47 protein-coding genes and 2 pseudogenes (1 of these 49 running past the window's edge) are annotated in these 56,492 nt (G+C 71.1%); 24 read left to right on the top strand and 25 right to left on the bottom strand.

Annotated elements, in window-relative coordinates; translation table 11 throughout:
* Together ABZZ74_RS38935 and ABZZ74_RS38930 are read right to left on the bottom strand one after the other, a co-directional pair.
* Positions 1-8: the start of a non-heme iron oxygenase ferredoxin subunit gene (locus ABZZ74_RS38935; RefSeq protein ID WP_356773292.1), read on the bottom strand. The gene continues 325 nt to the left of window position 1, outside the view; only the first 8 of its 333 coding nucleotides appear in the window; it begins with the start codon at positions 6-8; the stop codon falls past the left edge of the window.
* A 201-nt stretch (positions 9-209) separates the two neighbouring features.
* Positions 210-689 carry a flavin reductase family protein gene (locus ABZZ74_RS38930; protein WP_356773290.1) on the bottom strand — a complete coding sequence of 160 codons (480 nt, stop codon included), beginning with the start codon at positions 687-689 and terminating at the stop codon, positions 210-212.
* Between the two features lie 194 nt (positions 690-883).
* On the opposite strand from ABZZ74_RS38930, the gene ABZZ74_RS38925 reads away from it, so the two are divergent.
* Positions 884-3,175: an FUSC family protein gene (locus ABZZ74_RS38925; RefSeq protein ID WP_356773288.1), complete on the top strand. Its 2,292-nt coding sequence runs from the start codon at positions 884-886 to the stop codon at positions 3,173-3,175.
* A gap of 22 nt (positions 3,176-3,197) precedes the next feature.
* On the opposite strand, the gene ABZZ74_RS38920 is transcribed toward ABZZ74_RS38925, so the two are convergent.
* Together ABZZ74_RS38920 and ABZZ74_RS38915 are read right to left on the bottom strand one after the other, a co-directional pair.
* Positions 3,198-4,250: an alcohol dehydrogenase catalytic domain-containing protein gene (locus ABZZ74_RS38920; protein WP_356773286.1), complete on the bottom strand. Its 1,053-nt coding sequence runs from the start codon at positions 4,248-4,250 to the stop codon at positions 3,198-3,200.
* Entirely contained in the window at positions 4,247-5,074 is an 828-nt protein-coding gene (locus ABZZ74_RS38915; RefSeq protein ID WP_356773284.1) for an IclR family transcriptional regulator, read from the bottom strand. Before ABZZ74_RS38915 ends, ABZZ74_RS38920 begins: the two co-directional genes overlap by 4 nt.
* 50 nt (positions 5,075-5,124) lie before the next feature.
* On the opposite strand from ABZZ74_RS38915, the gene ABZZ74_RS38910 reads away from it, so the two are divergent.
* A complete protein-coding gene (locus ABZZ74_RS38910) occupies positions 5,125-6,837 on the top strand; it encodes an IlvD/Edd family dehydratase (protein ID WP_356773282.1) in 1,713 nt (570 codons plus the stop codon).
* 16 nt (positions 6,838-6,853) lie between these two features.
* Here the strand turns inward: ABZZ74_RS38910 and ABZZ74_RS38905 are convergent, their stop codons facing one another.
* The 3 genes from ABZZ74_RS38905 to ABZZ74_RS38895 all read right to left on the bottom strand — a co-directional run bounded on the left by ABZZ74_RS38905 (position 6,854) and on the right by ABZZ74_RS38895 (position 12,365).
* Positions 6,854-7,468, bottom strand: coding sequence for a LysE family translocator (locus ABZZ74_RS38905; RefSeq protein ID WP_356773280.1), 615 nt, complete (start codon positions 7,466-7,468; stop codon positions 6,854-6,856).
* 98 nt (positions 7,469-7,566) lie between these two features.
* Positions 7,567-10,797: a fused isobutyryl-CoA mutase/GTPase IcmF gene (gene icmF, locus ABZZ74_RS38900; protein WP_356773278.1), complete on the bottom strand. Its 3,231-nt coding sequence runs from the start codon at positions 10,795-10,797 to the stop codon at positions 7,567-7,569.
* A 101-nt stretch (positions 10,798-10,898) separates the two neighbouring features.
* On the bottom strand, positions 10,899-12,365 hold the full coding sequence (locus tag ABZZ74_RS38895) for an NAD(P)/FAD-dependent oxidoreductase (RefSeq protein ID WP_356773276.1): 1,467 nt from the start codon (positions 12,363-12,365) through the stop codon (positions 10,899-10,901).
* A 168-nt stretch (positions 12,366-12,533) separates the two neighbouring features.
* Here ABZZ74_RS38895 and ABZZ74_RS38890 point away from each other — a divergent pair, with 168 nt between their 5' ends.
* Both ABZZ74_RS38890 and ABZZ74_RS38885 read left to right on the top strand, forming a co-directional pair.
* Positions 12,534-13,004, top strand: a complete 471-nt coding sequence (locus tag ABZZ74_RS38890; RefSeq protein WP_356773275.1) for a hypothetical protein — start codon at positions 12,534-12,536, stop codon at positions 13,002-13,004.
* Positions 13,001-13,336, top strand: coding sequence for a hypothetical protein (locus ABZZ74_RS38885; protein WP_356773273.1), 336 nt, complete (start codon positions 13,001-13,003; stop codon positions 13,334-13,336). Before ABZZ74_RS38890 ends, ABZZ74_RS38885 begins: the two co-directional genes overlap by 4 nt.
* Positions 13,337-13,338: 2 nt before the next feature.
* Here ABZZ74_RS38885 and ABZZ74_RS38880 read toward each other — a convergent pair whose 3' ends face one another.
* From ABZZ74_RS38880 to ABZZ74_RS38870, 3 genes are all read right to left on the bottom strand, one after another.
* On the bottom strand, positions 13,339-13,839 hold the full coding sequence (locus ABZZ74_RS38880; RefSeq protein WP_356773302.1) for a universal stress protein: 501 nt from the start codon (positions 13,837-13,839) through the stop codon (positions 13,339-13,341).
* Positions 13,840-13,935: 96 nt separating this feature from the next.
* Positions 13,936-14,577, bottom strand: a complete 642-nt coding sequence (locus ABZZ74_RS38875; RefSeq protein WP_356773271.1) for an acyltransferase — start codon at positions 14,575-14,577, stop codon at positions 13,936-13,938.
* Between the two features lie 70 nt (positions 14,578-14,647).
* On the bottom strand, positions 14,648-17,278 hold the full coding sequence (locus ABZZ74_RS38870) for an alpha-L-rhamnosidase C-terminal domain-containing protein (protein ID WP_356773269.1): 2,631 nt from the start codon (positions 17,276-17,278) through the stop codon (positions 14,648-14,650).
* Between the two features lie 142 nt (positions 17,279-17,420).
* Here ABZZ74_RS38870 and ABZZ74_RS38865 point away from each other — a divergent pair, with 142 nt between their 5' ends.
* On the top strand, positions 17,421-17,882 hold the full coding sequence (locus ABZZ74_RS38865; protein WP_356773267.1) for an ankyrin repeat domain-containing protein: 462 nt from the start codon (positions 17,421-17,423) through the stop codon (positions 17,880-17,882).
* Here ABZZ74_RS38865 and ABZZ74_RS38860 read toward each other — a convergent pair.
* Positions 17,854-20,316, bottom strand: coding sequence for a SpoIIE family protein phosphatase (locus ABZZ74_RS38860; protein ID WP_356773265.1), 2,463 nt, complete (start codon positions 20,314-20,316; stop codon positions 17,854-17,856). The two genes, ABZZ74_RS38865 and ABZZ74_RS38860, sit on opposite strands and share 29 nt — an antisense overlap.
* A 211-nt stretch (positions 20,317-20,527) precedes the next feature.
* Between ABZZ74_RS38860 and ABZZ74_RS38855 the strand changes: the two genes are divergently transcribed.
* From ABZZ74_RS38855 to ABZZ74_RS38840, 4 genes are all read left to right on the top strand, one after another.
* Positions 20,528-22,594, top strand: a complete 2,067-nt coding sequence (locus ABZZ74_RS38855; protein ID WP_356773263.1) for a SpoIIE family protein phosphatase — start codon at positions 20,528-20,530, stop codon at positions 22,592-22,594.
* Between the two features lie 349 nt (positions 22,595-22,943).
* Positions 22,944-28,139 carry a family 43 glycosylhydrolase gene (locus tag ABZZ74_RS38850; RefSeq protein WP_356773261.1) on the top strand — a complete coding sequence of 1,732 codons (5,196 nt, stop codon included), beginning with the start codon at positions 22,944-22,946 and terminating at the stop codon, positions 28,137-28,139.
* Between the two features lie 91 nt (positions 28,140-28,230).
* Positions 28,231-28,716, top strand: coding sequence for a TrkA C-terminal domain-containing protein (locus ABZZ74_RS38845; protein ID WP_356773259.1), 486 nt, complete (start codon positions 28,231-28,233; stop codon positions 28,714-28,716).
* Between the two features lie 5 nt (positions 28,717-28,721).
* A complete protein-coding gene (locus ABZZ74_RS38840; protein ID WP_356773257.1) occupies positions 28,722-29,960 on the top strand; it encodes a cation:proton antiporter in 1,239 nt (412 codons plus the stop codon).
* Positions 29,961-30,051: 91 nt separating this feature from the next.
* Here the strand turns inward: ABZZ74_RS38840 and ABZZ74_RS38835 are convergent, their stop codons facing one another.
* The gene (locus ABZZ74_RS38835; protein ID WP_356773255.1) at positions 30,052-30,408 is read right to left on the bottom strand and encodes a hypothetical protein; all 357 of its coding nucleotides are present in this window, start codon (positions 30,406-30,408) and stop codon (positions 30,052-30,054) included.
* Positions 30,409-30,440: 32 nt separating this feature from the next.
* Between ABZZ74_RS38835 and ABZZ74_RS38830 the strand changes: the two genes are divergently transcribed.
* From ABZZ74_RS38830 to ABZZ74_RS38805, 6 genes are all read left to right on the top strand, one after another.
* Positions 30,441-30,740 carry a hypothetical protein gene (locus ABZZ74_RS38830; RefSeq protein WP_356773253.1) on the top strand — a complete coding sequence of 100 codons (300 nt, stop codon included), beginning with the start codon at positions 30,441-30,443 and terminating at the stop codon, positions 30,738-30,740.
* A gap of 481 nt (positions 30,741-31,221) precedes the next feature.
* Complete coding sequence (locus ABZZ74_RS38825) at positions 31,222-32,163, top strand: ABC transporter ATP-binding protein (protein ID WP_356773251.1); 942 nt, start codon at positions 31,222-31,224, stop codon at positions 32,161-32,163.
* Complete coding sequence (locus tag ABZZ74_RS38820) at positions 32,160-33,518, top strand: ABC transporter permease (RefSeq protein ID WP_356773249.1); 1,359 nt, start codon at positions 32,160-32,162, stop codon at positions 33,516-33,518. Before ABZZ74_RS38825 ends, ABZZ74_RS38820 begins: the two co-directional genes overlap by 4 nt.
* Positions 33,519-33,522: 4 nt before the next feature.
* On the top strand, positions 33,523-36,279 hold the full coding sequence (locus tag ABZZ74_RS38815; protein ID WP_356773247.1) for a bifunctional YncE family protein/alkaline phosphatase family protein: 2,757 nt from the start codon (positions 33,523-33,525) through the stop codon (positions 36,277-36,279).
* 131 nt (positions 36,280-36,410) lie between these two features.
* Positions 36,411-37,325 (top strand): LLM class flavin-dependent oxidoreductase, encoded by a 915-nt coding sequence (locus ABZZ74_RS38810; protein WP_356773245.1) that lies wholly within the window; start codon positions 36,411-36,413, stop codon positions 37,323-37,325.
* Between the two features lie 49 nt (positions 37,326-37,374).
* Complete coding sequence (locus ABZZ74_RS38805) at positions 37,375-38,397, top strand: LLM class flavin-dependent oxidoreductase (RefSeq protein WP_356773243.1); 1,023 nt, start codon at positions 37,375-37,377, stop codon at positions 38,395-38,397.
* Between the two features lie 49 nt (positions 38,398-38,446).
* On the opposite strand, the gene ABZZ74_RS38800 is transcribed toward ABZZ74_RS38805, so the two are convergent.
* Positions 38,447-38,704 (bottom strand): substrate-binding domain-containing protein, encoded by a 258-nt coding sequence (locus ABZZ74_RS38800; RefSeq protein WP_356773300.1) that lies wholly within the window; start codon positions 38,702-38,704, stop codon positions 38,447-38,449.
* A gap of 60 nt (positions 38,705-38,764) precedes the next feature.
* Here ABZZ74_RS38800 and ABZZ74_RS38795 point away from each other — a divergent pair.
* A pseudogene (locus ABZZ74_RS38795) lies at positions 38,765-38,971 on the top strand (nuclear transport factor 2 family protein); the annotation flags it as partial.
* A gap of 76 nt (positions 38,972-39,047) precedes the next feature.
* Here ABZZ74_RS38795 and ABZZ74_RS38790 read toward each other — a convergent pair.
* Both ABZZ74_RS38790 and ABZZ74_RS38785 read right to left on the bottom strand, forming a co-directional pair.
* On the bottom strand, positions 39,048-39,482 hold the full coding sequence (locus tag ABZZ74_RS38790; protein ID WP_356773241.1) for a tetratricopeptide repeat protein: 435 nt from the start codon (positions 39,480-39,482) through the stop codon (positions 39,048-39,050).
* A 41-nt stretch (positions 39,483-39,523) separates the two neighbouring features.
* Complete coding sequence (locus ABZZ74_RS38785; protein WP_356773239.1) at positions 39,524-40,630, bottom strand: LLM class flavin-dependent oxidoreductase; 1,107 nt, start codon at positions 40,628-40,630, stop codon at positions 39,524-39,526.
* A 146-nt stretch (positions 40,631-40,776) separates the two neighbouring features.
* On the opposite strand from ABZZ74_RS38785, the gene ABZZ74_RS38780 reads away from it, so the two are divergent.
* Positions 40,777-41,265 (top strand): carboxymuconolactone decarboxylase family protein, encoded by a 489-nt coding sequence (locus tag ABZZ74_RS38780; protein ID WP_356773237.1) that lies wholly within the window; start codon positions 40,777-40,779, stop codon positions 41,263-41,265.
* A 17-nt stretch (positions 41,266-41,282) separates the two neighbouring features.
* Here the strand turns inward: ABZZ74_RS38780 and ABZZ74_RS38775 are convergent, their stop codons facing one another.
* Together ABZZ74_RS38775 and ABZZ74_RS38770 are read right to left on the bottom strand one after the other, a co-directional pair.
* A complete protein-coding gene (locus ABZZ74_RS38775; protein WP_356773235.1) occupies positions 41,283-41,753 on the bottom strand; it encodes a MarR family transcriptional regulator in 471 nt (156 codons plus the stop codon).
* A 74-nt stretch (positions 41,754-41,827) separates the two neighbouring features.
* Positions 41,828-42,028: pseudogene (locus ABZZ74_RS38770) on the bottom strand (asparagine synthetase B); the annotation flags it as partial.
* 149 nt (positions 42,029-42,177) lie between these two features.
* Between ABZZ74_RS38770 and ABZZ74_RS38765 the strand changes: the two are divergent.
* Positions 42,178-43,758, top strand: a complete 1,581-nt coding sequence (locus tag ABZZ74_RS38765) for a serine/threonine-protein kinase (RefSeq protein WP_356773233.1) — start codon at positions 42,178-42,180, stop codon at positions 43,756-43,758.
* Positions 43,759-43,785: 27 nt separating this feature from the next.
* Here the strand turns inward: ABZZ74_RS38765 and ABZZ74_RS38760 are convergent, their stop codons facing one another.
* On the bottom strand, positions 43,786-44,775 hold the full coding sequence (locus ABZZ74_RS38760) for a DUF5937 family protein (protein WP_356773231.1): 990 nt from the start codon (positions 44,773-44,775) through the stop codon (positions 43,786-43,788).
* A gap of 123 nt (positions 44,776-44,898) precedes the next feature.
* On the opposite strand from ABZZ74_RS38760, the gene ABZZ74_RS38755 reads away from it, so the two are divergent.
* On the top strand, positions 44,899-46,083 hold the full coding sequence (locus tag ABZZ74_RS38755) for an MFS transporter (RefSeq protein WP_356773229.1): 1,185 nt from the start codon (positions 44,899-44,901) through the stop codon (positions 46,081-46,083).
* Positions 46,084-46,282: 199 nt separating this feature from the next.
* On the top strand, positions 46,283-47,218 hold the full coding sequence (gene hemC / locus ABZZ74_RS38750; RefSeq protein ID WP_356773227.1) for a hydroxymethylbilane synthase: 936 nt from the start codon (positions 46,283-46,285) through the stop codon (positions 47,216-47,218).
* A gap of 84 nt (positions 47,219-47,302) precedes the next feature.
* Here hemC and ABZZ74_RS38745 read toward each other — a convergent pair whose 3' ends face one another.
* The 4 genes from ABZZ74_RS38745 to ABZZ74_RS38730 all read right to left on the bottom strand — a co-directional run bounded on the left by ABZZ74_RS38745 (position 47,303) and on the right by ABZZ74_RS38730 (position 50,157).
* The gene (locus tag ABZZ74_RS38745) at positions 47,303-47,824 is read right to left on the bottom strand and encodes a hypothetical protein (RefSeq protein ID WP_133047651.1); all 522 of its coding nucleotides are present in this window, start codon (positions 47,822-47,824) and stop codon (positions 47,303-47,305) included.
* A 192-nt stretch (positions 47,825-48,016) separates the two neighbouring features.
* Positions 48,017-48,877: an ABC transporter permease gene (locus ABZZ74_RS38740; RefSeq protein WP_356773224.1), complete on the bottom strand. Its 861-nt coding sequence runs from the start codon at positions 48,875-48,877 to the stop codon at positions 48,017-48,019.
* Complete coding sequence (locus ABZZ74_RS38735) at positions 48,837-49,679, bottom strand: ATP-binding cassette domain-containing protein (RefSeq protein WP_356773222.1); 843 nt, start codon at positions 49,677-49,679, stop codon at positions 48,837-48,839. The genes ABZZ74_RS38740 and ABZZ74_RS38735 overlap by 41 nt, the downstream gene beginning before the upstream one ends.
* A 25-nt stretch (positions 49,680-49,704) precedes the next feature.
* Positions 49,705-50,157, bottom strand: a complete 453-nt coding sequence (locus tag ABZZ74_RS38730; protein ID WP_356773220.1) for a MarR family winged helix-turn-helix transcriptional regulator — start codon at positions 50,155-50,157, stop codon at positions 49,705-49,707.
* 258 nt (positions 50,158-50,415) lie between these two features.
* On the opposite strand from ABZZ74_RS38730, the gene ABZZ74_RS38725 reads away from it, so the two are divergent.
* Positions 50,416-51,210: an RNA polymerase sigma factor SigF gene (locus tag ABZZ74_RS38725; protein ID WP_356773218.1), complete on the top strand. Its 795-nt coding sequence runs from the start codon at positions 50,416-50,418 to the stop codon at positions 51,208-51,210.
* 21 nt (positions 51,211-51,231) lie between these two features.
* Here the strand turns inward: ABZZ74_RS38725 and ABZZ74_RS38720 are convergent, their stop codons facing one another.
* Positions 51,232-51,567: an ANTAR domain-containing protein gene (locus ABZZ74_RS38720; protein ID WP_356773216.1), complete on the bottom strand. Its 336-nt coding sequence runs from the start codon at positions 51,565-51,567 to the stop codon at positions 51,232-51,234.
* Positions 51,568-51,739: 172 nt separating this feature from the next.
* On the opposite strand from ABZZ74_RS38720, the gene ABZZ74_RS38715 reads away from it, so the two are divergent.
* Entirely contained in the window at positions 51,740-52,546 is an 807-nt protein-coding gene (locus ABZZ74_RS38715) for a VOC family protein (RefSeq protein WP_356773214.1), read from the top strand.
* 29 nt (positions 52,547-52,575) lie between these two features.
* Here ABZZ74_RS38715 and glgX read toward each other — a convergent pair whose 3' ends face one another.
* On the bottom strand, positions 52,576-54,723 hold the full coding sequence (gene glgX, locus ABZZ74_RS38710; RefSeq protein WP_356773212.1) for a glycogen debranching protein GlgX: 2,148 nt from the start codon (positions 54,721-54,723) through the stop codon (positions 52,576-52,578).
* A complete protein-coding gene (locus ABZZ74_RS38705) occupies positions 54,720-55,229 on the bottom strand; it encodes a pep a2 (protein WP_133047644.1) in 510 nt (169 codons plus the stop codon). Before ABZZ74_RS38705 ends, glgX begins: the two co-directional genes overlap by 4 nt.
* 318 nt (positions 55,230-55,547) lie before the next feature.
* Here ABZZ74_RS38705 and ABZZ74_RS38700 point away from each other — a divergent pair, with 318 nt between their 5' ends.
* Both ABZZ74_RS38700 and ABZZ74_RS38695 read left to right on the top strand, forming a co-directional pair.
* The gene (locus tag ABZZ74_RS38700) at positions 55,548-55,847 is read left to right on the top strand and encodes a DUF5133 domain-containing protein (RefSeq protein ID WP_356773209.1); all 300 of its coding nucleotides are present in this window, start codon (positions 55,548-55,550) and stop codon (positions 55,845-55,847) included.
* Between the two features lie 70 nt (positions 55,848-55,917).
* The coding region (locus ABZZ74_RS38695) for a maltotransferase domain-containing protein (protein WP_356773207.1) at positions 55,918-56,492 on the top strand (575 nt) is incomplete at its 3' end.

The raw sequence follows: 56,492 nt of genomic DNA, 5'->3' as shown, positions 1-56,492 counted from the left end.
CTCGGCATCGCTCTCCTCGGGTGCGTCCCTGACTCGGGCGGCCGTCCGCTCCAACGGAAGTGCGTGGGGCCGGTCGCGCCGGTCAGGAGGTCACGCGCGTGATGGTGACTGATCGCCCACCATAGCGACGCGACCTCGGCCCAGGACCCTCCCCCAGTCCGAACTCTCCTCGGCACATGGACCTAGGTCACCGCCACTCCCGTAGACGTTCAGGCCGGATGGCCCGGGTCGATGTCCAGCGCGTCGCGGAGCCTGAGCAGTGGACCGTCCGTGCCGCCTCCCCACTGCACGGGTGCCAGGACGAAGCCGACGTGATCGCCTCCGTCGATGTGGCTCTCGACGGTGCCGACGAACCACGCCGCGACCTCGTCCAGGATCGCCGAGCCGCCGTACCCCTGTGTCCACCGCACCCGGGCGAACTTGTCGGTCCGGTCGCCGGTCCGTCCGCCGAACAGCTCCGCCTGCTCGTGCTGCTCACGGGTCAGCAGATGGACGGCGAGGCAGTCGGCCCGGCGGGCGATGTCGTAGGTGTGGTTGGCCTTGGAGATCCACACCGCGAACCGCGCGGGCTGGATGGAGCACTGGCAGAAGAACCCCACCAGACACCCGGCCCGCCGCCCATCCGCCGAGGCCGTGACCACGCACATGTCGGGGTTCAGCCGGTCGGTGAACGTGTCGATGTCTGTCATGGCTGCCCGCTCCGGATCCCTCGCCCATCGCTCCGCGTACGAGTGCCCGCCTTCCACCCCGGCTCACGGGCGTAAACCTTGCCCCTGCGGTCCGGGTGTTTTCGGCGGGAAGGCGGGCGGCGGGCTCCCGAGACGCACATACTCGACACCTGTGGGGCGCGCGGGCGTCGTGCCGACGGGAGGTGTGCGGGCGTATGCGGATACCTGGTCCTCTCCCGGTCGGCGGGCGGCTCGTGGCGTGGTTGCGGGACCACGATCCGGGACTGGCGGCGACGCGCCGGGCGGGTCGGACCGCGCTGGTCATGCCGGCCCTGTTCGCGCTGTGCAGCCAGGTGCTGCACGCGCCGACGATCGCCACGTTCGCGGCGTTCGGCTCGTTCTCGATGCTGCTGCTCGTGGAGTTCACCGGTCCGATGGTGCAGCGGCTGCGCGCCCATGTGGGACTCGCGGTGGCCTGGGCGCTGCTGATCTGTCTGGGCACGCTCGTGGCCCGGCAGACGTGGCTGGCGGTCACGGTCACCGTGGTGGTCGGCTTTCTGGTGCTGTTCGCGGGTGTCGTCAGCTCCGTCCTCGCGGGCGCGTCGACGGCACTGCTGCTGGGCTTCGTCCTTCCGGTGACCTCACCCGGCCCGCTCTCGCAGCTGCCCGACCGGCTCGCCGGCGCGGGCCTCGCGGCGGCCGCCGCCCTGCCCGCGATCTCCCTGCTCTGGCCCCGGCCCACCGCGGACCCGCTCAGCGCGCCCGCCGCCCGGGTCTGCCGCGCGGCCGCCGCACAGCTGCACGCCGACGCGTCCCGGCTCGCCGCCGATCCGGACGCGCCGAGCCCGGCCCACTGCCGGGCGGCCGCCGCCGACGCCGCCACCGCGGCCACCGAGCTGCGCGCCGCCTTCGACGCCACGCCCTACCGGCCGACGGGCCTGTCGACCGGGTCGCGGGCCATCGTCCGGCTGGTCGACGAACTGACCTGGCTCAGTGCCATCGTGGCCGAGAGCGCGCCTCCGGATGATGGGAACGCCGGCTTCGACCTGGACGCGCATCGAGTACGGCGATCCGCCGCCGAGGTCCTGGAGCGGGCCGCCGATCTCCTGGACGCCCCACGGTCGAACCCGAAGGCTCTGCGGGCCGCCTCGGCGGAGCTGCGCGAGGTCATCGACGGCATGGAGCACGGGGCCGTCACCCGGCTGCCGGTGCACCGGCCCCGTCCGGGCACGGAGGAGGAGATCCGGGACTTCCTCGGCTCCCTGGACCTGTCCTTCCGCGCGCAGGAACTGGGGTTCGCCACCCTGCAGATCGCCGGCAACGTGGACCTGGCCGCGGCCGCCGAGCGCCGCAGCTGGCCGGAGCGGCTGCTGGGCCTCGAACCCGGTACCGTCGTCCAGCCGCTGGCCTCGGCGCGCGAGCGGGCCGCCGCCCACCTCCAGCGCGGCTCCGTCTGGCTGCACAACAGCCTGCGTGGCGCGCTCGGCCTCGGCGTCGCGGTCGCCCTCGCCGACGCCACCGGCGTCCAGCACTCCTTCTGGGTGCTGCTGGGCACGCTGTCGGTCCTGCGCTCCAACGCCCTCAACACCGGCCAGAACGCCGTACGCGCTCTGGGCGGCACCCTCGTCGGCTCGGTCCTCGGCGCCGGGCTGCTCCAGCTGATCGGCGACCACAGCACGGTGCTGTGGTTCCTGCTGCCCCTCGCCGTGCTGGTCGCGGGCATCGCACCCGCCGCCATCTCCTTCGCCGCAGGTCAGGCGGCCTTCACCGTCACGCTGGTCATCCTGTTCAACATCGGCCGGCACCCGGACTGGCACATCGTGCTGCTGCGGATCGAGGACATCGCGCTGGGCTGCGGGGTGAGCGTGCTGGTCGGCCTGTTCTTCTGGCCGCGCGGCGCCACGGCCGCCGTAGACCGTGCCCTCGCCGCCGCCTACACCGACAGCGCGCGCTATCTGGCCGGCGCGGTGCGGTACGCGGTGGGCCGCTGCGCAGGCGGTCCCCCGCCCGTCGCGGCCCCGGAAGAAGAGAACCGCCAGGCGGCGGCCGCGGCTCGGCGCCTGGACGACGCCTTCCGCAGTTATCTCGCGGAACGCGGCGCCAAACCGGTGCCCCTGGCGGACATGACCACCCTCGTCACCGGCGTCGTCGGACTGCGGCTGGCCGCGGACGCCGTCCTGGGCCTGTGGCAGCGCGCCGGTGAGCAGCCCGACGGAACGGACCGGGTGGACGCACGTCTGGTGCTGATGGGTACCGCGGACCATGTCTCCGTCTGGTACCGCAACCTGGCGACGGGCCTGGACCGCGGCACCTCGGTGCCGGACCCGATGCCCCCGGACCCGGCCGCCGAGGCCCGCCTGGTCACCTCCCTGCGCCGCGATCTGAGCGACGAGGACGGCAAGGCCACGGACACGGCGGTCCGCATCATCTGGACCGCCGACCACCTCGACGCGGCCCGCCGCCTGCAGTCCGGGCTGGCCGCGGCGGCGAGGACCGCCGAGACGTGAGACCAGGTCTCACGAGGCCCCCTCACCGGTGCGCCGGACGAGCGTCCTCCCGCCGTGGATCAACGAGGATCTTCGGGCCGGGACCCGCTTCCGCGGGCCGTTCCCCGGCGAGCACGGCGCCGACGGACTCCAGGCCGACGGTCGCCGCGACGAGCGGTCGCGGATCGACCAGACCCTCCGCGTAGGCCCGGATCGTCGCCGCCAGTCCCGGGGACGCGGACAGCACGCCCACCGCGGTCACGTCCTTCAGGGCGAGCGTGCGGGTGTCGACACGGCTCGGTTCACCGGACAGTCCGATGTACACGAGCCGTCCGGCCGGCTCGACCAACTCCAGCGCCGTGCCCGGCAGATGGGCGGCGTTCGAGGCGTCGACGACGGCGTCGAAGGGCAGCTCGGGAACGGCGCCCTCCCCCCACACGTGCTCGAAGCCCAGTGCGCGGGCGAAGGCGAGCGACGACGCGGTACGGCCCATGAGGTGCACCTCGGCCCCGGCGGCCCGGACGAACATCGCCACGAGCAGCCCGATCGTCCCCGGCCCGAGCACCAGAACCCGGTCACCGGGCCCGGCGCCCGTGGCCCGTGCAGCGCGCAGGGCGTTGCCGCCCGGCTCCACCAGTGCCCCGAGTTCGGCGTCGACGGAGTCCGGCAGGGCGTGCAAGGACGTGGCGGGGACAGCCAGTTGCTCGGCCAGCGCCCCGGGCCGGTTCCCGCGTACGCCGACCTCCTGCCGTTTGTCGCACACGTGCTGGTGGCCTCGTCGGCAGCGGCGGCAGTCGCCGCACCCGAGCATGGTGTCCCCCATGACGCGCCGGTCGATCCACGCGGGGTCCACCCCGTCGCCGACGGCGGCCACGCGTCCGGCCCACTCGTGGCCCAGGCGCATGGGGTAGGCGGCGTGTCCCTGGTGGAGGTAGGCCATCGCGCCGCTGAAGAACTCGGCGTCGGTGCCGCAGACACCGGCCCGCTCGACGTCGACGACGACTTCACCGGGAGCCGCCACGGGTGCCGGGACCTCCTGGACCGCGTACTCCTCCGGTGCGGCCAGGACGAAAGCGCGTATGGCGCGGACGGTCATCTCGGGTGCGGCCCGTTCAGCGGGCCGAGCAGCTTGCGGATGTCGTCGATCCCTTCGGTCAAGGTCTGCAAGGGAGTTCGGTAGGCGAGGGCACTGACGCTCACTGCTCCTGAGGGAGCGGTCGGTGAGACGGCGTAGACGGGCATGGCGAGGCAGTTGACGCCTGCCTCGTTCTCCTGGTCGTCGAGGGCGTACCCGCGTGTGCGGGTCACCTCCAGCTCGCGGTGCAACTCCTCGGCCCCACACCTGGTTCGGGGTGTCCGGCGCTCCGGGGGAGCGTCGCCGATCCACCGTCGTACGGCCTCCGGCGTCCTCAACTCATGGGCGAGCAGCAGCTTTCCGACGGCGGTGGCGTGGGCGGGGTTGCGGCCGCCGACCGTGGAGGTCAGCCGGACGGCACCGGTGGGCGGGTCGACCTTGGCTCGGTAGACGACCTCGCGGCCGTCGAGGACGGCGTAGTGGGCGGTCTCGCCGAAGCGGGCGGCCAGCGCCTCCAGCACCGGCCGCATGCGGACGTGTTCCGGACGCGCTTCGTGGTGGGCGAAGGCCATGCGCAGGAACTCGTCGCCGAGCAGATAGTGGCCGCGCCCGTCCTGATCGGCGAATCCGGCCCGGCGCAGGGCGGCCAGCGCCCGGTGCACGGTGGGTTTCGGGCTGCCCATCGCCCGGGTCAGTTCCTCCAGGCCCACGCCCTCCGGATGCCGGGCGAGCTGTTTGAGGACCGCGAGCACCCGGTCCGACCCCACCAGCCGTGCTCCGCCGACGCGCTCGGAGCCGTCTTCGTCGAGGTCTGTCGATCCCTCATCGGTCTGCGTATGCTCCATGGCGTTCCACAGATTAGACCTGTGTGTCGATTGCCGGAAGGGGCTCGAGGGTGACGCTCCGCAGCGCCCAGTGGTACGAGGGTCAGGACCGCAACGCCTACATCCACCGGGCGTGGATGCGCCGAGGAGGGCCCGAGGACGCGTTCTCGGGCCGGCCGCAGATCGCCATCGCCAACACCGCCTCGGATCTGACCCCGTGCAACGCGCATCTCGACGAGGTCGCGGCCTCGGTCCGCGACGGCGTCCACGAGGCGGGCGGCATCCCGCTGGATCTGCCGGTGGTGTCGCTGGGCGAGACCCAGGTGCGCCCGACGGCGATGCTCTGGCGCAACATGGCGGCGATGGCCACGGAGGAGATGCTCCGGGCCAACCCCATCGACGGCGTGGTGCTGTTGGGCGGCTGCGACAAGACGATCCCGTCCCTGCTGATGGCAGCCGGGTCGGTGGACCTGCCCGCGGTCGTCGTGCCGGGCGGTCCGATGCTGACCGGGACCTTCCGCGGGCGTCCGCTGGGCTGCGGTACGGACGTGTGGCGGCTGTCCGAGGAGGTCCGCGCCGGGACCCTCACCCAGGAGCAGTTCACCCGCTCCGAGTCCGCGATGATCCGCAGCCGCGGGCACTGCAACACCATGGGCACCGCCTCCACGATGGCGCTGGTGGCCGAGGCCCTGGGCACCGTCGTACCCGGAGTCGCCGGAACCCCCGCACCCGACAGCCGACTGCTGCAGGCCGCGCACCACACCGGCCGGCTGGCCGTGGAGCTGGTCAGCGCCGACCGCAGGCCGTCGGCCTTCCTGACCAAGGCCTCCTTCCACAACGCGATCGTGGCGCTGGCCGCGATCGGCGGCTCCACGAACGCCGTCGTCCATCTCCTGGCGATCGCGGGCCGGTTGGGCGTCGAGCTGACCCTCGACGATTTCGACCGCATCGGCTCGCGCGTCCCCGTCCTGGTCGACCTCCAGCCCGCCGGCCGCTTCCTGATGGAGGACTTCCACCGCGCCGGCGGCCTCCTCGCCGTCCTGCGCGAGGTCCGCGACCTGCTCGACCCCGACGCGCTGACCGTCACCGGCGAGCCGCTGGTCCACTACCTCGACGAGGCGCCGATCTGGGACGGCGAGGTCATCCGCACCCGCGCCGAACCGCTCGTCGCCGAGGGGGGTATCGCCGTCCTGCGCGGCAACCTCGCCCCCGACGGCGCGCTCGTCAAACCGGCGGCCGCCTCACCGCACCTGCTGCGCCACCGCGGCCGGGCGGTCGTCTTCGACTCCATCGAGGACTTCCACGCCCGCATCGACGACCCCGACCTCGACGTGGACGCCGATTCGGTCCTGGTCCTGCGCGGCTGCGGCCCCAAGGGCTACCCGGGCATGCCCGAGGTCTCCAACATGCCCCTGCCCAGGAAGCTCCTCGCCCAGGGCGTCCGCGACATGGTCCGCGTCTGCGACGGCCGGATGAGCGGTACGGCGTACGGCACGGTCGTGCTGCACGTGGCTCCGGAAGCCGCGGCGGGCGGCCCTCTCGCCCTCGTCCGCACCGGGGACCTCATTACCCTGGACGTCGCGGCCCGGCGCATCGACATGGACGTACCGGCCGAGGAACTCGCCCGCCGCACCCCGAGCAAGGCCACCGTCACCGGCTTCGCCAACCCCGGGCGGGGCTGGGAACGCCTCTACGTCGACCACGTCCTGCAGGCCGACACCGGAGCCGACCTGGACTTCCTGGTCGGCTCCAGCGGCTCGGAGGTCAGCCGCGAGTCGCACTGAGGGCCGACGGTGACGGTCACTCCGTCGCCGCGACCCCGAACCCGATGGCGATGAGGAGGCCGCCGGTGACCCGCTCCCAGCGGCGCCGCCAGGCCGGACGCTCCAGCACGGACCGCAGCCGGGCCGCGACCATCACGAGGGCCAGCCAGTAGCCGATGCCGAGGACGATGTCAGCCACGCCCAGGAGAAGGATCTGCCCGGTGAGCGGACCGTCGCGGTCCACGAACTGGGGCAGGACGCTGAGAAAGAACAGCGCCGCCTTGGGGTTGAGGGCATTGGTCACAAAGCCCTGGAGGAAGCTGCGGCGCCGGTCGGTCGCGCAGCGGGGGCCGTCCTCCCGCTGCGGCATCCGCCGTGCGTCGAGCAGGGCGCGCACGCCCAGGTACACCAGATAGGCGGCCCCGAGCAGCTTGATGACGGTGAAGGCGTACGCGAACCGGGTCGCGAGGACGGACAGTCCCAGGACGGCCGCGCACATGTGCACACACAGCCCTGTCTGGGCGCCGAGAGCCGCCGCTCTGCCCAGTGCGCGTCGCCGGACGGACGCCCGGACGATGACCACGAAGTCGGGACCCGGCACCAGGTAGGCGAGCAGCACCACTCCGACGAACCCCACGAGATCGACCGACATGCCGTCCTCCGTCCTGCCGCCCGCTTACGGGCCGAGCCGAGAACTGCCGTGTTCCACCGGCACGCAAGGGCATGCGGCCGATCTCGTATCGGTGACCGTCAGACGTTACGGCGGTACTCTCCGCCCACCTCGAAGAACGCGTCGGTGATCTGCTGGAGGGAGCAGACCCGGGCGGCGTCCATCAGGACGGCGAAGACGTTGTCGCCGCTGACCGCCGCGTCCTTCAGGGCGGCCAGGGCGGCATGGGCCGGCTCCTGGTGGCGGGCCTGGAAGTCCTGGACGCGCCCCAGTTGGGAGTGCTTCTCCTCCTCGGTGGCGCGGGCGAGTTCGACGACGGCCGGTTCGGCGGTGTCGGCGTGCGGGTTGCGGAAGGTGTTGACGCCGATCAGGGGCAGCGAGCCGTCGTGCTTGCGCTGCTCGTACAGCATCGACTCGTCCTGGATGCGTCCGCGCTGGTAGCCGGTCTCCATCGCGCCGAGCACACCGCCGCGTTCGCTGATGCGCTCGAACTCCTGCAGGACGGCCTCCTCGACCAGGTCGGTCAGTTCGTCGATGATGAACGATCCCTGGAGCGGGTTCTCGTTCATCGCCAGGCCCCATTCCCGGTTGATGATCAGCTGGATGGCCAGGGCCCGGCGGACGGAGTCCTCGGTGGGGGTGGTGACGGCCTCGTCGTAGGCGTTGGTGTGCAGGCTGTTGCAGTTGTCGTAGATGGCGATGAGCGCCTGCAGGGTGGTGCGGATGTCGTTGAAGTCCATCTCCTGGGCGTGCAGGGAGCGTCCGGAGGTCTGGACGTGGTACTTCAGCTTCTGCGAGCGCTCGTTGGCGCCGTACTTCTCCTTCATCGCCACCGCCCAGATGCGGCGGGCGACCCGGCCCAGCACGGAGTACTCGGGGTCCATGCCGTTGGAGAAGAAGAAGGACAGGTTGGGGGCGAAGTCGTCGATGTGCATGCCCCGGGCGAGGTAGGCCTCGACGTAGGTGAAGCCGTTGGCCAGGGTGAAGGCGAGCTGGCTGATGGGGTTCGCGCCGGCCTCGGCGATGTGGTAGCCGGAGATGGACACCGAGTAGAAGTTGCGGACCTTGTTCTGGATGAACCACTCCTGGATGTCGGCCATCATCCGAAGCGAGAACTCGGTGGAGAACAGGCAGGTGTTCTGGCCCTGGTCCTCCTTGAGGATGTCGGCCTGCACGGTGCCGCGCACGGTCGCCAGCGCGTGCGCGCGCAGTTCGGCCGCTTCCTCGGGGGACGGGTCGCGGCCCTCGGCGGCGCGGAACTTCTCGGTCTGCTGGTCGATCGCGGTGTTGAGGAAGAAGGCCAGGATGGTGGGCGCGGGCCCGTTGATGGTCATGGAGACCGAGGTGGTCGGTGCCACGAGGTCGAAGCCGTCGTAGAGGGCCTTCATGTCCTCCAGGGTGGCCACCGAGACGCCGGAGGTGCCGACCTTGCCATAGATGTCGGGGCGTTCGTCGGGGTCGCGGCCGTAGAGGGTGACGGAGTCGAAGGCGGTGGACAGGCGGGTGGCGGGCTGGCCTTCGGAGAGCAGCTTGAAGCGGCGGTTGGTGCGGAAGGGGTCGCCCTCGCCGGCGAACATACGGGCCGGGTCCTCGCCGTCGCGCTTGAAGGGGAACACCCCGGCGGTGAAGGGGAAGTGGCCGGGCAGGTTCTCCGCTCGCCAGAACCGGACCAGTTCGCCGTGGTCGGTGAAGCGGGGCAGGGCGACGCGGGGGATCTTGTTGCCGGACAGCGACTCGCGGGTGAGCTTGGTGCGGATCTCCTTGTCCCGCACCTTCACCACCTGCTCGTCACCGGAGTAGGCGGCCACGACCGCGGGCCAGTTCTGGATCTGCTCGGCGATCTCGTACGGCAGCTGCCGCCGCGCCTGGGCCAGCAGTGACCGTACGTCCTCGGCGTCCAGGCCGGCGTCGACCAGCTCCCCCTCGACCGCCGCCAGGCGCTGCACCCGCCGCGCGGCGTCGGCCAGTTGACCGGTGGTGGCGTGGTAGGCGCGGATGGACTCGGTGATCTCGGCGAGGTAGCGGACCCGGTCGGCGGGGACCACCTGGCGGATGCCGGAGGAGTGCCGTACGTCGACCGGTGCCAGCGTGCCCTCGACCAGCGGCAGTCCCTTCTCGGCCAGGACGGTCCTCAGGTGCTGGTGCAGGGCGGTGACGCCGTCGTCGTTGAAGGTCGCCGCGGAGGTGCCGTAGACCGGCATGTCCTCCGGCCGCTTACCGAACGCCTCGCGGTTGCGGACCAGTTGACGGCCCACGTCCCGCATCGCGTCCTTCGCGCCGCGCCGCTCGAACTTGTTGATCGCCACCACGTCGGCGAAGTCGAGCATGTCGATCTTCTCCAGCTGGGAGGCGGCGCCGAACTCCGGCGTCATCACATACAGCGAGGTGTCGACGAACGGCACGATCGCCGCGTCGCCCTGGCCGATGCCCGGTGTCTCCACGATCACCAGGTCGAACCCGGCGGCCTTCACGACGTCGATCACTTCGGAGAGGTGCTCGGGCAGCTCGCGGCTGCCGCGGGTGGCCAGGCTGCGGAAGAACACCCGGTTGCCGTCCAGGGAGTTCATCCGGATGCGGTCACCGAGCAGGGCGCCCCCGCCGCGGCGGCGGGTCGGGTCGACGGCGATCACCGCGATCCGCAGCTTGTCCTGCTGGTCGACCCGGAAGCGGCGCACCAACTCGTCGGTGAGGGAGGACTTTCCGGAGCCGCCGGTGCCGGTGATGCCCAGCACCGGCACGGTCCGGGCGGTGGCCGCGGCACGCAGCTGCCCCAGGAACTCCGTGTCCAGCTTGCCGAGTTCGGCACCGGTGACGGCACGGGCGATGGCGAAACGGTCACCGGCCAGCACGGCGGCGACGTCGGCCGGCCTGGCGTCCCACAGGTCGAAGTCACAGTCCCGCACGACCGTGTTGACCATCCCGGCCAGCCCCATCCGCTGCCCGTCCTCCGGGGAGAAGATGGTCACCCCGGTCCCCCGCAGCCGGGCGATCTCCTCGGGAACGATGACCCCGCCACCGCCGCCCACCACCCGCACATGCTCCGCCCCCTGCTCGCGCAGCGACCGGACCAGGTACTCGAAGTACTCGACATGCCCACCCTGGTAGGAGGAGACCGCCACGCCATGGGCGTCCTCTTCGAGGGCCGCGTCGACGACCTCCTGTACGGAGCGGTTGTGGCCGAGGTGGATCACCTCGGCGCCCTGGGACTGGAAGATGCGCCGCATGATGTTGATCGAGGCGTCATGCCCGTCGAACAGGGCCGAGGCCGTGACCAGACGGACGGGGTGCACGGGCCGGTGCAGATCGCTCATGGCGGGGGGCCTTCCCAGGGCAGGTCGCGGGCGCTGACGTAGAAATAGTAGGACGTCCTAGTAATCGGAGGCCGGAGGGCGGCATGTGAGGAGCAGCACAGTTACTCGGACGTCCTACTATCCTGTGCCCTCACCCGGGGCGATCGACGCCCCGTACGCCGCAGATACCGCAGCGCCGACTCGGCCGCGTGCGCTCCGCACATGCCGTGCGCCCCGGCTCCCGGCGGGGTGGCGGCCGAACAGATGAACATGCCGGGCACGCCCGTGGCGTACGGGTCGAGGGCGGGGCGGGGGCGGGCCAGCAGTTGGCGGACGGTGTTGGCGCCGGTGACGATGTCCCCGCCGACGAAGTTCGGGTTGTACTCCTCGAAGGCGGCCGGCGTACGCACCGCCTTGCCGACGACCCGGTCGCGGAAACCAGGGGCGAACCGTTCGATCTGCCGGACGATCGCCTCGGTCGCGTCGCCGTCGTAGCCGTGCGGCACGTGCGCGTACGTCCACACCGGGTGGACGTCCCCCGCGGAGCGCGCCGGGTCGGCCAGGTACTGCTGTCCGACCAGCACGAACGGCCGCTCGGGCATCCGGCCGAGGTGGACGGCGCGCTCGGCGGCGGCGACCTGCTCGAAGGTCCCGCCGAGGTGCACGGTTCCCGCCCGCCGTGCCGCCTCGTGGGTCCAGGGCACCCCGCCCTCGACCGCGAAGTCCACCTTGAACGCACCCGGACCGTGCCGGAAGCGACGGTAGGCGCGGGCGACCGGGGCCGGCAGCCGGTCGCCGAGCACGTCGGCCACCGCGACCGGCGCCAGGTCGAACAACACCACATCCGCGGGCGGGAGTTGGGCCGCCGACCGCACCCGGACACCGGTCTCGACCCGGCCGCCCAGCTCTCCCAGCAGACCGGCCAGGGCATCGCTGATCGCGCGCGAGCCGCCCGCCGCCACCGGCCAGCCGTACCGGTGCCCGGACGCGATGATCGACACCCCGATGGCGGCGGTGGCCGGGCGGTTCAGCGGCCGGAAGGCGTGCGCGGCGATGCCGCCGTACAGCCCCCGCGCCGCCTGTGAACGCCACACCCGCGCCAGCGCGGAGGCGGGCAGCAGCGACGGGAGGCCGAAGCGGGCCAGCAGCAGCGGGTGACGCGGCACGCGGGTCAGGGGGCCCAGGAAGTCCCCGGCCAGCGCGTCGAAGTTTTCACCCAGGGGCCCGAACAGCCGCTCCCAGCGAGAGCCGTCGGGACGGCCGAGCCCCTCGGCGGTCCGCCGCACCGACCGGTGCAGCACGCCCGCCGCTCCCGAGTCCAGCGGATGCACGCAGTCGATCTCCGGCAGGCACCAGCGCAGACCGAACCGCTCCAGGTCCAGGGTGCGCAGGAAGGGCGAGCCGGCCGCCATCGAGTGGATCGCCGAACAGTGGTCGTGCAGCAGGCCGGGCGTGAGCTCGCTGGTGCGGGTACCACCGCCGATGACGTCCGCCGCCTCCAGCACGGTGACGGCGACCCCCTCGCGCGCGAGCCGGACGGCCGCCGCGAGACCGTTGGGACCACTGCCCACGACGACGGCTGTGCTCATGGAAACTCCTCGGCGTGCGAGTCGGGGCGCGGTGGACGGGGGCGAGCTGCGCATACGGGGCCTTGTGACACCACTGTGACTGGAGGAGTGGCTTCCGTCATAGTCCAATGCCCTCCGGCCTGGTGGAGTTCTCCGAACCGGCAGAGATCATGCCGGACAGGGGGGCTCATGATCGTCGGACTCGCCGTCTTCGCCATCTGCGCCCTGGGCGCGCTGATCGCCGCGGTCTCACTCCTCGCGATGGCGCTGCCGGGCCGCCCCCAGCCCTGGCTGGTCCATCTGCTGCACCGCGCCGCATGGCTGGCCGCGGCCTCGGCGGCAGCGGTCTACGCGCTGGGCCTCTTCGGCGTCCTGGCCTCCCAGCTCGCCTACAACGACGGTGCGGACTCCGTGCCCGCACCGGCGTGCCGGGACGGCTTCAGCGCCGACACGGTCCGCCATCTCGTCCGGCACGAGTCGTCGTACCTGCCGCTGCGGTTCGACTGCGTCCGCGACGACGGCACCACGTACACCAGCGATCCGAACTACACGTGGATGAACTGGACGACCCTGCTCCTCGGCGTGTGCGCCGTCCTGCTCGTGATCGGCGCGGGTTACGTGACCGAGTTCCGCGCCCGCGCCCGGACAGCGCTGCGATGATCCGTCGCTACGGTGGGCCGCTGCTGGTCCATCTGCTCATGGGGATACCGACCGTCGTCGTGGTGTGGTGCGCCCGTTGGTATGCCGCGTACGGCCACTGCGGGCTCGACGACCTGGAACGGTCCGATCTGGACGGCTGCACGTACCACCAGATCGACCACAGCGGTCCGGTCCTGGGCCTCCTCGTCATCACCGGTCTGTTCGTGCTGGCGCTGCTCACGATCGCCGATGTGATCGTGCCGCTCAGACGTGAACGTCCGCTCAAGCCATGGCTGTTGACGCTGCCCGCCGTCCTGCTGCCCTGGCTCGTCCTCCACGGGTTGGCGCGCTGACGCTATCGGTGGTGCGGGGGATGCGGCGGTGGGGGCGGGATGGTGGCCAGGCCGGGGGCCGGTTCGGGCCAGACCAGGAGGACCGGGCAGGGGGCGTGGTCCAGGACGAAGCGGCTGGCGGGGCCGAGGCTGTGCGGGCCCAGGTGGGTACGGTCGCCGTCGCGGGCCAGGATCAGCAGATCGGCGTTCTCGACCGCCGCGACGACCTCGCGTTCGACGCGTCCGGTGCGCTCGGTGCGGGTGCAGGGCCGGCCGAGCCGGTCGGCGGCGGCGCGCAGGAGCTGGTCGGCGGAGGCCGCGGCGAGGTGTTCGACGCGGGTGCCGGGATCGCGTTCCGCGTGCCCCCGGCCGAGCAGCCCGGCGAACGCGCCGTGCGCCACGCTCGGCAGGTCCTCCGGGGTGACATGGAGCAGGACGACGTCCGCGTCCTCGAGCGCGTGTCTGCGCGCGGCGTCCACGCACGCGGGCCAGGTGCCCTCGACGATCCAGACGACCACTTTCAACGCGGTCAACCTCCTTCGGCGACGACGGGCGACACTCGGCGATGAACGGCGATGACTACGACACCCACAGTGCCATGATCCCGCCGCCGGGCAAGGTCATTCGACGCCGAGCATCCTGTCCTCCGCATGCGCGCCGAACTCCGCCACCCGAACCTCCGCCACTCGCTCGTACCGCCTGATCCGGTCCGTCCAGGCCGCATCGACGCCGAAGGCGACCTGGGCGAAGCCGACCCGTGCGACGGCCTCGGGCACACCCGGGTCGCCCGGCGCCAGGACGCGGGCCGGGTCGTCCAGGGCGAGGGTGTGCGGGGGCACGAAGAACTCGTCCGGCAGCACCGCACGGGCGTGGACCAGTGCGCCGACGGCCACGACCGCGCCGGCGCCGAGCCGTGCGCCCTGCAGGACGGTCGCCGAGGTGGCGAGGTAGGCGCACCGGCCCACCTCGCAGCCCAGCAGGGTGGTGTGCGGTCCGACGAAGACGTGGTCGCCGAGGAGCACTGGTTGGTCGCCGGCGACCGCGGAGGCGCGCAGAACCGCGTTCTCGCAGATCACCGACGCCTCGCCGATGTCGATCCGGGAGCCCTCGGCATCGAGCACCGCGCCGTACATCACCCGGGCGCGCGGCCCGACCCGTACGTCGCCGACCAGCGTGGCGTTCGGTGCCACGTAGGCCGTGGGGTGGACCTGCGGGGCGTGCCCGCGGTGCTCGATGCGGATCCCGTCCTGGTTCACGGTCATACGTGGATTGTTTCCGCCGGCGCGCTCGGCCCCTGGCGGATTTCGGACGTCGTGTCCGCGCCGTCCTCGGTCAGCCGTCCCGTCGGGCGGTGAGGGTGTGCGCGCCCGGGGCCAGTCCGGTGATCGTGACGCGCCCGTCCTCGACTCCGACCGTGCCGTCCGACGCGCGGTGCCCGTCCCACACGCCTCGGCCGTCGGCCCGTACGGTCAGACGGCCGCTGTCCCCCGGCAGCGCGACCGTGCCCCGGGTTCCCCGCGGGACCTCCACCTCCAGTCTGAAGACCCGTCCTGAGTTCTCCCATGCGACGCGCAACGCGCCATGCGGGGTGGGGAGTTGCCCCTGCGCCCAGGTGACGTCGCCGGGTTCGGGGCACACCTCCCAGGTGGCGTATCCGGGGGAGGTCGGCCGGGCGCCCAGCAGGTGGTGGGTCAGTGCCGGGAGCACACCGGTGGACCAGCCGTGGGCCATGCTGGTGTAGGCGTCCTCGTAGAGCGAGCCGCCCGGGCCGATGCCCTCCCAGTTGGTGATGCCGGGGTCGTGGGCGTCCATCCATCCGTAGGTGCGCCGGATCTGGTCGAGCGCGGAGTCGGCGCGTCCGGCGGTGAAGCGGGCCACGATCTCCGGGTACGACGTGAAGGCGTAGACGCGCTGCGAGGCGCCGTCGAAGATCGTGTCGTTGTCCATGAAGGCGTTGCCGTACGGGCGCCTGGTGGTGGCGTCGAGATGGGCGAGCGCGGACTGTGCGCGGTCGGTGTCGGCGACGCCGGCGGTGACGGCGAGGGAGTTGCCGTCCTGGGCGTGCCGGAGGGCCCCGGTGCCGGAGTCCAGATAGGCGCCCGAACTCGTGTCCCACAGATGGGAGTTGATGGCGTCCTTCACGGCGTCGGCCCGCTGCGTCCAGCGTGTCGCGTCGGTCTGGTGCCCCAGCAGACGGGCGAGTCGGGCGGCGTCCCTGAGCGCCTGGACGTAGAGGACGTTGTAGTAGGTGACCCTCCCTGTGCGCCCGAGGAAGGCGTAGTCGCCGTATCCGCCGGTGTTGTTGAGTCCCTTGCTAAGCAGTCCGGCCTCGTCGGTGACGCTCGGGTACCAGGTGTCCAGGACCTTCAGCAGGTTGGGGTAGTAGCGGGTGGCGTAGGCGCGGTCCCCGGTGTAGAGCACGTAGTCCCAGCTGCACGTGACCCACCACAGCGGATAGTCGAACAGCGGGAGGGTGTAGGCGGCGATGGAGGCCGGCGGTATCCAGCCGTCGGCGCGCTGGTGGTCGGCGAGGTCGGCGAGCACGTTGCGGGCGGCGGCCGCGGTGTCGTCGTGGGTGAGGTACAGGGTCCGCGCGGAGACGGCGAGATCGCCGACGTACGGGTCGCGGTCGCGTTTGGCCCCGTCGTGCAGGACGAGCTTGCCCTCCAGGGAGGCGGTCCAGGCGTTGCGCGGGTCGACGTCGTCCTGGCGGAAGGTGTCGGTGACGAGTTCGTTGGTGTAGGCAGCGCCGTACCAGTAGCGGTTGAGGTCGTCGTCGGAGCAGAGGAACCAGCCGCGGTAGGTGGCGGGGGTGCCGACGTAGGCGGTGAAGTCCAAGCTGACGGAGTCGATTTCGACGGTTCCCCAGGGTTGCGCGGCCGGCGCGTCGGTCGCCAGTGCGTCGAGGGTGATGCGCAGGTAGCGGAAGCCGTGCAGTCCGTCGGAGTAGACCTTGTCGCCGGACTGGAAGCCCTTGTGGTCGGTCCAGTCCGCACCCTTGGCCGGTACGGCGAACTGGTCGGTTCCCTGGGCCGCGACGCCGGACTGGTCGGAGCGGGTGAAGTCGGAGCGGTCGGTGAGGAACTCCTTGGTCTCGGAGAACGCGAGGCGTACGCCGGGCGAGTTGTCCGAGGCGGAGGTGAAGCGGACGCGCGGGTACCCCACGACGACCTTGCCGAAGTCGACCGTGACGCTGGGCGCCACGACCGGGTGGACCGCCTCGGGCCAGACCTCGTTGATCCGGGTGAACGCCCCGCGTGGGGTGTCCTGGACGGCGGTGACGGTGATGCGGACCTGGGTCGTCGTGAACGTCGTGGTGAAGGGCACCGCCCGCTGGATGACATCGTTGTCGGAGATCGTTGCGGCGGTCTGCCAGGCACCGCTGACCCAGACGTCGACCGTGAAGTCGGTCGGCACGCCGTCGCTGTTGGAGATCACGGTGATGCCGGACATGCTCCGCGGCTGCGGCAGGGTGATGGTCAGCGTGTCGGGGAAGGCGGCGATCGTGTCGTCGTTCCAGAAGGTGTCGGGGTTGCCGTCGATGGCGTTGGCGGCGTCGTAGGTGCGCGGCTGACCGTCGTTGCCGTTGTTCCCGGCGTGCGTGGAGGACGCCGACGCCTGGGTGCCCTCCGGCCAGCGCGGGGCGGGGGCAGGCTGCGGACGGCGCAGGACGGTTCTGGCGCCGCCGGGCTTCAGCAGGGCCTCGGGCTTGCGGACGTCACCGGCCGAGGCGAGGACACGCTCGGGTCGCACGGTGCGGGACGCGGGGCCTTGGACGTAGTGCTGCCAACCCGTGCCGATGCGCGGGGGTCTGGTGGTGGCGGCCGTTGCGGTGTCGGCCGCCGCCGGGGGAACCGCGGGAAGTCCGGCGGTCACAGCGACGGCTCCGGCGCCGGCCGCGAGGACCGTACGGCGGCGGGGGCCGGGTTGTGCAGGGTGCTCCGATGCGCTGCTGGAAGTCATGGCACCTCGTCCCTCACAGGCGGTTTGAAACGATTCAATACGCTGGGGCAGGGCGACGTTATCTCAAGTCCGGTATCTCGTACAGGGATTGTGCAGTGCTTGACCCCGTGCAGGAGGTCAATGATCGCTAAGCTCGCCGACGATGAAACAGCGGCGGCAGAAGAAGCTTTCCCGTCTCCTCTTCGCAGCGATACTGGCCGCTGACCCGGCACGGGTGGAGGCGCTGCTGCGCGTGGGCGCGCACCCGGAGCGAGCGGACAGCGACGGCACCAGCCCTCTGTATCTGGCGTCCGTGCAGGGTCAGTCCGAGATCGCCCGCCTGCTCCTGACCGCAGGTGCCGCCCCGGACGGGCAGAGCCGGGGAGTCGGCTCGGAGGGCACACCTCTGTGCGCGGCCTCGTGCTGGGGGCACAGCGGGACCGTGCGTGAACTCTTGGCGCACGGAGCCGACCCCAACCTCCGTGAGGACGGCGGAAGCGGCTGGACGCCCCTCGACTGGGCGAACCACGGCCCCCATCCCGAGACCGCGGAACTCCTCATCGCGGCCGGGGCACGCCCCGCAGACGGACCCCGCCTCACGGAATTTCCTGCTCCGCCCAGATGATCTTTCCCTCGGATGTGTAGCGGGCGCCCCAGCGGTCGGTCAGTTGGGCCACGAGGAAGAGGCCGCGGCCGCCCTCGTCCGTGCTGCGGGCGTGTCGCAGGCGGGGGGCCGTGCTGCTGGAGTCGGCGACCTCGCAGGTCAGGTTGGTGTCGCGGATCAGTCGCAGACGTATGGGCGGCTCGGCATAGCGGATCGCGTTGGTGACCAGTTCACTGACGACGAGTTCCGTCGTCATGGCGAGGTCCCGCAGCCCCCAGGCCTCCACCTGGCGGGTGGCCCGCGCGCGGAGGTCGGCGACGGCGGCCGGGTCCACGGGCACGTCCCAGGAGGCGACATGGTCCGCGCCCAGGGTGTGGCTGCGGGCCAGGAGCAGGGCGATGTCGTCGGGCTGCGGTCCGGCGACGAGCTGCTGCACCGCGGATGTGCACAGCGTGGGCAGGTCGGTGCCGGAGCGGGTGAGCGCCTCGGCCAGGCGGGACATGCCGCGCTCGATGTCGCCGTCGGACCCCTCGATGAGACCGTCGGTGTAGAGGCCGATCAGGCTGTTCTCGGCGAGTTCGATTTCGGTGGCCTCGAACGCCATGGCGCCGAGTCCCAACGGCGGTCCGGCCGGGGGCTCGGGGAAGGAGACCCGGCCGTCGGGTGCGACCACGACGGGCGGGGGGTGTCCGGCGCGGGCCATGGTGCAGCGACCGGTGACCGGGTCGTAGACGGCGTACAGGCAGGTCGCCCCGAGGAAGGCGGTCATGCTTCCCTGGGCCGGCCCCCCGTCGGTCTTCTCGGCGCTCAGCCGGAGGACGAGGTCGTCGAGATGGGCCAGCAGTTCGTCGGGCGGCAGTTCCATGTCGGCGAGGGTCTGCACCGCCGTACGCAGCCGGCCCATGGCCGCCGCGGCGGTGATGCCGTGTCCCACCACGTCGCCGATGACGAGACCGACCCTGGCCCCGGACAGCGGGATCACGTCGAACCAGTCGCCGCCCACACCGTCCGTGGGGTCGGCCGGCAGATAGGCGGAGGCCACCTCCAGCGCGGTTCCGCCGGAAAGGGCCTGCGGCAGCAGACTGCGCTGCAGGGTCACCGCCGCGGTGTGTTCGCGGGTGTAGCGGCGGGCGTTGTCGACGCACAGCGCCGCCCGGGCCACCACTTCCCGGGCCAGCAGCACGTCGTCCGGCTGGAAGGGGACCGGGTTGAGCGAGCGGAGGAAGGTGGTGATGCCGAGCGCGGTGTTGCGTGCCCGCATCGGTACGGAGATCAGCGAGTGCAGGCCGAACTCGCGGATCCTCTGGGCCCGTTCCGGCTCCTCTGTGACCCACTCCTCGGTCGAGGGATCGATGACCGGGAGCAGGATCGGTTCACCGTCGATGAGCAGGCTCAGATCGTGTGTCGGGGGCAGGAAGCCCGCTTTCTCCCCGATCCGCACCACGGCCTCGGGACAGCCTTCCCGCACCGAGCTCATCCCGGCGCGCCGCAGCACCGGCTGGGCGGGGGCAGGCCCGGCGTCCGTCAGCCACGCCCCGTGCCCCTCGGTGCTCAGGACGGGCTCCAGGAGATCGACGACGACGAAGTCCGCGAACCGCGGTACCGCGAAGTCGGCGAGTTCCTGGGCCGTCCGCATGACGTCGAGGGTGGTGCCGACGCAGGTGCCGGCCTCGTTGACCAGCGTCAGCAGCCGCCGCGCGGTCCAGCGCTCGGTGACGTCCTGGACCATGTAGCAGACCCCGGTGACGGCCTCCCCCGCGTCCACCAGCGGGAAGAAGGACGTGGAGTACGCGCGCTGGCGGTGCGGGTCGGCCCAGCTCCAGCCCAGGTACTCGTAGTCGGTGACCGGGACTCCGCTGTGCAGGACCTTGCGCATCAGCCCTTCGAGGGTGGCCGCCTGCAGCCCCGGCAGCAGCTCGCTCAGCCGCCGCCCGAGCCGCTGTTCACGCGGCACCCCACCGAGGCGTTCGAGGGTGTCGTTGAGCCATACGTAGCGCAGCTCCCGGTCCATCACCGCCATGCCGACCGGGGAGCGGGTGAGGAACCCGTCGAGCACGGACTGGCCGATCATCCACTGCCGGCGCCGCTCCCGCGCCGAGAGCAGGAAGCACTCGCTCGCGCCCACCCGGAACGACGCGGAGACCCGCAGGTCCGCGTCGACGGACCGTCCGTCGCGGTGCCGCAGCGGGACCAGGCCGTTCCACCCCATGCCGGCCCGGCAGCGCTGCACCACGCCGGCCACCCGAGCCGGGTCCCTGGGGGCGGCCAGCAGACGGGCGGCGGAGGTGCCGACCATCTCTGCGGCTGGGTGGCCGAGCAGCGCTTCGGCGGCACGGGTCCACCCGAGCACGACCCCCTGAGCGGTGACGACCGCGGCCGCGTCGCTGGACGCGTCGAGGAGATCGCGCGGTGCCGAGGGCGTCGGCCCGTCGGGCTCGTCTCGCGCTGGATCCATGGGTGCCATCCGGGTGCCGTCCTGTACACCCCCATGTTCCTGCTAGTCCGCCCGATGCGCACGGGCCTGACGGACCCGGCTGTCGGCGCTCCCCCGCTTCCGCCCGTCCGGAAGCGGAGGGACCATGGAAGGACCGCTGGTCGGAACCCGGGTGTGCGACGACGCCGGCAAGGGTCGCCGGATCCTGCGGAACGGTGGAGGTGCTTGCCGGATGACAGCCGAATCCTTCGCGCCGGACGACGATGCGCCCGGCGTCGACTCACCCCCGCCGACCGGTCTGCTGGACCTCCTGAGCGTGGCCGCGACGGTCGTCGACGCCGACGGGCGCATCGTGTTCTGGACCCCGCAGGCCGAGGAGCTGTTCGGGTACTCCGCGCAGGAGGCGCTCGGAAAGTACGCGGCGCGGCTGTTCATCCACCCCGAGCATCTCAAGGCCGTGGTCAGGCTGTTCACCGAGGTGCTGCGGACCGGGCGGAGCTGGGCCGGCGCCTTCCCGATCCGGCACAAGGACGGCAGCACCCGGGTCATGGAGTTCCGCAACATGCGGCTGCAGGACGACCTCGGGGACGTCTACGCGCTGGGCATCGCCGCCGACCACGACCTCCTCCAGCGCGTCGAGACCGATCTGGCCCTGTGCGACCGGCTGATCAGGCAGTCCCCCATCGGCCTGGCCCTGCTCGACCCCGAACTGCGCTATCTGCTGGTCAACCCGGCGCTGGAGCGCATCGACGGCGTCCCCGCCGAGGAGCACGTGGGCCGGGGCCTGCGGGAGACCCTGCCGCTGCCGGACATCGACACCATCGAGTCCGCGCTGCGCCAGGTGCTCACCACCGGCACACCGCTGCTGGACCAGTACCACGTCGGCCGTCCGCGGACCGACCCCGAGCACGAACACGCCTGGTCCATGTCGTTCTACCGGCTGGAAGACCCCGGTGGCCGGGTCCTGGGCGCGGCCGCCTCGGTCGTCGACGTCACCGAGCGGCACCGTGCGGCGGCCGAGGCCGACCGGGCGCGGCGCCGGCTCGCGCTCATCGCGGACGCCTCGGTGCGGGTCGGGACCACGCTGGAGGTGGAGGAGACCGCCCGGGAGCTGGCCGAGATCGCCGTCCCGCAACTGGCCGACGTGGTCGCCGTCGACGTCCTGGACTCGGCGCTTGCCTGCCGCCGCTCCCGCAGACCGGACGACGGACCCGAACTCTTCCGCGCCCTCGCGCTCAAGGCGGCCCATCCGACGGTGGCCCTGCGCGCCGCCGACCCGCCCGGCGGACTGGCGGCCTACGAGGGCGACCGGCTGGTCACCCTGTGCGTCCACAGCGGCCGCCCGGTCCTGGTGCGGCACGTCGGCGAACAGGACCTGCCGCGCATCGCGCGGGACGCCGAGGCCGGCTCGCTGCTGGCCCGGGCGGGGGTCCATTCGTACCTCGCGGTACCGCTGATCGCCCACGGCGAGGTGCTCGGCGCGCTCGACCTCAAACGGACCCGCAATCCGCTGCCGTTCGACGAGGACGACGTCGTGCTGGCCGCCGAGCTCGCCGGGCGCGCGGCGGTGGCCATCGACAACGCCCGCTGGTTCCAGAGCGTGCGCAACACCTCCCTCACCCTGCAGCGCAGCCTGCTGCCCGATCATCCGCCGCAGCACGCCGGGCTGGAGCTGGCCTCCCGCTACCAGCCCGCCCAGGCCACCAGCGAGGTCGGCGGCGACTGGTACGACGTCATCCCGCTCGAGGACGACAAGACCGCGCTCGTCGTCGGCGACGTCATGGGCAACGGCATCGACGCCGCCGCCACCATGGGCCGGCTGCGCACCGCCACCTGCGCCTACGCCGACCTCGATCTCGAGCCCAGCTCCGTGCTCCGCCACCTCGACAAGATCACCTGCGATCTGGAGCACTACATCGTCACCTGCCTCTACGCCGTGTACGACCCCCACACCCGCCAGTGCCTGCTCGCCAACGCCGGCCACATGCCGCCCGCCCTCGCCGGCCCGCATCACGCCCCGAAGCTGCTGGACCTGCCCTCCGGCGCACCGCTCGGTGTCGGCGGCATCACCTTCGAGACCACCACGACCCGCCTCGATCCCGGCGATCTGCTCGTCCTCTACACCGACGGCCTCGTCGAGACCCGGCACCACTCCATCGACGACCGTCTGCAGACCCTGCTCGGCTTCCTCGACGAGCCGCACCGCCCCCTGGAGGAGACCTGCGACCTCCTGCTCTACGGCCTGCGCCACCCCGACGACCACGACGACGTCGCCCTGCTCGTCGCCCGGGCACTGTAGGGAACCAGGGCGGCGGACCCGGCGTTCTGGGGGCTGGGAGACGCCGACGCCTCCTCCGCGTGGAGGAGTTCTCGGCAGGCGTGGACCGTCGCTTCGGCTGGAGCTGAGCGGAAAGACCGACGGCAACCCCCTCCGGCTGTCCGACAGTTGAGGCCCGGACGCCCCGGCCGTTCGGCCTGTCGGACATCGTTCGAAACCTCTTGACGGTGGCATGACCTTCGATTGACACTCTCGCAACACGACGTCACCCAGCCGAAACGATCAGGCGCCCCTGGCCGAGGCGCCCGTTCCCGGCCGGCTTCCCCTGCCTTGCTCCCCCCGTCAGCCATGCCTCCGCAAGGAACCCCACATGACGTACCTCGCACGCCGGCGCACCCGTGTCAGACGCCGGGCCGGCCGGCTCGCCGGTCTGACCACCGTGTCGCTGTTCCTGGGCCTCACCGCACCGCTCTCCGCCGCGCACGCGGCGGAAAGCGCGGACGTCACCGACGGGCTGGCCCTCTGGTACAAGCTCGACGCGGCCTCCGGCAGCACCGTCCCCGACGCCTCCGGCAACGGCCGGGACGGCACCGTGAGCGGGACCGCCGACTGGTCGGCCACCGGCCAGGGACTCGCCTTCAACGGCTCCGACACCTACATCAAGGTGCCGAACTACGTCATGAAGGGCATGGCCGCGATCACCGTCTCGACGGACGTGCTGATCGACTCCGCGCAGTCCACACCGTACTTCCTGTACGGCTTCGGCAACTCCAGCGGCAGCAACGGCAACGGCTACCTCTTCACCACCGGCGACTCCCTGCGCACCTCGATCGCGACCGGCAACTGGTCGACGGAGCAGACCACCAAGCCCGCCGACGCGCACAACCTCACCCGCGGGGTGTGGAAGCACCTCACCTACACCCAGGCCGGCTCCACGGGTGTGCTGTACGAGGACGGCGTCGAGGTCGGCCGCAGCACCTCGGTCACCATCACGCCCGGCTCCATCGGCTCCGGCACCACGACCGCCAACTACATCGGCAGGTCGCTCTACTCCGGGGACAAGCTCTTCAAGGGCCGCGTGCGCGACTTCCGCGTCTACGACCGGGCCCTCGACGCCTCCGATGTCACCCGGCTCGCCCTGCCCGTCGCCGCCCGGGGCGTCGCCGACGACAAGGCCGCGCTGAGCCTCGGCGACACCGGCGCCGTGACCGCCGATCTGAACCTGCCGAGGACCGGGACGGCCGGCGGCTCCACAATCAGCTGGGCCAGCGACGACACCGGCGTGGTGAGCGACACGGGCAAGGTGACCCGCCCGGCCGCCGGCGAACCCGCCGCCCACGCGAGGCTCACGGCCACCCTCCGCAAGGGCGCGGTGAGCGACACCAAGTCCTTCGACGTCACGGTGCTGCCCGACTTCGACGACCGGACGGCGACCGAGCACGCCGCCGAGGACCTCACCGTCCACAACCTCGACGACGTACGCGGCAACCTGTCGCTCCCGACCACCGGTTCGTACGGCACCCGGGTCACCTGGTCCTCCGGCACGCCGGACGTCGTGTCCGCCGACGGCATCGTCCACCGCCCCGCACACGGCGCCGGTGCCACCACGGTCGAGCTGACCGCCACCGTCGCCAGGGGCGAGGCGCGAACGACCCGTGTGCTGACCGCGAAGGTCCCCGAACTACCCGCGCAACAGGCCCTCAAGGGCTACATGTTCAGCTACTTCACCGGCGAGGGAACCGCGGACGGTGAGCAGCTCCACGCGGCGCTGAGCAAGGGCGACGACCCGCTGAAGTGGCGGGAGTTGAACGACGGCAAGCCCGTGCTGACCTCGACGCTCGGTGAGAAGGGCCTGCGCGACCCGTTCATCATCCGCTCCCCCGAGGGCGACAAGTTCTACCAGATCGCCACCGACCTGAGGATCTACGGCAACGGCGACTGGGACGCCGCCCAGCGCAGCGGCAGCAAGTCCATCATGGTCTGGGAGTCCACCGACCTGGTGCACTGGACCGACCAGCGCCTGGTCAAGGTCTCCCCCGACAGCGCGGGCAACACCTGGGCGCCGGAGGCGTTCTACGACAGGGGGCTCGGTGAGTACGTCGTCTTCTGGGCCTCGAAGCTGTACGACAACCCCGGGCACACCGGCGACACGTACAACCGCATGATGTACGCGACCACCCGCGACTTCTACACCTTCAGCGAGCCCAGGGTCTGGATCGACCGCGGCTGGTCCGTCATCGACTCCACGATGATCCAGAAGGACGGCACGTACTACCGTCTCTCCAAGGACGAGCGCAACAACTCCTCCTCGACGCCCAACAGCAAGTTCGTCTTCGAGGAGAAGAGCGACTCCATCCTGGGCTCGTGGAGCCCGGTCGCCGAGGGGATCGGCAAGGGCGCGATGAGCGCCGCCGAGGGACCGTTGGTCTTCAAGTCGAACACCGAGGACAAGTGGTACGCGTTCCTGGACGAGTTCGGCGGGCGCGGCTACATCCCGTTCGAGACCAGCGACCTCGACTCGGGCACCTGGACCCCCGTCACCGGCTACGACCTGCCGGCCAAGCCGCGTCACGGCACCGTCCTGCCGGTCACCCGGGCCGAGTACGACCGGCTGCTGCGCGCCTACCAGCCGGACCAACTGGTCGAGAGCGTCGAGGACGTGCCGGTGAAGACGCGGATCGGTGAGCGACCGGTCCTGCCGGCCACGGTGATCGCCACCTGTGCCGACGGCGTCAAGCGCCCTGTCGCCGTCTCCTGGGAGGACGTGCCGGAGTCGCAGTACGCCCAGGCCGGCACCTTCACCGTGACGGGGAGTCTGCCCGACGGTGCCGCGATCCCGGTCCAGGCCCGGGTAACGGTGTCGGAAGAGGGCCCGGACGTCCCGGCCGACCTGCTGCTGCACTACGGCTTCGACGAGACGTCCGGCAGCATCGCGGTCGATTCCAGCGGGCACGGCCATCACGGCACGTACGTCCGCACGCCCGCCTTCGGCACCGGCGTCGACGGCGGCTCGTTCAGGATGTCCGGCGCCTCCGACTCGCCGTACGTGAAGATCCCGAACGGTGTGCTGAAGGACGCGGACAGCGTCACCGTGTCGACGTACGCCAAGTGGCAGGGCGGAAACGCCTTCCAGTGGCTGTTCGGACTCGGGCCGGACAGCGACAGGTACCTGTTCGCCACGCCCTCCAACGGCGGCTCCAGCCTCTACTCGGCCATCACCAAAGCGAGTTGGTCGGCCGAGTCCAAGCTGACGGCCGGCTCGCAGCTCACGCCCGGCCAGTGGCGGCACGTCACCGTCACCCTCGACGGCCAGACCGGCACGATGGTCCTCTACGTCGACGGAGTCGAGGCGGCCCGTACGACGACGAGCATCAAGCCGTCCGAACTGTACGACGCGAACAAGGACTACAGCGGCTACATCGGCCGGTCGCTGTACTCGGCCGACCCGTACTTCGGCGGCGAGGTCGACGACTTCCGCATCTACGACCGGGCGTTGTCGGCGGCCGAGGTGATGGAGCTCAGCGGCAACACGGCGGGGATCGCGCATGTCTCCCACCCGGGCCTCAAGGTCGACGCCATCGTCGACAACGCGGACGGCAGGATCACGCTGCCGATGAAGGAGGGCACCGATCTCACCTCCCTCGCACCGGAGTTCACCCTCGCCCACGGCGCGGCGATCAGCCCCGCCTCTGGCAGCGTGCAGGACTTCAGCAAGCCGGTGACGTACGAGGTGACGGGGTCCGACGGCAAGAAGCGCAGCTGGACGGTCTCGGCGCTCGTCATGAAGAGCCCGGTCCTGCCGGGCCTCAACGCCGACCCGAACATCGTCCGCTTCGGCGACACCTTTTACCTCTACCCGACCACCGACGGCTACGACGGCTGGAGCGGCACGCAGTTCAAGGCGTACTCCTCCACCGACCTGGTCCACTGGAAGGACCACGGCGTCATCCTCGACCTCGGTCCGGACGTCGCCTGGGCGGACAGCAGGGCCTGGGCGCCGACGATCGCGGAGAGGGACGGCAAGTACTACTTCTACTTCTGCGCCGACGCCAACATCGGTGTCGCGGTAGCCGACTCCCCGACCGGCCCCTTCAAGGACGCGCTCGGCAAGCCGCTGTTGAAGGCAGGACAGTTCAGCGGCCAGATGATCGACCCGGCGGTGTTCACCGACGACGACGGCCAGTCGTATCTGTACTTCGGCAACGGCCATGCGTACGTCGTGCCACTGAACGACGACATGACCTCGCTGGACACCGCGAAGGTCAAGGACATCACGCCCAGCGGCTACAACGAGGGCTCCTTCGTCATCAAGCGCAACGGCACCTACTACTTCATGTGGTCGGAGAACGACACCCGCGACGAGAACTACCGCGTCGCCTACGCCACCGGCGCTTCCCCCACCGGCCCCTGGACCAAGCGGGGCGTGATCCTCTCCAAGGACCTCTCCCTGGGCATCAAGGGCACCGGCCACCACTCGGTCGTCCAGGTGCCGAACACCGGCGACTGGTACATCGCCTACCACCGCTTCGCCATCCCCGGCGGCGACGGCACACACCGCGAAACGACCGTCGACAAGCTGGAGTTCGACTCCGACGGCCTGATCAAGCCGGTCGTGCCCACGCTGACGAGCATCGACCCGGTGACCATCGTGCACGCCGGCGGGAACACTTCGGGCGCGGAGGGCGACGCGATCGCGCTGAACGGCCCGATCTCCGGTGCGGGCAGTGCGCGGTGGACCCTCGAGCCGGGAGCGCCCTGCACCTTCGCCGACCCCGCCGCCGCGAGGACCACCGTCACCTGCACCGACGACGGCACCTACACGGTCACCCTGACCGGCGGCCGCAGCCATGACACGGCGAGGGTCTCGGTGGCCAACGCGGCCCCGGCCATCACCTCCGCCGAAGGTCCACGGTCCGCGGTGCCGGTCGGCCAACGGGCGGTCGTCACGGCCCGGTTCGACGACCTGGGGACGAGCGACACCCACACCTGCACGGTCGACTGGAAGGACGGCGGCAAGCCGACGGCCGGGACGGTCACCGCTGCCGGCTGCCGGGCCGAACACACCTACGCCAAGGCCGGAATCCGCCGCCCGGTGATCACGGTGACGGACGACGACGGCGGCTCCGACAGCAGGACGCTTCCCGAACTCATCGCCTATGACCGCTCGGCCGGTTCCGTGTTCGGCACCGGGATCTTCACCTCCCCCACCGGCGCGTACCCCACCAAGCCGGATCTGACCGGCAGGGCCGCCTTCTTCCTCACGGCCCACTACCCGAAGCGGGCCACCGTCCCGACCGGCGACGTGTCCTTCGAGTTCGGCCCGGCGAAGCTGAGGTTCCGCTCGACCGCCTCCGACTGGCTCGTGGTCACCGGCGACCAGGGCGTGTACCAGGGATCGGGCACGGTCAACGGCACGTCCGGATACGCCTTCCGCGTCACCGCCGCCGACACCCCGGACAGCTTCCGCATCAGGATCTGGAAGAAGTCCGACGGTCACGTGGTGTACGACAACGCCACCAGCCCCAAGCTCCTGGGCGTCCTCACGATCGGCTCCCACACTCGCTGAACCGAAGTCACCGCACGGCCCCTTGAACCTCACCCCGTAGGGTGAGGTTCAAGGTTTCCCAAAGAGATGTCAAAGTCGGAGGGGGTCGGTCGTGCGTGCGCCACGCCTCAGCAGTACGCCGTTGCCAGGGATCGGGGTCCGCTACGACCTCACCACACGCGAGCAGCGCCGCTTGTCGGTGGTGGCGCACCGGGACGGTACGCGCACGGTGAGCGCGTACCGCACGGACGATCCGGACGCGTGCGCGCTGTCGGTGCGGCTGACCGCGGGCGAGGCGGAGGCACTGGTCGACGCCATGAAGCCGACGCACCACAGCCCGAACCTGCTGTCCACGACCGAACTGGGCCTGGTGGCCGAGCGGATCGAGCTGTCCACCGTCTCGTACTGGAACGGGCGCCTGCTGGGTGAGACCCGGATGCGTACCTCCACCGGCGCGTCCATCGTGGCGGTGCTGCGCCGGGCCGAGGCGATTCCCTCGCCGACTCCGGACTTCCGGCTGGCGGGCGGCGACACGCTGATCGTGATCGGTACCCGCGAGGGCGTCGAGGCGGCCGCCGCGATACTCGGGCGGGAGTGAGCGGTATGCACTCCTCCGCACGCTTCCTGATCGAGTTCGGCGGCATCATCCTCGGGCTGGGACTGCTGGGCCGGTTCGCCGCACGCTTCCGCTTCTCCCCCATCCCGCTGTATCTGCTCGCCGGACTCGCCTTCGGCGAGGGCGGGTTGCTGCCACTGGGCGCGAGTGAGGAGTTCGTCGCCATCGGCGCCGAGATCGGTGTGATCCTGCTGTTGCTGATGCTCGGCCTGGAGTACACCGCCAGCGATCTCGTCTCCAACCTCAAGACCCAGTACCCGGCCGGTCTCGTCGACGCCGCGCTCAACGCCCTGCCCGGCGCCGCGATGGCGTTGCTCCTGGGGTGGGGGCCGGTCGCCGCCGTCGTACTGGCCGGGGTGACCTGGATATCGTCGTCCGGGGTGATCGCCAAGGTGCTCGGCGACCTCGGGCGGCTGGGCAACCGTGAAACGCCGGTCATTCTCAGCATCCTGGTGCTGGAGGATCTCTCCATGGCGGTATACCTGCCGATCGTCACCGCGCTGCTGGCGGGCGCCGGGATCGCGGCGGGCAGTCTCACCCTGGGCGTCGCCCTCGGGGTGGCGGGGCTCGTCCTCGTCGTCGCGGTGCGCTGGGGACGGCACATCTCGCGTTTCGTCTCCAACGACGACCCGGAGAAGCTGCTGCTGGTCGTCCTCGGGCTGACTCTGGTCGTCGCCGGTCTCGCGCAGCAGTTGCAGGTCTCCGCCGCCGTGGGCGCCTTCCTCGTCGGTATCGCCCTCTCCGGTGAGGTCGCCGAGGGCGCGCACAACCTGCTGGCCCCGCTGCGCGATCTGTTCGCCGCCGTCTTCTTCGTCTTCTTCGGCCTGCACACCGACCCGGCCAGCATCCCGCCGGTCCTGCTCCCGGCCCTCGCTCTGGCGGTGGTCACGGCCGCGACGAAGATCTCGACCGGTTACTGGGCGGCACGCCGGGCCGGCATCTCCGCCAAGGGCCGTTGGCGGGCGGGCGGCACACTCGTCGCACGCGGGGAGTTCTCCATCGTCATCGCCGGTCTCGCCGTCACCGCCGGCATCGAGCCCTCGCTCGGCCCGCTGGCCACGGCGTACGTCCTGATCCTGGTGATTCTGGGCCCGCTCACCGCGCGCTACACGGAGCCGGTGGCGCTGTCGCTGACCCACCGGCTGCGCGGGCCCGACCAGCCGAAGGGCACGCCGGCCGAGGGGGAGGCCGCCGTGGCGGAGCCGCACGAAGTGGGCCGGTCCTGAGAACGTCCGCACGGGCTCAGTTGTCGAAGCCGACGTGGACGTGGTCGTGGTGGGTGTTGTCGCTGAAGAACTGGTCGGGCCTGGAGCCGCCCTATAGGTGGACGGGTCCGCCGACGTGGTAGGAGCCGGCCGCCGCCGCGTCCCGCATGAAGCGTTCGATCAGGCTGCGGGGCGTGGCCGGTTCGACCACCGCGTGGCCGTCGATCTGCCACACGTCGAAGGCCCGGCCGCGGGGATGGTCGCTGGGGCGGCTGGTGCCGAAGACATCGAGGGGATGGCCGGAGCGGACCACGCCGACGTACATCCGATAGGTGCCCGCCAGTTGCCGCATCGCGGTGAGGACACTGTCGTGGATGCGCCCGTTGCGCAGATCGTCCTGGGCGGCGGGCGGCAGTTCGATGCGGGAGTCGGCGAGGATCGCGCGGACACGGCTGGGCAGCGGTGACACGGCCGCCCCGGACCGCGCCGGGGTGCAGGGCGGTGACCGCCCAGCCGGAGGCGGCGCGGGTGAGCCGTACGTCCACCGTCGTACCGCCGGCGCCGACCGTGCCGCCCCGACGCGTCCACTGCCGGCAGACGACCAGCAGGCCGGCGGAGTCGGTGAGGATGCCGCCGTACTGGGCGTCGACCACCTGTACGACGGCGGCGTCCGTGTCCGGCAGCAGCGGGCCGACCTGGGCGACGAGCCCGGCGGGAAGCTTCAGCGCGGCCACCCGCGTCCTGGCCGCGGCCGCGCCGCCCCCGCCCTGCGGCCACGCCCCGATCGCCTCGACCAGCTGAACCGCGCGGAGTTCGGCGGCCGGAGTGACCTCCGCGGAGTTCGGCGGCCGGAGTGACCTCCGCGGAGGTCGGCCGCCAGAGTGTCGTACGCGGCAGGGCGGCGGCCTGCGTCGTGGGCGGCGACGACGTGGGTGGACCGGCCGGGGCGGTGCCCGACGGTGACGGGGCCGACGGGGAGGGGGCCGTGTGGGACGCGCCGCTGCCGCAGCCCGCCGCGCCCAGAGCACAGCCCGCAACATCCAGCAGTACGGCTCGGCGGGACGGTTGACCGGGCTCGTGCGTCATATCTCCCAGTGTCCGCCCATCGGGTGCCCTACGCCCGACGGCCGACTCCCTTGCCCGCTTCTGGGCCGATGCGAGTGCTTCGTACTCATGTACTTGCCAATCACTTGACGATCCGTTCCCTGGACGTTCAACCCTGGTCCCTCGCCTGCGCTGTGTGGCGTCCCTAGGTTTCCTGGGGGTTTGGGAAGAGGGGACTATGGACGCACTTCTCGCGGTCCGGGCGCGTGGCATCAACAAGTGTTTCGGCGACGTCGTGGCACTCGACGGCGTCGACCTCGATGTGACGCAGGGTCAGATCCACGGCCTGGTGGGACCCAACGGCGCCGGCAAGACGACACTGCTCGGTCTTCTGCTGGGTCTGGCCGTCGCCGACGGCGGCCGGCTGGAGATCCTCGGGACGCCGGTGGAGCGGGCGCTCGCCGTTCCCGACGGGGTCGCCGGCTTCGTGGACGGCCCCGGCCTCTACCCCTCCCTCACCGCCCGGCAGAACCTCGCCGCGCTGGCCCAACTCCGGGGCCATGACGCGCGGACGGCGGGAATCGACGAGGTGCTCGACCAGGTCGGGCTCACCGACGTCGCCGACGACAAGGCCCGCGGCTTCTCCCTCGGCATGCGGCAACGGCTCGGTCTGGCCGCCGCTCTGCTCACCAAGCCCCGGCTGCTGGTGCTCGACGAACCCTCCAACGGCCTTGACCCGTCCGGCAAAAGACATGTGCACCGGGTTCTGACCCGGCTCGCCGCGGACGGCACCAGTGTGGTCGTCTCCAGTCACCGGATGGACGACCTCGAGGCGCTGTGCTCCGAGGTGACCATCCTCGCCACCGGACGGGTCGTCTTCTCCGGGCCGCTGAACAAGCTGGCCTCCGAGAACCGCGAACTCGACTACCGGGTGCGCACCTCCAATCTGCGGGCCGCGCGCCGACTGGCCGACGACACGGACGGGATCAGGGTCGTCGAGGACACCGGGATGCGGCAGGACGCCGAGGTGCTGGTGGTACGAGCCCTGGTGCCGGCGCTCGACGAACTGGTGGCGCACCTCGTGCGGTCGGGTGTCGCGGTGCGCGAACTGGCGCCCGTCGTCTCGCCGTTGGAGGCCGCGTTCCTCGCCCTCACCGAGCGTCAGGAGGACGGCAAATGACCACGGCCACCGCCGAAGACAGCGTTGCCATCGTCCGCCGTGTGCCGCTGTCGCGCGGCTACCGCTTCGAGTTGGTGAAGCTGGTCTCGCAGTGGCGGATCCGTCTGCTGGTCCTCGCCTGCTGGATCGCGCCGGCGCTCTTCGTGGCCGGGGTCAGCCAGCAGAGCACCCTGCCGTCCGACACGCTGTTCGGCCGCTGGATGCATGCCACGGGGTGGGCCGGGCCACTGGTGATGCTCGGTTTCGCGGGCACCTGGGCACTGCCGCTGCTGACGTCGGTGGTCGCCGGTGACGTGTTCGCCGCCGAGGACCGGCTGGGGACCTGGCGGCATCTGCTGGTGGCGGTCCGCTCACCCCGCCGGATCTTTGTGGCGAAGTCGCTGGCCAGCCTCACCGTCATCCTGCTGCTGGTGGCGGGGCTCGTCTGCTCCAGCGTGATCGGCGGGCTGGCGTCGGTCGGCAACCAGCCGCTGGTCGGCCTCGACGGCCATCTGCTGACACCGGGGGACGCGGCCGGCCGGGTCCTGCTGGCGTGGCTGTGCGCGCTCGCCCCGACCCTGGCTCTCGCCGCGATCGGCCTGCTCGGGTCGGTGGCCCTGGGGCGCTCCCCGATGGGCCTGCTGCTGCCGCCGCTGGTCGCCCTCGGCATGCAGGTCGCCCAGATGCTGCCACTGCCGGTCGCCGTACGCCTCGCCCTGCCGGGCTACGCCTTCATCTCCTGGAACGGCCTGTTCACCAGCCCGGCCCAGCTCGGCCCGCTGCTGATCGGCGTCGCGGTCAGCCTGGTGTGGGCCGTGCTGGCGACGGCGCTGGCCCATCTGCTGTTCCTGCGACGGGACTTCACCAACCTGGCCTACGACGGTGCCGGTCGCCGTGCTCTCACGCTCGGGCTGCTGCCGCTGGCCGCCCTCACCGCCGTCACCGTCGCGGTGGTCGCCGTGGCGACGCCCTCCATGGGCTCCGGCATCGAGCGGGACAAGGTCCAGCGTTCGGTGGCCACCGCGTTCGCCCACCTCTACCGGCTGCAGACCCGGCAGTTGCACCGCCCCGCCGTCACGGAGGCGAAGCTGCGGACCACGGCGGCGTGCACCAAGAGCGACGGCCAGGGCGCTCAAGAAGGCGCGGGCAACGACTGGCGTTGCGTCGTGACCTGGCATCTCCCCGACGTCACGGTGGCCGGTACGGCCATCTACCAGCTCGACGTCGCCTCAGACGGGCGGTTCGTGGCCGACGGCGACGGACCGAAGGAAGTCAACGGTTACTTCCTCGTCCGTACCCCCACCGGGGACGCCCCGAACCCCCTTTGGCAGTTCGACGGCAACGTCGAACTGCTCGACACCACCTCGAAGGGATAAGTCCATGCAGGTAACACGGCTGCGCCGGGTTAACGAGAAAGAGCAGGTCAGCCTCTTCGGCAGACGCGTCGGCCGGCGCACCCTCCTGGTCACGGTGGGCATCACGGTCGCGCTCGGCGTCACGGGGACCGCCGTCGCCTCGACGTGGCAGTTCGGCACCCAGCAGGTCGCCCAGGTCACCCGCAACGGCCAGGTCATCTCCAGCGACCAGTACATCAAGCCGTACGGCGACCGCACCGTCATCAACGACGGCAAGATCATGTCGTCCACGGTCAGCCCGGACGGCACCCACCTCGCGGCCTCGGTCGCCGACGGCGACGCCTCGCTGGTCGTCCTGGACCTCGCGACCGGGCAGGTGAAGCAGAAGGTCGGCACCAACGCGGCGGACGACCTGCGCATCAAGACCGGTTCCGTCGGCCAGGAGGGTCCGACGTACTCGCCCGACGGCACGCAGCTGTGGCTGGGCCAGGCCGACGGCTACACCAAGTTCACCGTCAACGCGGACGGCACCCTCGCCAACCCGGTGACCGTCTCCATCCCGGCCGACGGCACCAAGCACGCACTGGTGGGCGCGGCGGTCTTCTCCGCCGACGGCTCCACCGTCTACTCCGCGGTCAACGGCCAGAACCGGGTCGTCGCCATTGACGCGGCCGGCGGAACCATCAAGCAGAGCTGGGCCGTCGGCAACGCCCCGCGCGGTCTCGCCCTGGTGGGCGGCAAGCTCTACGTCAGCAACGAGGGCGGGCGCCCGGCCAAGGCCGGCGAGACCACCATGAACTCCTACGGCACCCAGGTGCCGGCCAACCCCGACACCGGCGCCGCCACCACCGGCACGGTCAGCGTCATCGACACGTCGGACCCGTCGGCCGCCGTCGGCAGCATCGAGGTCGGTCTGCACCCGACCGCGGTGTACGCCAAGAAGGGCACGGTGTTCGTCACGAACACCGCCGACAACAGCGTCTCGGTCATCAACACGGCCAAGGACAAGGTCGTCCAGACCATCGCCACCCAGCCGTGGCCGGAGGCCTCGGTCGGCTACGAGCCCAACGCCGTGACGCTCACCGACGACGGGCGCCTGCTGGTGACGCTCGGCCGCGCCAACGCCGTCGCCGTCTACCGCTACACCTCCGCGCAGCAGCCGGCCCGCTACGTCGGCCTGCTCCCCACGGACTACTTCCCCTCGGGGATCACCACCGTCGGCAAGCAGGTGATCGTCTCCAACACCCGTGGCATCGACGCCCGCCGCCCCACCACCGCCAGTGGTCACAACACCCACGACACGACGTCGAGCCTGACGCAGTTCACGCTGCCCGACGACAAGATCGTCCGTTCGCAGACGGCCAACGTGTTCAGGCAGAACGGCTGGACGGCCGGTTCGGTCCTCACCGCCAACGGCAAGGGCCACGCCAAGCCGCTGCCGGTCCCGGTGCGCCTGGGCGACCCCTCGACGATCAAGCACGTCTTCCTGCTGGTCAAGGAGAACCGGACCTACGACCAGGTCTTCGGCGACCTGCCGCAGGGCGACGGCAACTCCTCGCTGACGACGTTCGGCGAGAACGTGACGCCCAACCAGCACGCGCTGGCCCAGCAGTTCGGGCTCTACGACAACTTCTACGACGTCGGCACGAACTCCGCCGAGGGCCACAACTGGCTGATGCAGTCGGACAACCCGGAGTACACCGAGTCCTCCGCCGGCGAGTACACGCGCAGCTACGACACCGAGGACGACGTTCTCGGCCACCAGAAGACCGGCTTCATCTGGACCGGCGCGCAGGCGGCCGGGAAGTCCGTCAAGGACTTCGGCGAGTTCCAGTCGATCGAGTCCAAGCCGGCCGGCGCGACCTGGCAGAACCTGTACTGCGACAGCAAGAACATGGCCGCGACCGGGGCGCAGACCCAGTACCCCATCAAGACAGGTTCGGCGATCCCGTCGCTCAACAAGGTGGCGGTGCAGGGCTTCCCGCTGTTCGACCTCGATGTCCCGGACATCTACAAGGAACAGATCTGGAAGCAGGACTTCGAGAAGAACGGTCCGGCGAACCTGAACATGTTCTGGTTCTCCAACGACCACACCGGCGGCCCGGCGAACGCCTCCGCGGAGGTCGCCGACAACGACCTCGCGGTCGGCCGGATGGTCGACGAGATCTCGCACAGCAAGTACTGGAAGGACTCGGCGATCTTCGTCGTCGAGGACGACTCCCAGAACGGCCTCGACCACATCGACGGCCACCGTGCGCCGGTCCAGGTCATCAGCCCGTACGCCCAGCACGGCGCCGTCGACAACCACTACTACTCGCAGATCACGATGGTCCGCACCATCGAGCAGATCCTCGGCGTCCACCCGATGAACCAGCTCGACAGCGCGGCCACCCCGATGTACGGGGCCTTCACCCCGAAGGCGAACTACACCCCGTTCACCGCGGTGCCCAACCGGACCTCGCTGACCCTCGGCGTGAGCCCCCAGCCCACCTGTGGTTCGGACACCCCGGCGGCGCAGGACAAGCAGGCGGCCGCCGCGCCGACGACCACCGCGGTGCCTCAGGCGGCGCGGACGGTCGCGGCGCAGTGGAAGGCCTGGGCCTCGCACCAGCGCCTGACCGGCCCGAACGCCGTGCCGGACTACGCCAACCCCGAGCAGATGAACCGTTACACCTGGTACCAGACGCACAACTTCACCAAGCCGTACCCGGGCGACAAGAAGGTCTACGCGCCGAACGCGGTACCGGGCGCCTACCTCCCGTCGTCGGAGTCCGACGGCTGACCGAGCCTCGCCCCGACGGAGCCCCATCCCGACAGGGCCCTCCGGCCGGTGTCACCGCCGGCCGGAGGGCCCTGACCGCGTTCGTCCCGGACCAGGCCGCCTCCGACAGGGTTCATCGATACGTTGGAGGCATGCGCTTTGCTATCTCCATCCCCCAGTTCTACCTGGACGGCGAGTTCGATCCGGGAGCCTTCCGCGCGTACCTCGCGCGGGCCGAGGACCTCGGGTACCACAGCGTCTGGGCGCAGGAGTCACCACTCGGCACCGGGGCGGTGCTGTCGCCGATGGAGGCCATGACGTACGCCGCCGCGTGCACGACCCGGCTGCGGCTGGGGACGACCGTCTTCGTGAGCACACTCCACCAGCCCGTCCACTTCGCGAAGGCGCTGGCGACCATCGACCAGATGAGCGGAGGCCGACTGGAAGTGGGCGTCGGCTCCGGCGGCCCGAACCGGCCGTTCGCCGCGTTCGGCATGGACAAGGCCCGGTACCTCGCGCGGTTCACCGAGGGCATCGACCTCGTCAAGGCGCTGTGGACACGGCCGAGCGTCACTTTCGACGGCGAGTTCTGGCAGCTCGAGGACGCCGCGATGGAGCCCAAGCCGCTCCAGAAGCCGCATCCACCGCTGTGGTTCGGTGGATCGAGCGAGTCGGCGCTGCGGCGCGCGGTGCGGCTGGGGGACGGGTTCTTCGGCGCCGGATCGTCCACCACGGCCGCGTTCCGTGAGCAGGTCGCCTTCGTCGCCGAGGAGGCGGCCAAGGCGGGCAGGACGGAGTTCCCGGTCGCCAAGCGGGTCTACATCGACATCGACGACGACGCCGAACGGGCACGGGAGCGGATCAACGCCGGACTGGCCCGTGTCTACGGTCGCCGGATCGCCCGTATCGAGGCCGCCGCGGTCGCCGGGACCCTGGACGAGTGCGTGGCGGGCGTCCGCGAGGTGATCGACGCCGGCGCGGACCTCGTCCTGTTCACCCCGCTCGGCGACCCCGCGCCGCTCGCGGAGCGCATCGCCGCCGAGGTGATCCCCGCACTCTCCGTTTGATGTCACGCGTGCCTCGGAATGAACTCGGTCGTAGAACGTTGAACCAACTATGAAGAAGATCGGTTTTCTGTCGTTCGGGCACTGGACGCCGTCACCGCATTCGCAGACGCGGTCCGCCGCCGACTCCCTGCTGCAGGCGATCGACCTGGCGGTCGCCGCCGAGGAGCTGGGCGCCGACGGTGCCTATTTCCGTGTCCACCACTTCGCCAGGCAGCACGGCTCACCGTTCCCGCTGCTCGCCGCCATCGGTGCCCGCACCAGCCGGATCGAGATCGGCACCGGTGTCATCGACATGCGCTACGAGAACCCCATGTACATGGCCGAGGACGCCGGCGCCGCCGACCTCATCTCCGGCGGGCGGCTCCAGCTCGGGATCAGCCGGGGCTCACCGGAGCAGGTCATCGACGGCTGGCGGCACTTCGGGTACCGGCCCGCGGAGGGCCAGACCGACGCCGACATGGCCCGTGCGCACACCGAGGCGCTGCTGGAGGTGCTGAAGGGCGAAGGGTTCGCGGAGCCGAACCCGAACCCGATGTTCGGCAACCCGCCGGGGCTGCTGCGGATCGAGCCGTACTCCGAAGGGCTGCGGGAGCGGATCTGGTGGGGGTCCGGTTCCGACGCGACCGCCGTGTGGGCCGCCAAGCTCGGCATGAACCTGCAGAGCTCGACCCTCAAGGACGACGAGAGCGGCGAACCGCTGCACGTCCAGCAGCGCAAGCAGATCGAGGCCTACCGCGAGGCCTGGCGCGCCGCGGGCCACGAACGCGAACCCCGGGTCTCCGTCAGCCGCAGCGTCTTCGCGCTCGTCGACGACCGGGACCGCGCCTACTTCGGCCGGGAACGCGACTCCAAGGACCACGTGGGGTACATCGACGCCGACACCCGCGCGGTCTTCGGCCGCACCTACGCCGCCGAACCCGACGTACTCGTCAAACGGCTCGCCGAGGACGAGGCCATCGCGGCCGCCGACACCCTGCTGCTCACGGTGCCCAACCAGCTCGGCGTCGACTACAACGCGCACGTCCTCGAGAGCATCCTCACCCACGTCGCCCCGGAACTCGGCTGGCGCTGAGACACACCGGCGCGGCCTGCGAGGCTCCCGCGGCAGCGGCGGCGTCGCGTCACTCGGGGGTGGGCGGGTGGTCCGGCGCCGGGGCCGCGTGTGCGTCGCCGTGCGGTTGGGCGGTCGTACGCCGGCCGCGGGGCGCGGCCCTGTCGGTGGGCGGTGCCGTGGAGGCGCGGACGACGAGTTCGACCGGCGGGTCGCTCACCGGTACCGGTTCCGCGTCCGGTTTCTCGATGGCCTGCACCAGCAGCCGCAGCCCTTCGCGGGCGACGGCGTCGAACGGCTGGCGCACGGTGGTCAGCGGGGGCATCACATAGGCGGAGACGGGGATGTCGTCGAAGCCGACGACGCCGACATCCTCCGGCACGCGCAGTGGGACGGCTGGGCCGCGCCCGACGACACGTATGTCGTCGACGGAGAGAACGTCGTCGTCCTCGCCCGCTACACCGCGACCAACAAGGCCACCGGCAAGCCGATCGACGTCAGGGTGGCGCACCACTTCGTCGTACGGGGCGGTCTGATCGTCCGCTTCGAGCAGTTCGTCGACACCGCGCTCGTCCGCGACGCGATGACCGCGTGAACGGGTCACGGGCAGCGTGAGCGGGGGTCGCCGGGTCGGCCCGGTGACCCCCGCTCCTCGTTTCGACCCCGCTCGGTCACTCGTCGTCGGGGAACTCGCCCGCGAACGCGGCGGCCATCCGCAGCCACGGCGTCGCCTCGTCCGGGCGTCCCTGGCGTTGCAGGGTGCGGCCCAGCATCAGGTGGGCGTAGTGCTCCACCGGGTCGCGCTCGACGATCACGCGCAACTGTTCCTCGGCGCGCCGCAGTTGCGCCGAGTGGTAGTAGGCACGGGCCAGCAGCAGCCGCGGCCCGGTCTGTTCCGGGGCCTCCTCGACCACGGCCGCGAGCAACCGCGCGGCGCCGATGTAGTCCCGGGCCTCGAACAGCAGCTGTGCCCGCTCCCAGCGCTCCGTGGTGGTCTCCTCGTGCGGCACGCCGGCGCCGTTGTCGAACAGGTGCAGGGCGCTGGCCCACCGGTCGGGTGCCACGCCGTCACCGGCGAGGTATCCGTTGAAGTTGTTGTCCGTCATCGTTCCTTCCCGTTCTTCCTGCTGTCCGCGGCGGGGCCGGCTCAGGCCACCGGTCCGGCGGCCTGCGTGCGCTCGGCGTCGCGGGCGGCGAGCAGGGACGCGTGGGTGGGTGCCTCGGGCACGTCGGCCGGCCGGTTCCTGGCGAACTCCTCGCGCAGCACCGGTACGACCTCCTCGCCGAGCAGGTCGATCTGTTCCAGCGCGGTCTTCAGCGGTATGCCGCCGCCGTCCACGACGAACAGCTGGCGCTGATAGTCGCCGGCGTACTCGCGGAAGGTGAGCGTCTTCTCGATGACCTGCTCGGGGGTGCCGACCGTCAGCGGGGTCTGCTCCATGTACTCCTCCATGGACATCCCTCCGCCCATCACCGGCGAGTGGTCGAAGACAGGGCGGAACTCGCGGACGGCGTCCTGGGAGGTGCGGCGCATGAAGACCTGGCCGCCCAGGCCGACGATCGCCTGCTCCGGGGTGCCGTGGCCGTAGTGCGCGTACCGGCTGCGGTACAGATCGATCAGCTTCGCGGTGTGCTCCTTGGGCCAGAAGATGTTGTTGTGGAAGAACCCGTCGCCGTAGTAGGCGGCCTGTTCGGCGATCTCCGGGGAGCGGATGGAGCCGTGCCAGACGAACGGCGGGATGCCGTCCAGCGGCCGCGGGGTCGAGGTGAAGCTCTGCAACGGCGTACGGAACCGGCCCTCCCAGTCGACGACGTCCTCGCGCCACAGCCGGTGCACCAGGGCGTAGTTCTCGACAGCGAGGCTGATGCCGTCGCGGATGTCCTTGCCGAACCAGGGATAGACCGGCCCGGTGTTGCCGCGGCCCGTCATCAGGTCGACGCGGCCGTCGGCCAGGTGCTGGAGCATCGCGTAGTCCTCGGCGATCTTCACCGGGTCGTTGGTGGTGATCAGCGTGGTCGAGGTGGACAGGATGATCCGCTCGGTGCGTGCGGCGATCCAGCCCAGCAGCGTGGTCGGGGACGACGGGACGAACGGCCGGTTGTGGTGCTCGCCCGTCGCGAAGACGTCCAGCCCGACCTCTTCGGCCTTCTGCGCGATGGTCACCATCGCCTTGATCCGCTCGTGCTCGGTCGGCGTACGACCCGTGTTCGGGTCGGTGGCGACGTCGCCCACGGTGAAGATGCCGAACTGCATCGCCTTCACCCCTCCATCAGGTTGATACATCAACTAAGCCTGTGCAACGCGAGGTCGGTCACGGCTATTCCGACCGCCGGCCATACCATCACCTGACGACACTGCGACGTGCGGGCCATCACGAACGGCCCTGGAGGAGACCCGAAGTGAGCGACCGCACCACCGGATCGGCACCGCGCAGGATATTCATCGACAAACAGAGCCCCAAGGCCTTCCACGCGCTCGTGCAGACCTCCGAGGCGGTGCGCGTGACAGCGGCCGACGCCGGGCTCGACCGCACCATCGTGGAACTGATCAACCTCCGCGTGTCCCAGCTGAACGGCTGCGCCTACTGCCTCGACGTGCACACGAAGGCGGCCCTGCGCGCCGGCGAGTCACCGAGGCGGCTGGGGGTCCTGGCGGCATGGCGGGACACCGAGGTCTTCACCGAGCAGGAGCGCGCCGCACTCGCGCTGGCCGAGGTCACGACCGATCCGACGGACGCCGACGCGCAGGACTCAGCGTACGAGGGGGCCCGGCAGATCCTGAGCGAGGACCAGATCTCGGCCGTGATCTGGGTGGCGGTCACGATCAACGCGTTCAACCGCGTGTCGATCCTCAGCAAGCATCCGGTCCCGCCGGTCCACGAGGGGTAGGCGTCACCGGCCCCCGGTCAGGGCGCTTCCTCAGCGTCGAGCTTCTCCACCACGTGTTCGGAGATCCGGGCGAGTGTGCGCAGTTCCGCCGGCGTGACATGATCGAGGAACAGCTCGCGCACCGCCTCCACATGGCGTGGGGCGGCGGCCTCGATCATCTCGCGGCCGGCGTCCGTGATCACCACGAACGCCCCGCGTCCGTCGTCGGGGCACTCGTCCCGCACGACCAGCCCGCGCTTGACCATGCGGGCGATGTGGTGGGACATCCGGCTCTTCTCCCACTCCAGCACACGGGCGAGCTCCAGGATCCGCCGCCGCCCGTCCGGTGCCTCGGACAGCTCGACCAGCACCGCGAAGTCCGCGGACGACACATGGGACTCCGCCTGCAACCGGCGTGACAGCCGGCCCCACAGCCTGTCGTGCAGGCGGATGAAGCTCCGCCACGCGTGCTGCTCCTGCGGCGTCAGCCAGCGCACCGTCTCTTCCATGCGGAAAGTGTAGATGTGGTTGACACCTCACCCATTTTCCACGTGCGCGCCATGCTGCGCCGCTTCCCGGGGACTCAGCCGAGGCTGACCTCCGGGCGGTAGATGTCCATCCACTGGGCGAGATCGAGCGCGCGTTCGAGGCCGCGACGCTCGGCCTGGCTGCTCACCGGTGCCTCACGGTGGGCGACGCGGTGGAGGCGGTCGTGGTCGACGAGGTCGAAGACCGGGTGGGCGGGCCGGCTGAGCAGGTCCTTGGCCTGGTCCTGGAGCGCGGCGCTTGGAACCCCGTACACTTTCGGCCGCACTTTGCACACGCGAAACCCGTCGGCCCCCGCCCCACCGGGCCCGCCCCGCCAGGAACCGGCCACAGGCAAAAACTTCCCCACCTCGGGGCCGTACGGGTGCGTCCTCTAAGCTCCGGGCCATGAACGACGGGGTGAGCGCCAGACGGGTCGTCGACGGGCGCTTCGAACTGGAGAGCAGACTCGGCGGCGGGGGCATGGGCACGGTCTGGCGCGCCCGCGACCTGCTGCTGCAGCGGAGCGTGGCCGTCAAGGAGGTCCGGCCCGCCGACCCGGACCTCGCCGAGTACGACCCGGAAGCCGCGCGGATGCTGCGTGCGCGGGTGCTGCGCGAGGCCCGGGCGCTGGCTCGGGTGCAGCATCCGAACGTGGTGACGATCCATCACATCGTCGACGGCGGCGAGGGCACGTATCCCTGGATCGTCATGGAACTCGTCGACGGCGGCTCCCTCGCCGACCGGCTGGCCCGTGGCCCCATGGCGCCCTCCGAGGCCGCCCGCATCGGCCGAGGCGTGCTGGACGCGCTGCGCGCCGCCCACGCCGTCGGCGTCCAGCACCGCGACGTGAAGCCCGCCAACGTCCTGCTGCGCATCGACGGCAGACCCGTGCTCACCGACTTCGGCATCGCCGCCATCCGTGAGTCCACCGCCCTGACCGCCACCGGTTCGATCATCGGCACGCCCGACTACATGGCCCCCGAGCGCATCTCCGGCGGCGACGGCGGACCCGCGTCGGATCTGTGGTCCCTGGCGATGATGCTGTACGTGGCCGTCGAGGGGCACCATCCGCTGCAGCGCGGAACAACGCTGGCCACGCTGGCCGCCGTACTCCACGAAGACGTGCCGCCGCCCCGGCGGGCCGGGGCGCTGACGCCCGTACTGGAACGCCTGCTGGTGCGGGATCCCGGCGCGCGGCCGGACGCGGACGCCGTGGACGGGCTGCTGGCCGCGGCGACCACGGATGCCGCCCGACCGGCCACGACCTCCTATCCCCTCGCACCACCACAACCGCCGCGCCCGCCGCAGTCCAGCACTGTCGTGCCCGGCCCGCGAAGACGGCGCGGTGCCGTGATCGCCTCGGTCGCGGCGGGCGCGGTGCTCGTCGGGACGGGAACCTGGATGGCCCTGTCCGGCGGGGACGGCGAGAAGGCGTCGGCGAACTCGAGCCCCGGTCCGCGCGTCACGCCCACGACCTCGGCCGCCACTTCCGCCTCCGTTGGGACGCCTGCGCCCAGCGCATCGTCGAAGCTGGCGACCGGCATGCTGACGCCCAACGGAATCCGCACCACCATCAAGGCGGTCGAGGACAAGACCGGGAGGACCAACTTCGGCTCACTGAACGTCTATCCCGAGTACGTATCCATGCGGATGCTCGTCCCCGGGAGCCCCACCCATTACGACGGCTACACCTACCGCCCCGGCGAGGGAGTCAAGAAGGACATCATCAGCGGCTCCCTCGGGGCCGAGAAGCCCGTCAACCTCAAGGGCTTCAACTGGGACGCGGTGCCCTCACTGCTCGCGCTGGCCGAGAAGAAGTGCCATGTCGACAAACCGACGAGCCACTACCTGCTGCTGCAGTCGCCGAACCGCTTCACCAACTCCCCGGCCGGCATGGCGGTCTACCTCAGCGACGACTACGACAGCTGCTACGTGGCGGCCGATCCCCAGGGCAAGGTGACGCGGGTGGTGCCCGCCCAGGAGTGACGGCCGGGCCGTTCTCGAAGAAGCGCCCTATCCGCCCGTGACCAGCGCGTCTCCCAGCGCCGTCCGCTCGTAGCGCACGTAATAGCCCTCGCGCCGCGCGTCGAGCAGTCCGGCCTGCCGCAGGGCCGTCAGATGGGCCGACACCGTGGAGGGTGCCAGACCGTGGCGTTCGGCGAGTTCCGTCGTGGCGGCGGGGAGCGTCAAGTCGGCGAGCAACGCGGCGCGTTGCCGGCCCAGGAGGCGGGCCAGCGCGGCGGGCGGGCGCGGTGCCGGCGTGGCATGGAAGCGGCCCATGCCCACGGCGGGGTAGATCACCGTCGGCTGCCACGGGCGGGCGAAGCCGCTGACCACGTCCGGCCAGACGAAGACGCTCGGCATGAGCAGGATGCCGCGTCCGTCGGCCCGTTGAGCCTCGGCCAGGTCGCCGTACATGCGCAGGGTGAGGGTGTGACCGGCCCAGTCGATGCCGGGGTGAAGGCCGGTGAGGAGGGCGTCGAGGCCGCCGTCGGCCGCCTGGCGGGAGCGGTCGGCGATGTCGGCGGCGAGGACGGCATGGTGGCGCGGCCAGTCGGGGGCGAGCAGGGCGTGCCAGGCCAGTTCGGTGAGGTCGGCCAGCCGGCGGACGGTCGCGGCCGGGTCGTCCAGGGCGGCGCGACCCTGGGGCGACTCGGCCAGACCCGGCGTGCAGGCGAGCGAGCGCGCGATCTCGGCGTGGGCAAGGGCGGGGTCGGTTGCGCGCATCCGGGCCAGTTCGTCCCCTATGGAGGGGGAGGGTTCCTGCGGGGGCGGGCCCAGGAAGTCGGGGGTGTAGCCGCCGGTGCGCGGGATGAACAGCCACAGCGGTGACAGGTCGAGGCCGGCCAGGGTGCGGCGCATCCGGCGCAGCCAGGTGCGGTGGTAGCCGTGCCGCGCCGGGCGGCGCAGCATGCGCAGCGCCTCGTGGGTCTGGCACAGCGGCGAGATGGCGAACCGGCAGCGCGTCAGGTCCTCGGTACCCAGGTGCAGGGTCAACGGCAAAGCGGCCTCCGTGAGCGATTGACGATTCGATCCCGAACGAAACAGTAGAAGCCCCTCCCCTGGAACCAACACGCTTGCCGCCGACCGCACTTGGCCGTTCCCCGACACCACGGAGACCTTCGGATGGGCAACCCGCCTCCGGCCCACTGGCGCAGGGCCGCCGTCGTCGCGGCGCTGATGCTGGCGGCGTTCACTTTCAACACCACCGAGAACCTGCCCGTGGGCCTGCTCTCCCTGATGGCGGACGACCTGGGTGTCTCGCTGACGGCCGTGGGGGCGCTGGTGACCGGGTACGGCCTGACCGTGGCCGTGGTGTCGCTGCCGGTCGCCCATGTCACACGGTCCGTCCCCCGCCGCTATCTGCTCGCCGGGCTGCTGGGCGTGCTGGCGGTGGGCTGCTGGGCCTCGACCCTCGCCACGGCGTCGTACGGGCTGCTGCTGGCGGCGCGCGTCGCGACCGCGCTGGCGCAGGCGCTGTTCTGGGCGGTGATGGGGCCGGTGGCCGTCGGCCTGTTTCCGCCCGAACGGCGCGGGCGCGTCATCGGGTTGCTGTCCGTGGGTGGTTCGCTGGCCACGGTGCTGGGGGTCCCGGCCGGCACCTGGCTGGGCGGACACGGCGGCTGGCGGGCGCCGTTCGCGGTGCTCGGGGTGCTGGCGCTGGTCTCGCTCCTGGTCGTCGCCGCTCTGCTGCCGACATCGCGTCCGCGGGAGAGCCACGCCGCGTACGGCGCCGCGCCGGACCGGTGCCGGTTCCTCGTCGTCCTCGCCACCACCGCCCTGTCGGTGACCGGGGCGTTCACGGGATGGACGTACGTGGTGGCCTTCCTGGACGAGGTCAGCGGATTCGGCGAGGACGCGGTCAGCGTCGTGCTGTTCGCCTTCGGTGTGGCGGGACTGGCAGGGGTCACCCTGACCGGCCCGCTGCTCGACCGCTTCCCGCGCGCCACGCTGAGCGTGCCGGTGGCGGCGCAGACGGCGGCCCTGCTCGGTCTGTACGCGGGCGGGAGCGACCAGGTGATGGCCGTTGCGCTGCTGATGCTGCTCGGCGCGTCCGTGGGGCCCGTGTTCATGGCGACGCAGAGCCAGGTGCTGCGGGTCGCCCCCGGCCGTACCGAGACGGCCCTGGCGGCGAACTCGGCCGCCTTCAACGTGGGTGTGGCCGCCGGGGCGCTCCTGGGCGGCGGCCTGTTGCCGCTCGTCGGCCTGCGCGGCACCTTCCTGGCCGGCGCACTGCTCACGGCGGGCGCTCTCACGGTGCTGACCTGGCCGAACCCCAAGCCGGCGACAGCGCCCACCCGGACGCGGTAATCCCGTGGATCGCGGCCGGCACCGCCGAGCGTGGTGTGGCCGACCGCTCATGCGTACGAATATGCGAATCGACCGCGTCTCAAGAACGGCAACGAACTCAACGCCTCCGCCCACGCCTGCGCACCTCTGGGGCGTGATGCGCGTCCCGATTGGGGTGATACGGCACGGACACCCCCTCCCGGAGGTCTATCGTGTCCGCATGTCCCTCCCCGAACTGATCCGTATCGTCTCCCGCGACTCGCCCATGGCGCTGGCCCAAGTGGAGCGTGTCCGCGCCGAGTTGGCCGTCCTGCACCCCGGTGTGCGTACCGAGGTCGTGCCGGTGAAGACGACCGGTGACAAGTGGATGGGCGTGCTGTCCCAGGTGGAGGGCAAGGGCGCGTTCACCAAGGAGGTGGACGCGGCGCTGCTGGCGGGCGAGGCCGACCTCGCGGTGCACTGCCTCAAGGACGTGCCCGCCGACCGTCCGTTGCCGGCGGGGACGACCTTCGCCGCGTTCCTCAAGCGGGACGACATCCGGGACGCACTGGTGCATCCGGACGGTCTGACGCTGGACGAGTTGCCGGAAGGGACGCGGATCGGCACCTCAGCGGTGCGCCGGGTCGCCCAACTCGCGGCCACCCACCCGCACCTGGAGTGCGTGCCGTTCCGCGGGAACGCCAACCGGCGGCTGGCCAAGCTGGAGGCGGGCGAGGCGGACGCGCTGCTGCTGGCGGTGTCGGGGCTGGAGCGCATCGGCCGTACGGACGTGATCAGTGAGGCCCTGTCGCCGGAGACGATGATGCCGTCCATCGGCGCGGGCATCCTCGCGCTGCAGTGCCGGGAGGGCGACACCGAGCTGATCGACGCGGTCAGCGGGCTGGGCGACCCCGGCACGCACCGGGAGGCCACCGCCGAACGGATGTTCCTGCACGTCCTGCAGGGCCACTGCAACAGCCCGATCGCCGGCTACGCGCGCGTGGACCACGCCGGGGAACTGTCGCTGCGCGCCTGCGTGTTCACCCCCGACGGCAAGACCCGGCTCAACGCCCACGAGTGGGCGGGCCGGCTCGACCCGGCCACGCTGGGTACGTCGGTGGCCGTGGCGCTGCTGCGTCAGGGCGCTCGGGAGATCATCGACGGCATCCCGCACTGAGGTTCGCCCTGCTCCTCGCGGCGGCAGGTCCGTCGCCGCGAACGCCGGTCAGGCGGTGTCTTCATGCGCCGCCGCGAACGGCCGTCAGGCGGTGCCCTCTTCGGCCTGGTCGCGCAGGAAGTTGCTGACCTGGTGGGCCAGTCCTTCGCGCAGGGTGCCGGCGGGGGCGCCGACGGAGTCCTCGTGCAGTCCGATGCCGCCCGCCCACAGCCGGCGGTCGGCCCAGTCGTCGTCGACGCGCAGCTGGATCTGGACGTCGACCTGGCTCAGCCAGTCCTCGGGGCCGGCCGCGTACAGCACGGCGGTGGCGCGGCGCAGCGGGTAGACGTCGAAGCCCTCGATGAACTGCGAGTTGCGCCAGTCGATGAACGCGGACTCGCCGTCGGGGCCGATCCGCACGTCGATCTGGCCGTCCTCGAGATGGATGGTGCAGGCCTGCTCGCCCCGGTTCTCGACGGTCACCCGCAGGGCGAAGTAGGTCAGCCCGGCGGCCGCGTCGTCCCGTCCGCGCGGGGGTTCGGCCGCTTCCAGACGGTGGACGCGGACACGCAGGCCGGCATGCTCGTCGTACTCCTGCCAGTCCCCGACCACGTTCGGCTCGTACACAGTCCACCTCTCGACCTCAGAGAGCTGCTTCCTATCTGTGTGCTCAGTGCACTGTCAAATGAACGGAATGCGCTGTGGCCAGCGAATTCGCCCCCTTTGATCACTGATCAAGCCGTGCGCAGGAACAATCGCGAAAACCGGCCACGCGCCCTCTCGCGCGTGCGTGCCGCACATCACGTTCCCCGGGTGTGATCAGCGGGCCAGCCGGCCCAGGAGCGAGGAGGCCGCGGTGATGCCGAGCGCGGCGGCCACGAGCAGCACCCCGAAGTCGAGCGCCACGTGCGCGTGGACGCCGATGAGCAGCCCGCGCAGGGCGTCCACTTCGTAGCTGAGCGGGTTGACCTTGCTGACCGCCTGGAGCCAGCCCGGCATGACGGAGACCGGGTAGAGGGCGTTGGAGCCGAAGAACAGCGGCATGGTGATGGCCTGTCCGATACCCATCAGGCGGTCGCGGCTCAGCACGATGCCGGCGATGGTCATCGACAGACAGGAGAAGAAGGCGGATCCCAGGATCACGATGGCCGCCACGGCGAGCAGCTTCAGCGGGTTCCAGGTCAGGGCCACGCCGAGCAGCGCGGCGATGATGACGACCACGACGGCCTGGATCACCGACTTCACTCCGGCCGCGAACGCCTTGCCGGTGATCAGTGCCGAGCGTGGGGTCGGCGTGACCAGCAGCTTGTTGAGGACGCCGGCGTCGCGTTCCCAGATGATCTGGATGCCGTAGAAGATCGCGATGAACATCGCGGACTGGGCGATGATGCCGGGCGCCATGTAGTCGATGTAGGGGATGCCGCCGGTGGGTATCGCCCGGATCCGGGTGAAGGTCTGGCCGAAGATCAGCAGCCACAGGGCGGGCTGGACCGCGCGGGTGTACAGCTCGGTGCGGTCGTGGCGCAGCTTCTGCAGTTCGACGGCGCACATCGCCCCGACCCGGGCGGGGAGCAGCCGCCAGCCCGCACGTGGCCGGGGCGGCCGCAGGAGCAGGTCGATGCCTGCGGCGCGAGGGGCGTCAGCCGACGCGGTGCGCGGTGCGGCGGGTGCTTCGGACATCGCGGAAATCTCCTGACTCGTCGTCGAGACCGCTGCCGGCGACGTCGCGGAAGACGTCCTCCAGGGTCGGCAGGGTGTCGGTGCCCCGGCGGTCGGCGAGGCCCTTGCGCAGTTCGGTGGGCGTGCCGAGGGCCCGGATGCGGCCGCGGTGCATCAGCGCGACCCGGTCGCAGTACTGGTCGGCCTCGTCCATGTAGTGGGTGGTCACCAGCACGGTCATGCCGGTGGCCTCGCGCACGGCGTTGATGTGCTCCCACACGCCGGTGCGGGCGATGGGGTCGAGGCCGATGGTCGGCTCGTCGAGGATCAGCAGCCGGGGCGCGCTGACCAGGGCCTGGGCGAGTTCGAGGCGGCGGATCATGCCGCCGGAGTAGGTCTTGGCGAGTCGCTCGGCGGCGTCGGTGAGGTCGACGGCGGCCAGGGCCTGGCCGACCCGTGCGCCCCGCTCGCGACGGGAGACGTCGAAGACACGGGCGAACAGTTCGACGTTCTCGCGTCCGGTGAGACCGGCGTCGGCGGACAGCTGCTGCGGCACGTAGCCGAGCAGGCGTCGTACGGCCATACGGTCCTGGGCGGCGTCGTGCCCGAAGACACGGACCATGCCGGCGGGGACCGGCAGCAGGGTGGTGATGCAGCGGATGGCGGTGGTCTTGCCGGCGCCGTTCGGGCCGAGCAGGCCGAAGACCTCGCCCTCCCCCACCGTCAGATCGAGTCCGTCGACCGCGTTGGTCTCGCCGAAGGAGTACCTGAGGCCGGTGCAGGCGATGGCCTCGGCGCGTTCGGTCCCGGCGTCCGGCGTCATGATTCCTCCGCCTCCTCGTGCAGCGTCATGATTCCTCCGCCTCCTCGTGCAGGTTCTCGGCCAGCTTGCGCAGGGCGGGGACGGCCGCGCGAAGGGCCTCCCGGTCCGTCTCGTCGAGCCCGGCGAGGCCGCCTCGTACGAGTTCCGCGCGCCGTTTGCGCCATTCGGCGATCCGCGCCTCGGCGGCCGGGGTGGGCAGCAGCCGGGCGGCACGGCGGTCGGCCGGGTCGGTCTCGCGGACCAGATAGCCCTGCCGGGACAGCTGGTTGACCAGCGTCGACACCGAGTTCCCGGCCAGGTGCAGGTCTTTGGCCGCGTCCGAGATGCCGATGCCGGGCCGGGTCACCACCAGTCGGAGCAACTCGACCTCGGCGCCGCGCAGCTGCGGGGCGATCTGCTGACGAAGCCGGCGCCTGAGCCTGCGCTGGACGCCGATGAGGGCGTCGATCAGGTCGTCCGGGAAGTCTTCCGGTTCCACACCTGAGAGATTACCTCTGTAGCAGAGGTAACCAACCTCAAGAGAGGGTCAAACCGCGCTGTGCGGCCTCCCGATCGCGATCCGTTACCGTATGGCCCGTTTTGTTTTGAAACGGGTGGTCCCGGGCATGCGAATTAAGTGCTTCGGACTGGAGGCACGTCCGTGGGAGCCGGTCAGGCCCCGGATGTCCTCCGCAGGCCCGGTCCGCGCCTCCCGCGGTGTCTGTCCACCCAGCACCGCCCGAGGGAGGTGCGCGCGATGCGCGTCACCACCAGCAGATCCAAACCCCACCCGCATGACGACGCCCCCGACACGGCCGACGCCTTCGAGCGACTGGCCCGGATGCCCGACGGCTCCGAGCGCAAGGCGCTGCGGGACGAACTGGTACGCATCTGGCTGCCCATGGCCGAGCGGATCGCCGTGCGGTTCAAGGGGCGCGGGGAAACCCTGGAGGACCTCTACCAGGTCGCCGCACTCGGCCTGGTCAAGGCGGTCGACCACTACGACCCGGACCGCGGGCACGCCTTCGAGGCCTATGCCGTCCCCACCGTCACCGGCGAGATCAAGCGGCACTTCCGCGACCACATGTGGACCCTGCACGTGCCGCGCCGGGTCCAGGACCTGCGCAACCGGGTACGGCAGGCCGCCAAGGACCTGTCGCAGACCACCCCGGGCCGGACGCCGACGGTCGCCGAGATCGCCGAGCGGGCGGAGCTGAGCGAGGCCGAGGTGCGCATGGGGATGGAGGCCCTGGACTGCTTCTCCACGCTGTCCCTCGACGCCGAGATGCCCGGAACGGACGGCTACGCCCTGGCGGACGCGATCGGCGGACCGGATCCGGGCTACGACGTGGTGGTCGACCGCGTGGCGGCGAGCCCGTGCCTGCAGGCACTGCCCGAGCGCGAACGGACCATTCTCTACCTGCGGTTCTTCCGCGGAATGACACAGAGCCGGATCGCCGAGCAGCTCGGCATCTCGCAGATGCACGTCTCCCGTCTGCTCAGCGCCTGCTTCGCTCAGCTGCGGGAGCAGCTGCTGGCCCAGACCCGCTGAGGGCCCGCGTACCCCGGTGTCTCACTCTTCCGGTGGGGCGCCGGGGACCTGTGTCGGGCCGTAGCGGTCCAGGGCGTCCTCCAGTTCGGCCCGGATCTCCGCCGGCATCATGCCGCTGCGGCCCCAGATGAGGATCAGCTCCGCGACATTGCGCAGCTTGATGTTGGTGTGCTGGGAGACGTCCTTCAGAACCGCCCACCCCTGATCGGGTGACACCCTGCCGAGGGCGACGACCATACCGATCGCCTGGTCCACGACGGCATGCGACGCCAGGGCTTCCTTGAGCTGGTCCACCTGCTCCTCCAGCTCGAGGATCCGCTGGGTCTGGGCGGACTGCTCGTGCTGCTGTGCTGCCACGCATCCATGGTCGCACTCGCGGCGCCCCGCGCCAGCCGAGGCGCCGCAGGGGCCGGGGCCACCGTTTCGGCCCCCTCCCCGGGGTACTCGACAGGCGCATCGAGCGGTTCCGGTTGGACACTGGTGACACACCGGTGGCCGCCGGTGGACGAGACCCCAGGACGCGAGTGCCATGAACGACCACACGACACGCCGCGGCGGCACGACCAACGTCGTCTCCACGCACTCCGTGTTCGGGGCCCCCTGCTGGGTGAGCCTGACCAGCCGTGACCTCGACGCCACCGAGGACTTCTACTCGGCCGTACTCGGCTGGCAGTGGCGTCGCTCGGGCAAGCTCGGTGACCGGTTCCGGATGGCCATGGTGGACGGCACGCCGGTGGCCGGGATCGCCGGTGTCGCCTCCATGTGGCAGATGGCGGTGGCCTGGACGGCGTACTTCGCCGTGCCGAGCGCCGACGAAGCCGTGGCCCGCGCCCAGGAACGCGGCGGTACGGCCGCCGTCGGGCCGATCTCCTTCCCGCCGGGACGGGCCGCCCTGCTCGCCGACCGGGACGGGGCGACCTTCGGGATCTGGGAGGGCGAGCTCGTCTCCGACTGGGACAAGTGGCGCCATGCCGCCCCTACCTTCGTCCGGCTGCACACCCGCGACGCCTTCGACGCGGCGATCTTCTACGGCGAGGTGCTGGAGTGGGCCACCGAACGGCCCGGCTGCTGCGAGGTGCACTACGAGGGCGGCGAGGTGGTGCTGCGCAGCCAGGGCGACATCGTGGCCCGCATCGAGTCCGGGGCGCTCGGAGCGGCGCCGGACCCCACCATCCGGCCGCACTGGCAGGTCCACTTCGCGGTGGAGGACGTCGCCGCGTGTGTGCGGGCCGCGGAACTGCACGGCGGAAGCGTGCTGTCCAAGGGCAGCGACGAGGCGGTGCTGCGGGACGCGGACGGGGCGCAGTTCACGGTGACGTCGCGCCGCGAACGGTAGCCTCCCGCCGGTCTTCTCAGCCGTTCACCTCACGGTTTTCTGCGGGAGGGGCGTGACAGCAGCACCAGGCTGCGCGGCTCCACCAGCATCCGGGCGCCGGCCTTGTGTTCCGTCTCGTCGGGCGGTCCCTTGGTGACGGCGGTGTCGATCAGGGTCGTCCACCGCTCGCCGTACGCGGCGTCCGGGAGGTGGAACTCCATCGGCTCCCAGTAGCTGTTGAACAGCAGCAGGAAGGAGTCGTCCACCACGCGGCGGCCGCAGGAGTCGTGTTCGGCGATGGCGTCGCCGTTGAGGAACGCGGCCACGGAGTGGGCGTCCGGGCGCTGCCAGTCCTCCTCCGTCATCTCCTGGCCGCCCGGTGCGAACCACACCAGGTCGGGCAGCGGCCGACGGGCGCGGACGGGGGTCTCACCGCGGAAGAAGCGGCGGCGGCGCAGCACCGGATGGGCCGCCCGCAACCCGATCACATAGCGCGTGAAGTCCGCGAGGTCCCGCTGCTCCTCGCTCAACCCCCAGTCCACCCAGGAGACTTCGTTGTCCTGGCAGTAGGCGTTGTTGTTGCCGCCCTGGGTACGCCCTAGTTCGTCGCCGTGGCACAGCATCGGGATGCCCTGCGACAGCAGCAGCGTGGCGATGAAGTTGCGCTGCTGGCGGGCCCGCAGCTCCAGGACGGCCGGGTCGTCGGTCTCGCCCTCGGCACCGCAGTTCCAGGACCGGTTGACGCTCTCGCCGTCCTGGTTGTCCTCGCCGTTGGCCTCGTTGTGCTTGTCGTTGTACGACACCAGGTCGCGCAGGGTGAATCCGTCGTGCGCGGTGACGAAGTTGACGCTCGCGCGGGGGCGGCGCCGGCTGTGCTGGTACAGGTCGGAGGATCCGGTCAGCCGGGACGCGAACTCGCCCAGCGTGTGCTCCTCCGCACGCCAGAAGTCCCGTACGGCGTCGCGGTAACGGCCGTTCCACTCCGACCACAACGGCGGGAAGTTGCCGACCTGGTAGCCGCCCTCCCCCACGTCCCAGGGCTCGGCGATCAGCTTGACGCGGCTGATCACCGGGTCCTGCTGGATGAGGTCGAAGAACGCCGAGAGCCGGTCCACCTCGTGGAACTGCCGGGCCAGCGTGGCCGCGAGGTCGAAGCGGAAGCCGTCGACGTGCATCTCGGTGACCCAGTACCGCAGCGAGTCCATGATCAGCTGCAGCACGTACGGGTGGCGCATCAGCAGGCTGTTGCCGGTGCCGGTGGTGTCGTAGTAGTGCTTCCAGTCGCCGTCGACCAGGCGGTAGTAGGAGGCGTTGTCGATGCCGCGGAAGGAGAGGGTGGGGCCCTTCTCGTTGCCCTCGGCGGTGTGGTTGTAGACGACGTCGAGGATGACCTCGAGTCCGGCCGCGTGCAGTGCCTTGACCATGGTCTTGAACTCGGTGACCTGCTGGCCCCGGGTGCCGTGGGCGGCGTAGGCGTTGTGCGGGGCGAAGAAGCCGATCGTGTTGTAGCCCCAGTAGTTGGCGAGGCCCTTGTCCTGCAGCACACCGTCCTGCACGTACTGGTGCACCGGCATCAGCTCGACGGCGGTGACCCCGAGCGCGGTCAGGTGCTCGATCACCGCCGGGTGGGCGAGGCCGGCGTAGGTACCGCGCAGTTCCTCGGGGACGTCGGGGTGGGTGCGGGTCAGGCCGCGGACATGGGCCTCGTAGATGACGCTCTCGGCGTACGGCCGCCCCGGCGGCCGGTCGTCGCCCCAGTCGAAGGCCGGGTCGGTCACCACGCCGAGCATGGTGTGCCCGGCGCTGTCGGCGCGGGAGCGGCCGTGCGGTGCGCGCTCGAAGAGGGAGGCGTGGTTGTCCACCTGCCCGTCGACCGCCTTGGTGTACGGGTCCAGGAGCAGCTTCGCCGGATTGCAGCGGTGGCCGAGCTCCGGGTGCCAGGGGCCGTGCACCCGGTAGCCGTAGCGCTGTCCGGGTCCGATGTCGGGCAGGTAGCAGTGCCAGACGAACCCGTCGACCTCCGTCACCGCGGCGGTGCTCTCGGCGCCCTCGTCGTCGACGAGGACGAGCTCCACGCGCTCGGCGACCTCGCTGAAGAGGGCGAAGTTGGTGCCCCTGCCGTCGTAGGTGGCACCCAACGGGTAGGGGTGCCCGCTCCACACGGGCACCCCTGCCTTGCGGCGGCGCTTCGCGGTCACCGGGCGTCCTCCAGCACGCCGGCACCGTCGGCCGGGGCCGCGAGGGCCGCGACGGGCACCTCGCGGGGCACCTGGCGCACCTCGCGCAGACTGGGCGCGGGCGCCACCGGTACGAGGGGGACACGTTCGCCGGCGCGGGCACGCTGCGAGAACCAGATGACCTTGCTGCCGGTGTCCGTGGCACAGCAGCCCCAGCCGTCGCTCATCGCGGCGATGCGCTGTAGACAGGACCGCAGGTCCTGGTCCGGGCGCAGTTCACAGTCGTTCTCCCCGATGGCGGTGATCAGGTGCTGGCCGTTCCACCACATCTCGATCGACGTGTTCTTGTCCGTCGCGTGCTCGTCGATGGCCTTCAGCAGCAGCTCGGCGCCGCGGCAGACGGGGTCGACCAGCGTCTCGAGGTCCCAGAGCCTGAGGTGAGCGGCCAGGATGCGCCTGACCTGTCCGACTCGCTCCGGACTGACTTCCACGTCGAGGTGGTAGTAGCAGGGCACTGCGGTCTTCATCGTCGTTGGCTCCTCACCGGCGAAGCTCTCGCTCCTCCTCGCCCCTGGTGGGACGGGGCCCCGAACGCGAAGCGTGAGCACTGATCGCTCCTGAGTCACCCCAAGCGTGGGCGAACTACGCCATTCGTGCAACACGAGCGGACGCCAGGTGGGTGGCGCGCACGACACGGTTGAATTTCCAACAAGACGCTGCGTTGTTGCACATGCACCATGTGTCACAGATCTCGATGCCCGTAACGGATCCGTGCGTGTCCACGCGCACGGCCGCCGCCCGACGGTCGGGAAACGCGCCATCGAGCCCCGAAAGTGAAGGGCGTCATGCTGCTACCGGCCAAAGCCGAAGTGGCCCGCCAACTGCGGCGGTACCGGGCGTGGGAACGCGTCATGCTCGCGTCCCCCGCGGACCGCGCGGTGCGGGCCACCTTCGAGGACTCCGGCTACACGCTGTGCGTGTTGATGGGCAAGCGTTGTGCCCGCGAGGCCGCGGACGCCGCCGAGCGTTATCTGCGGTCGAGTCTGGTCGCCTATCTGGCGGAGCAGGACGAGCGTCCCCGCGCCGAGGAGGCCGACCGGCACGGTCCGCCGACCGAGGCCCGCGGTTTTCTCGCCGGAAGGTGACCCTTCCGGCGCGGTTCGTATCCCCGGCCGGGCTCCGCGCCCGGCCTCGAGCACGGCGGAGGTGACACCCATGAGTTCGATCCCGGCCATCGGCCGTATCCCGGTGCGCGACGTCCATCCGGTCGTCGAGTGCGGCAGACGTCCCGCGAAGGCGGTCGCCGGAGAAACGTTCCAGGTGACCGCGACCGTGTTCCGCGAGGGGCACGACGCCGTCGCCGCGAACGTCGTCCTGACCGATCCCGAGGGCACCCACGGACCCTGGACGCCGATGCGCGAGCTGGCCCCCGGTTCCGACCGCTGGGGCGCCGAGGTCACGCCGACCGCGGAGGGCCGCTGGACCTACCGGGTGGAGGCCTGGAGCGACCCCGTCGCGAGCTGGCGGCACCGCGCCCGCATCAAGGTCCCGGCCGGCATCGACGCCGGCCTGGTCCTGGAGGAGGGCGCCGAGCTGTACGACCGGGTGGCCGCCGGAGTGCCCGAGGGCGCCGGGCGCGCCACGATCCTGCTGGCCGTCGAGACCCTGCGCGACGACTCACTGCCCATCGCCACGCGTCTGGCGGCGGCGTTGACGCCGGAGGTGGACGCGGTCCTGGCCCGGCATCCGCTGCGGGAGCTGGTGACGGCCTCCGAGACGCTGCCGCTGCT

The organism is Streptomyces sp. NPDC006476 (assembly GCF_040612015.1).
GTDB lineage: Bacteria > Actinomycetota > Actinomycetes > Streptomycetales > Streptomycetaceae > Streptomyces > Streptomyces griseorubiginosus_B.
The sequence above is the reverse complement of the archived record's forward strand: the minus strand, read 5'-3'. Positions and strand labels throughout refer to the sequence as shown.

What these genes read in the sequence shown, in the direction of transcription:
- ABZZ74_RS38725 (WP_356773218.1), top strand. Translation starts at nt 50,416, where the DNA reads ATGCGCGTCACCACCAGCAGATCCAAACCCCACCCGCATGACGACGCC.
- ABZZ74_RS38850 (WP_356773261.1), top strand. Translation starts at nt 22,944, where the DNA reads ATGACGTACCTCGCACGCCGGCGCACCCGTGTCAGACGCCGGGCCGGC.
- ABZZ74_RS38805 (WP_356773243.1), top strand. Translation starts at nt 37,375, where the DNA reads ATGAAGAAGATCGGTTTTCTGTCGTTCGGGCACTGGACGCCGTCACCG.
- ABZZ74_RS38905 (WP_356773280.1), bottom strand. Translation starts at nt 7,468, where the DNA reads ATGTCGGTCGATCTCGTGGGGTTCGTCGGAGTGGTGCTGCTCGCCTAC.
- ABZZ74_RS38775 (WP_356773235.1), bottom strand. Translation starts at nt 41,753, where the DNA reads ATGGAAGAGACGGTGCGCTGGCTGACGCCGCAGGAGCAGCACGCGTGG.
- ABZZ74_RS38920 (WP_356773286.1), bottom strand. Translation starts at nt 4,250, where the DNA reads ATGACCGTCCGCGCCATACGCGCTTTCGTCCTGGCCGCACCGGAGGAG.
- ABZZ74_RS38815 (WP_356773247.1), top strand. Translation starts at nt 33,523, where the DNA reads ATGCAGGTAACACGGCTGCGCCGGGTTAACGAGAAAGAGCAGGTCAGC.
- ABZZ74_RS38865 (WP_356773267.1), top strand. Translation starts at nt 17,421, where the DNA reads ATGAAACAGCGGCGGCAGAAGAAGCTTTCCCGTCTCCTCTTCGCAGCG.
- ABZZ74_RS38890 (WP_356773275.1), top strand. Translation starts at nt 12,534, where the DNA reads ATGATCGTCGGACTCGCCGTCTTCGCCATCTGCGCCCTGGGCGCGCTG.
- hemC (WP_356773227.1), top strand. Translation starts at nt 46,283, where the DNA reads ATGTCCCTCCCCGAACTGATCCGTATCGTCTCCCGCGACTCGCCCATG.
- ABZZ74_RS38860 (WP_356773265.1), bottom strand. Translation starts at nt 20,316, where the DNA reads ATGGATCCAGCGCGAGACGAGCCCGACGGGCCGACGCCCTCGGCACCG.
- ABZZ74_RS38855 (WP_356773263.1), top strand. Translation starts at nt 20,528, where the DNA reads ATGACAGCCGAATCCTTCGCGCCGGACGACGATGCGCCCGGCGTCGAC.
- ABZZ74_RS38810 (WP_356773245.1), top strand. Translation starts at nt 36,411, where the DNA reads ATGCGCTTTGCTATCTCCATCCCCCAGTTCTACCTGGACGGCGAGTTC.
- ABZZ74_RS38825 (WP_356773251.1), top strand. Translation starts at nt 31,222, where the DNA reads ATGGACGCACTTCTCGCGGTCCGGGCGCGTGGCATCAACAAGTGTTTC.
- ABZZ74_RS38790 (WP_356773241.1), bottom strand. Translation starts at nt 39,482, where the DNA reads ATGACGGACAACAACTTCAACGGATACCTCGCCGGTGACGGCGTGGCA.
- ABZZ74_RS38895 (WP_356773276.1), bottom strand. Translation starts at nt 12,365, where the DNA reads ATGAGCACAGCCGTCGTCGTGGGCAGTGGTCCCAACGGTCTCGCGGCG.
- ABZZ74_RS38870 (WP_356773269.1), bottom strand. Translation starts at nt 17,278, where the DNA reads ATGACTTCCAGCAGCGCATCGGAGCACCCTGCACAACCCGGCCCCCGC.
- icmF (WP_356773278.1), bottom strand. Translation starts at nt 10,797, where the DNA reads ATGAGCGATCTGCACCGGCCCGTGCACCCCGTCCGTCTGGTCACGGCC.
- ABZZ74_RS38755 (WP_356773229.1), top strand. Translation starts at nt 44,899, where the DNA reads ATGGGCAACCCGCCTCCGGCCCACTGGCGCAGGGCCGCCGTCGTCGCG.
- ABZZ74_RS38735 (WP_356773222.1), bottom strand. Translation starts at nt 49,679, where the DNA reads ATGACGCCGGACGCCGGGACCGAACGCGCCGAGGCCATCGCCTGCACC.
- ABZZ74_RS38915 (WP_356773284.1), bottom strand. Translation starts at nt 5,074, where the DNA reads ATGGAGCATACGCAGACCGATGAGGGATCGACAGACCTCGACGAAGAC.
- ABZZ74_RS38875 (WP_356773271.1), bottom strand. Translation starts at nt 14,577, where the DNA reads ATGACCGTGAACCAGGACGGGATCCGCATCGAGCACCGCGGGCACGCC.
- ABZZ74_RS38820 (WP_356773249.1), top strand. Translation starts at nt 32,160, where the DNA reads ATGACCACGGCCACCGCCGAAGACAGCGTTGCCATCGTCCGCCGTGTG.
- ABZZ74_RS38885 (WP_356773273.1), top strand. Translation starts at nt 13,001, where the DNA reads ATGATCCGTCGCTACGGTGGGCCGCTGCTGGTCCATCTGCTCATGGGG.
- ABZZ74_RS38925 (WP_356773288.1), top strand. Translation starts at nt 884, where the DNA reads ATGCGGATACCTGGTCCTCTCCCGGTCGGCGGGCGGCTCGTGGCGTGG.
- ABZZ74_RS38740 (WP_356773224.1), bottom strand. Translation starts at nt 48,877, where the DNA reads ATGTCCGAAGCACCCGCCGCACCGCGCACCGCGTCGGCTGACGCCCCT.
- ABZZ74_RS38785 (WP_356773239.1), bottom strand. Translation starts at nt 40,630, where the DNA reads ATGCAGTTCGGCATCTTCACCGTGGGCGACGTCGCCACCGACCCGAAC.
- ABZZ74_RS38705 (WP_133047644.1), bottom strand. Translation starts at nt 55,229, where the DNA reads ATGAAGACCGCAGTGCCCTGCTACTACCACCTCGACGTGGAAGTCAGT.
- ABZZ74_RS38840 (WP_356773257.1), top strand. Translation starts at nt 28,722, where the DNA reads ATGCACTCCTCCGCACGCTTCCTGATCGAGTTCGGCGGCATCATCCTC.
- ABZZ74_RS38765 (WP_356773233.1), top strand. Translation starts at nt 42,178, where the DNA reads ATGAACGACGGGGTGAGCGCCAGACGGGTCGTCGACGGGCGCTTCGAA.
- ABZZ74_RS38700 (WP_356773209.1), top strand. Translation starts at nt 55,548, where the DNA reads ATGCTGCTACCGGCCAAAGCCGAAGTGGCCCGCCAACTGCGGCGGTAC.
- ABZZ74_RS38715 (WP_356773214.1), top strand. Translation starts at nt 51,740, where the DNA reads ATGAACGACCACACGACACGCCGCGGCGGCACGACCAACGTCGTCTCC.
- ABZZ74_RS38930 (WP_356773290.1), bottom strand. Translation starts at nt 689, where the DNA reads ATGACAGACATCGACACGTTCACCGACCGGCTGAACCCCGACATGTGC.